Here is a 57089-nt window from a genome sequence, read left to right as displayed (position 1 = left end):
TTGTACGCAGATGCTTGTATACAAGTCCCGGTCGGCCAGTTAGTCAAGAGTTAGGGGTCGCCTATGCTGGGAACCGTGTCGAACCGGAAGACGGTGTACGCCACCCTGCGCCGCAAAGTCCTCACCATGGAACTGCCGCCCGGAGCGTCCCTCAGCGAGAACGAACTGGCCGCGGCCCTCGGCGTCAGCCGCACCCCGGTCCGCGAAAGCCTGATCCTGCTCGCCGAAGAAGGCCTGGTCCAGGTCTTCCCCAAGGTCGGCTCATTCGTCTCCCGCGTCGACCCGGTCCGGGTGGCCGACGCCCAGTTCCTGCGCGAGGCCGTCGAACTGACCGCCCTCGACGACCTGCCCACCCCCCTGGACCCGGCCCTGCTCGCCGCCCTGGAGGACAACCTGCGCCGTCAGGACACCCCCGGCATCACCAACGAGGAGTTCTTCGCCCTGGACGAGGACTTCCACCACGGCCTGCTGCGGCTGAGCGGCCACGGCGCGGCATGGGCCACGGTGAGCGCCGCGAAGGGCCACCTGGACCGGGCCCGCCGCCTGGGCCTCCAGGAGGCCAGCCCACCCACGGCGAACGCCTCCCAGCACCGCGACATCCTCACCGCCGTCCGCTCCGGTGACCTGCCGGCCGCCCGCTCAGCGATGCGCCGGCACCTGCGCGCGGTCTTCGCCGACGTGGAACGCATCCAGCGACGCTCCCCCGAACTCTTCGCCTCCAACGAGGGCCCCACCCCGGTCCGCCGCAGCGTCGTCGTCTGGGACTGACCGCCGGGTCGGCGACGCCGGCGACCGGATCGGCCCTCCCGGTGGGGCGCCGGTTTCCAGGGTCGAGGGCATGCGGGAAAGGCCGGGCCCACGGGGGCCCGGCCTCTCTCGCCTACCTGATGTCAGACCTTGTACGTCGAGATGGTCTGGTTCAGCTCCTCGGCCATCCGGGCCAGTTCCTGCGCGGTCGCCTGGGTCTCGGTGGCGCCGGTGGCGGTGGCGTTGGCGGCCTCGGCCACACCGGAGATGTTGCCGGCGATGTCACCGGCGCTGGCGGACGCCTCGCTGACGTTGCGGGCCATCTCGTTGGTGGTGGCGGTCTGCTCCTCGACGGCCGCGGCGATGGTGGCCGCGTAGTCGTTGATCCGGGCGATGACCTCGGTGATGTCGCCGATGGCGAGCACCGCCTGCTCGGTCTCCTCCTGGATGGCGCCGATCCGCTTGGTGATGTCGTCGGTGGCCCGCGACGTCTCCTGGGCGAGGTCCTTGACCTCGGAGGCGACCACGGCGAAGCCCTTGCCCATCTCACCGGCGCGGGCCGCCTCGATGGTGGCGTTCAGGGCGAGCAGGTTGGTCTGCTCGGCGATGCTGGTGATGGTCTGCACCACGCTGCTGATCTCGGCGGACGACTTGCCCAGCTTGGCGACGATGTCGTTGGTGCGCTCGGCGGTCTGCGCGGCCTGGGTGGAGACGGCCGCGGCCTGGGTGGCGCTGGTGGCGATCTCGCGGATGGCGACGCCCATCTCGTCGGCGCCGGCCGAGACGGTCTGCACGTTCTGCGAGACGATGCCGGCGGCGTCGGAGACGGTGCCCGCCTGGGCGGAGGTCTCCTCGGCGGCCGACGACATCTGCACCGACACGGCGGACAGTTCCTCGGAGGCGGCGGCCACGTGGTGGGCGTTGTCGGCGACCTGGCGGACCATGTTCGCCATCGACGCGGTGGACTCGTCGAGGGCCTTGGCGAGCACGCCGACCTCGTCCTTGCCGGTCAGGCCGGTGCGCTGGGTGAGGTCACCGTCGTGGACGGCGGTGAGCACCTCTACACAGCGGGCCAGCGGGCGGGTGATCAGGCGGGCGATGCCCATCGCGGCGAGCACGCCGATCACCAGGCCGGCGATGATCAGGGAGATGACCAGCGTACGGGCGGTCTCGTAGGCGGCGGTGGCGGCGTCGTTCTCGTCCTTGGCGTTCTCGATGGTCTGCGTGGAGAGGATGTCCATCGCCTCGCGGGCCTGGTTGACCAGTGGATCGACCTGGTCGGCCCGGACCTTGGCGACCTGGGCGTCCTTGCCGGCCCGGCTGAGCGGGAGCAGCGTGTCGTTGGTCAGTGTCACGTACTGCGACCAGGCGGCGTCGAAGTCGGCGAGCGCGGCGACCCGGGTGGGCCCGAGGTCGTACGACTTGTACTTGGTCTCGACGTCGGCGAGCGTCTTCAGGTCCTTCTCGATCGCCGCCTCGGCGTCGTCCATGATCGAGGCGCTGTCGGTGCTGAAGTGGTTGAGCGAGTCGATGCGGACCCGGTTGAAGGCGTTGCGCATCTCGGCGATCGTCTCCAGCTGGAGCGTGCCGGTGTAAACCTCGTCGGTGCCGTTGTTGATGTCCGACATCTTCACCGTGGCGTATGACGAGACACCTGTGCCGATGGTCGCAACCACGAGGACTGCCGACAGGATCTTCGTGCCGACCTTCCGGTCCCCGAACCAGCCCATCATTCGAATTTCACCCAACTCTCCAAGTGGCGGCCCCGAATGTCACGGCCACGTCTGAGAGCTACTTCGGACGAAACGGCGGCGACTACAGCTCCGCCGGAAAAGCGCACCGAATTACAACTTTCCGAGCCGCTCCGCCTCGGCCCGCGCCTCCGCGACGATGGCGTCCGCCTGCTCCTGGGCGAGACCGAGGATCCGCTCCACCTGCGAGCCGAGGCCGGCCACCGAGGGCTTGCCCGGCGCGGAGGAGAGCGGCGGCGGCGCGGGGGCGACCAGGTCACGACCGCCGGACCGGCTCGGGAAGGCCAGGAGCACCAGCCCCACCGCGGCGACGGCCAGCCCCGGCACGATGGCCACCTCACCGGCCAGCGCCCCGCCGGCCACCCCGGCCCCGGCACCGAACAGCGGCAACGCCCAGCGATTCATGCCGGGCATGCTAACGCGCCCGCGCTCCCGCTGGTCCGGAGGCGCCCGCGCTCCCGCTGGTCAGGGGGCGTACGCGCGAACCTCCGCGCCCCGGGTGGTGAGCAGACGGCCGCCGGCGGGCACCACGTGCGTACGCAATCCGGTGTAGGTGTTCCGGAGTCTGACGACCTTGCCGCCGGCCGGGGTGAGGACGGTGAGGGCGCCCTTGCCGGTGAGGACGTAGAGCAGGCCGCCGGCCCGGACCGGATCGCGCGGGGTGGTGAGGGCCCGGGTCCAGGCCAGGCGGCCGGTCCCGGCGTCGTAGGTGTTGACCCGGCCGGCCGACGCCACGTAGACGCGCCGGCCGTCGGCGGCCAGGTCGCCGGCCTCTTTGGGGATCCGCCAGAGCCGGCTGCCGTCGGTGGCCGAGCGGGCGCTCAGCCCGCCGTCGCCGGTCAGGTAGAGGTGGGTGCCGTCCGGGTTGGCAGCGACCGCGGTGACCCGGGTGCCGGTGCCCCAGACGGGGGTGCCGGTGGTGATCCGCCCGGCCCAGGTCTCGGCCTTGCCGGTGGTGCGCCGCAGCAGGACGGTGCCGGCGGCGGAGACCGGGCCGGCCAGCACCTCGTTGTGATGGGTCCAGAGCGGGGTGCCGTCGTCGAGCTGGTGGGCGGTGACGGCGTGCCGGGCGTCGTCGCAGGTGCCGCACTCGCCGGAGGTGACGATGACGCCGGCGTCGGCGATGGCGGTGTCGGCGGTCCAGGCGGCGGTGCGGCGCCAGCGCTGGGCGCCGGTGGCGGCGTCGAGGGCGATCAGGGCGCTGTCGTAGGAGCTGGCCGATTCGCAGGCGGTACTGGCGACGAGCACGAGCCCGCCGGCCACGATCGGCCCGGCGGTGATCAGGCCGGTGCCGGCGTGGTGCCACAGCCGTCTGCCGGTGCCGGCGGCGTAGGCGGCCACTCCCCCGCCGTCGAGCAGGTAGACCCGGTCGCCGACGGCGCGGGGGCCGGCCGGGGCGGGTTCGCAGCCGGGCCGGGCGGCGGCGGGGCGGACGGTCCAGCGGGGCTGGAGCCGGTCGACGGTGGACGCGTTGACGCCGGTCTCGGCGGGGTTGTAGCGGGTGTTGCCGGGGCCGTAGCCGTCATGCCCCCACGACGCGGCGCCCAGGACGGCGATCGTGGCGATAACCCCTGCTTTCAGCATGTCTTGATGATGACATTAAAGTCTGTTTTAGGTGTTTTCATGCACTAATGGAGGGGCAACTGTGCTGATCGGCGCGTCCATCGCGGCCGAGGACCTCGAGTTCTACGAGCCGCTCTTTCCCGGCAACGACATCATGCGGATCTTCCCGGTCCGGGTCACCATCGACGGCGAGCCGCTGCGGGTGCTCCCGCCCTGGTCGGACACCCGTCTGGAGTACTGCCGGCGCAACGGCACGATCCCGTTCCTGAGTTGCAAGGTCGACGGCCGGCCGGGCGGGCTGGAGCGGGTCCGCCGGCAACTGGAGGACATGCCCGGCTGGATCGACCGGATCTACCTCACCGACCGGCACGAACCGGAGGGTGACCTGCCCGGCGGGCCGGCCGGGTTCCACCGCGACTTCGGCCGCTTCCTGGACATGGTCGACACCCTGCCGGCGGCGATCCGGAAGCGGATCAGCTGCGGGCCGGTGCTCACCCAGACCTGGACCGAGAACCCGAACAGGGGCGACTTCAACTACCGGACGTACGATCCGGGTACGGGTGACTTCCTCGGTGTCGACTGCTACGTCCCGGCGGGCACCCGTGAGTGGGTGATGAGCCCGGAGCGGCTGCCGAAGCCCGCCGCGTTCCTCAAGCACGTCAAGGCGTACGAACACGGTCCTCGTGACGCCCGTCCCCGGATCATCCCCGAGCTGGGCCTGATCGGCATGCCCGCGGACACCGACGGCTCGGTCCGCGCCCAGTGGATCAAGGGGGTGCACGAGGAGCTGTCGACCTGGCATCCCGGTGCGCCCGGCTGGGCCCGGAAGTGGGGCATGCTCGGCTGGATCTGGTGGAATCAGCGGGGCAAGAACACCGGCGCCGTCCGCGGCATCGGCGGCCGTCGCGACTTCCCGCTGGACGACCGGACCGTGGACGGCGACACCGTGATCAAGCTGAACCCGCCGAAGCCGCTGCGGATGTTCAACGCGCTCTGGACGGCCCAGCACTCGCCACGGCCACCGGCCCACCCGCACCACGCGACCGGGCTGTCACCGGCCGATCTCTGACGGGCGGGCCGCCCGTCCGCGGCCTGCCCGTCCCTCAACGGCCCAGCGCGGTGTTCAGCGCCGCGCCGATGCGCTGTTCGGCCGCCTCCCGGTCGCCGATCCCCTCGTTCTGGGCCAACTCCTCGGTGAGGAACGACATCGCCTTCTGCAGCAGCCGCTTCTCCCCGGGCGAGATGCCGGTGGTCTCCTGCCGGGTCCAGAGGTTGTGCACCACGTGCGCGGTGTGCCGCAGGTCGCTGCTGGCCAGCAGTTCCTCGTACCGCTTGAATCGCCGTGACCAGTTGCCGCTGAAGTCCTCGTCACTGTGGACCAGCACGGCCAGCACCTCGTCGACCTGTTCGGCGCCGAGCAGTTCGCGGATCCCGATCATCTCCACGTTGTCCACCGGCACCGAGATCGTCATCGGATTGGTCAGTGTCGTGAGGGTCACGAATTCGGTGGGCACCCCCTTCACCTCCCGGAAGAACCGTTCGGTGACGCTCACCGCCCCGTGTCGGGGGTGAACGAGGGTACGGCCGACTTCGAGATTCACCGGGTGTATCCATTCCTGTTCGCACGGTCCGCCGCGCCAGCGGTTCCGGGAGACTACCGGATCTGTCAACTCACGCCTCTTTACAATGAAAACCGTTTCCAACAAGATCAGCGCATGCGAAAACGAACAGCCACGCTGGCCGTGCTCGGCGTCGTGCTGGCCACCGTCCTGGCGCCGGCCACCGGAGCCACCGCCGCCGAGGGCCCCGCCCCCGAACCCCGCGAACACCGGATCATCGCCGGCGTGCACACCGACGCCGTCTCCACCTTCCTCGACGACGGCAGACTCGCCCTCGCGACCAAGGCCGACGTGGCCGAGGGCAACGGCACCCGGTTCGACCCGGCCGGCATCTGGTTCCACCTGACCGACGACGCGAAGACCACGGTTCCGGCCGGATACGAGTTCATCGCCCCACCCGGCAGCCCGGCCTGGATCGCCCCCGAGTCCAACCCCGGCGCCGGCCTGCTCTGGCCCGGCTTCTCCACCGAGTCCACCCCGGACATCACCGGCACCACCTTCACCCTCACCGAACTGGACGGGCCGGGCAGCCTGGAACTGTTCACCGCCGCCGGGTTCGGTGGCGTCAAACGGCTGTGGTCGTCGGACGAGGACGCCTTCCGCGCGTTCTCGGTCGGGCGCACCCACATGCACGCCAACTGGGCGTTCACCGCGGCCGGCACGTACCGGATCGGGGTCGAGGCCGCCGCCGGCGGGCAGACCGCGCACGCCACCTACACCTTCGTGGTCGGCGGCCTGCCCACCGCCACCGCCACCAGCACCGCGCTGACCACCTCCACCGCCGCGATCGTGGCCGGCGAACGGGTGCGGCTGGACGCGACGGTCACCCCGGCCGACGCCCCCGGCTGGGTGGAGTTCGCCGACGGCGACACCGTCCTCGGGCACATCGCGGTGTCCGGCGGGCGGGCCGCGCTCGACGTGACCACCCTGCCGCTGGGCAACCGGGCGCTGACCGCCCGGTTCGTGCCGCACGTGCTGAACCACTTCACCCGCTCGGCATCCCCGCCGGTGCCGGTGACGGTGACCGAGAGCGCCGGCGGCGAGGTCTTCGGGATCACCGGGCTGGCTGATCGTTATCAGACAGGCGACCAGATCGACCTGGGCGTCACCGGAGCCACCCTGCGCGACGGCGACACCTGGCGGTGGCTGATCCGGCCGGCCGGCATGACCACCTCGTTCGCCGCCGGGAGCGAGGCCCGCTACCGGCGCGACGCCACCTCGGGCCTGAACGGGTCGTCGATCCGGGTGCAGATCCGCGACGCCGCCCGGGTGGTGGTCCAGCAGAGTGACTGGCTGACCATCAACGTGGACGGCGTCAACGTCGGCACCGGCGAGAGCGTCACGGTCACCGGCTGGCGGGACGCCTACAACGGCGATCCGGTACGGGTCACCGTCGCGCACCGGGCCCTCACCGCCGGGGAGACCGGCCGGTGGATGACCCGCTACGTGCCCAGCGGCACCACGTGGGCGCCGGTGTCCGAATACGGTCACCCGCAGCAGGTGCCGGGCACCACCGACCAATGGTTGATGGACACCGCGTGGCTCAACTCGATCGAATGGGCGTACGAGATCGCCGGCGCTGACGGCACGATGCTGGGCCGTTCCCCGGCTTACCTGTCGCAGATCGGTAACCGCGAGTTGCAGCTCTCCGGGATCCGCACCGTCTACCGCGCCGGCGACACCCTCCGCGCGGAGTCGTCGCTCTATCCGCCCCGCGACGACGTCACCTACCGGTGGCAGATCGCCGGCGGCGCCGACCTCGGCACCGGCCCCACCCTGGAGCTCCCGGTCACCGCCGACCTCGACGGCCAGTCTCTCTACCTGGCCGCCGTCGACGCCACCACCGGCATGCACATCGCCGGAGCCCAGCAGCTGCTGCGCGTCACCGACAGCGCGCCCGGCGAGCAGCTGCTCTTCCTGGACTCCCTGGCCGGGCACTACCACCAGGGCGACACCATCCGGCTGAACGCCTCCGCCGACCCGGCCGCCAGTGACACCGACGTCCTGAAGTGGCGCTGGCAGCGTCCCGACCAGCAGAGATTCACCACGATCGACAAACCCACCGATGGCGTACGCGCGGAGCAGGCCCTGGACGGCACCCAGGTGGTGGCCGAACTGTACTCGGCCGCCGGCACCCTGCTGGCCACCAGCGAACCGGCCACCATCCACGTCGACGACCACGGCGCGGCCCCGCAGCAGAAGGTGACGGTCGACGGCCTGACCGCCACGGTGAACCCGCCGTCGGTGCTGACCCGCTGGGAGTGGTGGCAGCAGCGGCCCGGCTCGGACACCCTGGAACTCATTCCGGGCCAGAACGGCCCGGAATTGTCGGAGCACCCCGGCCCCGGCACCACCGTGGTGGCCCGGCTCACCTTCGACGACGGCCGCGAATACGTCGAGTCGGCGCCGACGGTCCTGCCGGACAGCTCGCTGACGGTGTCCGGGATGGCCGCCGAATACCGGCCCGGCGACACCGTCACCCTCCAGGCGGTACAGACGCCGCGCGGGCCGGAGACCGCGCATGAATGGCTGGTCAAGGCGCCCGGGGCGGATGCCTTCACCCCGGTTCCGGGTGAGACCGGCGACTCCTACACCTTCACCGCCGCGCGTACGCTGCACGGCGCCCAGTACCGGGTGAAGCTCGCCGGCACCACCAGCCCCGCGGTGACCCTGACGGTGACCGAACCCGAGCCGTCCGGGGAGGCGGCCAAGACGATCACCGCGACCATCGACGAGACCGAGGGCGCCCTGGTGATCAGCGTGGACGCCGCCGACCGGGCGGTGGTCCTGCCGGACGCGGCCCTGAACAGCTCCGGCGACCGGTGGGAGAGCACCGGCGCGCTGAAGCCGGTGACGGTCACCGACACCCGCGCGGCCGGCCCCGGCTGGACCGCCTCGGGACACGTGGCCGACGGATTCCGGGCCCCCGACGGCAGCTCGTTCCCGGGCGGTCACCTCGGCTGGACCCCGCAGGTGCTCTCGCAGAGCACCGCCCAGGGTGTCCAGCCCGGCCCGGCCTCCCCCGGTCTGGCCGAGCCGGCCCAGCTGGCGAAGGCCCCCGCCGGAGCCGGCCGGGGCACCGCCCGCCTGGACGCCGAACTCCAGCTGAGCGTCCCGACGGACACCGCGCCGGGCACGTACACCGCGACGTTGACCTTGACCGCGATCTAGGGGCCTGGGTGCCGTGTGGCGGATCGTGCGGGAGCGAGACGAGGTCCACCACACAGAACCTAGCCCTGCCCGGCGGTGGCCGGGGACCGCATCGCCGGCCCGGCCACCGTGTAGGCGACCAGTCCGCCGGCCGCCAGCACGCCGGCGGTCACCATGGCGGCGACGTCCGCCGGATCCTGCGCCTGCCAGGTCAGGATCCGGCCGGCCACCGACTCCCCGACCGGGAAGATCACCGCGATCAGCGTCCAGCCCAGCGGCAGGAACCAGGACCGGGACACCCCGACGGTGACGGCGCCCAGAGCGGTCAGGCCCAGCAGCCCGGCCGCGTCCCGCACCACCATGCCGGCCGGGCCGAACCGGGCCCCGGTCGCCAGGGTCGCCAGCAGCGGCAGCACCACCACGGCGAAGGCGATCAGCAGGTGCGCCGACCGGCGTGGCGCCCAGGCGAACGACGCGGTCCGCTCCAGCGCCTCGTCCGGCCCGCCCAGGGTCGCGGTCAGCGCCGCCACCAGGAACAGCACGGTCAGCACCACCATCTGGAAACCGACGTCGCGTTCGGTCGAGCCCGCCGCCCACAGCGACCACATCAGGGCCGTCACCCCGAGCGCCGCGGCCACCGCCAGCGGAACGTGCCGGGAGCGCAGGTAGAGCCGGAGCCAGCTCACCGGGAGACCTCGCCGAGGAGCCCGCCGGACGCCGTGCAGGCGAGCGCGGCCCGGCGCAGATCGGCGACCTTCGCCAGTGCCTCCTCGGCCGGCAGCCGGGTCAGCGCGAACCAGATCTCGGCGGACTCGGCCCGCTCCCCGGACGGCTCCCGGTCGAGCAGCCAGTAGGCGGCCGCGTACCGGTCGGCCATCGGGGCGTAGTCCTCCGCACAGGTGGGCGGGCTGGCGAACGCCCCGGCCACCACCTCCGGCACCAGGTCGCCCGGCGCGGTCGGCGCAGTGCCGGGGAGGGTCTCCAACCGCAGCGGTACGGCGTCGTCCGACCATTGCGGGTAGTTCTCCGGGTAGTAGATGGTGGTGTCCTCGTGCACCCGGGTCGGCGCGCCCGGCACCCGGGCCAGCAGCGACAGTCCTTCCCGGGCCGGGCCGGTGACCTCGGACAGCATCCCGGCGTGCACCCGGCTCACACAGACCCGCGGCGCGTCCGTGGTGCAGACCAGCTCCCGGGCGACCGGGTCGATCGCGTCGAGGACCTGCCGGTTCTGGTGCGGCATGACGGTGATCGCCAGCGCCGCGCCGAGCACCGCCGGCAGCACCGCGGCGATCCGGGCCGGCCTGCCGCTGGCGGCGAACCAGAGCAGCCCGCTGAGGGCGAGCGCGCCCAGCCAGATCGCCTGGGCCGTGCTGACCCGGCCCGGCACGGTGGCCCAGGCGCCCGGCAGGTTCATCTCGTAGATCGGCGAGAACACCAGCGCCAGCCAGCCGTGCGGCCGGGTCATCATCGGGATGGTCAGCAGCAGCGCGAGCCCGGCGATGGCCAGCGCCGGAGCGGTGAGGGGCCAGGGCAGCGCGCGGCCGACGGCCAGGCCCAGCCACACCGCGGCGATCAGGGACAGCACGCCGACCGCGGTGACCGCGAGGGACGCCGCCGGCAGATACCCGGCGGTGGTGGCGAACGGGATCGCGCCGGCCCCCGCCATCACGAGGTATCCGCAGGTCACCGCGACCGCCATGGCGGCCAGCACCGGGACGGCCCGCTGCACCGGCGGGCGCGGCGTGGTGGTGAACAGCTCGCTCACCTTCGCCCGGCGTTCCCGGGACGCCTGCCAGGCCCCGGCGGCCAGGGCCAGCGGCCAGAGCACCGCCAGGAACAGCCGCTGCCCCATCGCCAGGTGCATCCACCCGCCGATGGCCGACTCGGCGGCGAGGTAGAGGAGCAGCGCGCCGAGACCCGCGATCATCAGGGCCGCGCCGGGCGCCGCCGACCGGCGCAGTTCGATGCCGAACACCCGGGTCATCGGCCGGCCTCCGCCCGGTGCCGGCGCAGCAGCGCGGAATAGCCGCGTTCGGCCGGGCTGTCGCCGGGCGCGTTCCGGTCGCCCTGCGCGGTCAGCTGATCGGGGGTGCCCTGGAAGACGAGCCGGCCCGCGTTCATCAGCACCACGTCGTGGCACGCGGCCACCACGTCCTCGACCAGGTGGGTGGAGACCAGCACGCAGCTGTCCACACCCACGTCGCGCAGCAGCTCCCGGAAGTCCAGGCGCTGCTCCGGGTCCAGGCCGACGGTGGGTTCGTCGAGCAGCAGCACGGCCGGTTCGTTGACGATCGCCTGGGCGATGCCGGCCCGGCGCAGCATGCCGCCGGACAGTGTCTTCATCCGGGCTCCGGCCTTGTCGGTCAGCCCGACCCGTTCGATGGCCCGCTGGGCCGCGCCCGGGACCGCGGTCTTCGGCATCTCCTTGAGCCAGGCCATGTACTCGACGAACTCGCGGACCGTGAACCGCGGGTAGAAGCCGAACTGCTGCGGCAGGTAGCCCAGCCCGCGGCGCACCCGGCGCAGGTCACCGCCGCCGTCGACGGACTCGCCGAGCAGGGTGAGGGTGCCGCCGGCCGGGGACAGCACGGTGCCGAGGGCACGCATCAGGGTGGTCTTGCCGGCGCCGTTCGGGCCGAGCAGGCCGTGCACACCGGTGCCGAGTGCCAGATCGAGGCCGTCGACGGCCAGGTGCCGCCCGGCCTTGACCCGTAGCCCTTCGGCGTGGATCGACCAGTGATAGGCGGTGGGGGCCGTCTCGGCCGCGCTCACCATGCGCATGGGTTACTCCTGTCAGAGGTGGCTGGACAGCCGGCGGTAGGCGCCGGACCGGGCTGCGGCGAAGGCCGCGAGGACGAGGGTGGTCAGCACCCAGAACGGGGCGCTGGCCGGTTGCAGGACCGGCGGTACATCGAGGGTGAGGAGCGCGGGCAGCACCACCGCCGCGGTCCAGACGACTCCGAGGCTCACGGCGGCCCGGCGGACGCCGACGACCGCGCCGAGCGCGACGGTGGCCGCGGTGAACGTCAGGCAGGGCAGCAGGGTCAGCGCCAGCGAGACCCCGGCGTTGCCGCTGGCCAGCACGAGCGCCGGCACGACCACGGCCAGGACCCCGGCGGTACGCCGGAGCAGCATGGTCAGCCCGGCCGCCGGGGTGCCGGCGATCAGCTCCCAGGCCGGATCGTGCCGGCGGCTCCAGGCGACCGCGACCCCGGGCAGCGGCGCCACCGGGGCCAGCAGCGCCACCAGCGACGGCAGGCTCGGCCAGAAGGTCTGCAACACCACCGCGCAGGCCAGCGCCGTCACCGTCATCACCAGCCACGGCGCCAGGCTCCAGACCAGCCAGCGGTGGTGGGCGACCGCCCAGGTCATGGCCGGGGCCGGGGCCGGGCCGGCGGTGATGCCGTCGTCGATGCCGGCGGTGATCCGGGCGAGCAGCGCCGACGAGCTGTCCGGCAGGCCGGACGCGACGAGGGCGCGGCAGTCCGGGCAGTCCTCCAGGTGGGTCTCCACCGACCAGGCGGTCACCTCGTCCAGGTCGGCGCCGGGGTCGGCGTAGCGGGCGATCACGGCGGGGCTCGGATGGGTGGTCATGACAGCGCCTCCCGCAGCGCGATGCGGGCCCGCCGGGCCCGGGTCTTCACGGTGTTCTCCGGTACGCCCAGCAGCAGTGACGTCTCCCGGGCGGAGAACCCGTCCAGCACCATGGCCCGCAGCACCTGCCGGGCCTCCGGCGGGAGTTCGAGCAGCGCCCGTTCCAGCTCCTGGCCGACCCGGCCGGCCATCACCACGTCCTCGGTGGCCGGGGCGACGGTCTCGGTGACCGGTACGGCCGGCACCTGGTTCTGCCGGGCCCGGCGGCGGAACGCGTCGACCAGGCGGTGCGCGGCGATGGTCCACAGCCAGCCGACCGCGCTGCCCGAGGTGGTGGCCCCGGCGAAGCTGCCGGCGGCCCGCCAGACGGCCAGGTAGGTCTCCTGCATCACGTCGGCGACCACGTCGTCGTCGGCACACCGGCGGCGCAGCCGGGCGAGCAGCCACGGCGAGGTGCGCCGGTACAGCTCGTCGAAGGCGCGCCGGTCCCCGGCGGCGGTGCGGCGGACGAGTTCTGCCTCGTCGGCCGCGTTCAGGCTTCGTCTCACGTCCAGCAAGACGATCGGGTGATCACGTCGGGTTCACCAAGCGATGTGACGTACGCCACTCGCCGGCCCGGCGGACTACCTCACCGGGCGACCCGGGACGCCACCAGTTCCGCTGTGGAATTCACCGTCATCGACCGGGTGATCTCACTTTCCCGGAACATGACGCCGAACCGTTTGCGGATCGCGATCGCCAATTCCACAAGTCCCAGGGAATCGAAACCCAGATCGACGAAACGGGTGTCCACGGTGATCCGGTCCGGGGGGATCCAGAATTCCTCGACCAGCGCGTGGACGATCTGTTCGCGGATCGAACCCATGGACGGCCGGGTCGCCGGAGTGGTCATGGCCGGACCACCACGCCGGTCATCGTCAGGTCGGCCGAGGCGATCACCGCGGAGCCCTGCTCGACGGTGACCCGCACCCGGCCGGGGCGGTCACCGGCACCGGCGGTCAGGACCACCGGCACCGCCGGATCGGCCTGGTCGGCGAAGGTCACGGCGAGCGCGGCCGGCACCGTCCGGTCCGGGCCGGGGCCACCCCACTCGGCGACCGCCAGCGCGGCGATCTGCCGGGCCGCCTCGGTCAGCACCATCCCCGGCACCTGCTCGCGGGCCGGGCCGAGAAGGCCCGGATTCTCCACCGGCACCCGCAATCCGGCGACGATCCGGCCGCCGGCCGTCTCCAGATCCCGCAGCACGGTGTCGGTGGCACGCCGCCGGCCGACCCGGCGCGGATCGACCGGGCGGCCCGGAGACGGCAGGCCGGCACCGAAGCCGGCCCGGCTCCGGGCCGGCGGCGGGCCGGAGGCAGCGGTGGCTCGCGGATACCCCATCTCCATCCGGACCGTGCCGAGCCGGTGGTCCCCGGCGCGGAGGGTGAGGTCGTACACCATGCCGCGCAACCGCCCGCCGATCGTCCGGGGGCGCACCGCGCCGTGCAGATCCACCCACTCCGGGACACCGGCCGCCGCGAAAGCCGCCGACCACCGGCGCAGCACGGTCCGGGCGCCGGCGTCGACACCGTAGAAGGCTCGCGCCGCGTACGCCTCCGCCTGCCGGGCGAACTCCAGCAGCAGCATCGGATCGCCGTCCCGGCCGGGACCGGTGTCCGCCCGCAGATACGGGTGCCGTCCGGGTCGGCGGGCACGCGCCCGGAAGTCGTACGGCCCGATCGGCTCGGCACCGGTCAGAACGGGCGCCGGGGCCGTCATCAGGGGGTGTTCCCGCTCGGCGATGGACATCTCCGCCCTCCCTGGAAAGGCCGGCCGATCAGCGGAACCGGTATCGGCGAATGAAATGCTCGTACTCCCGAAATTGAAACACGCCGCCCATCGCACAGCTTCTTTCAAATTGCGCAGTACGACCGGGAATGGAGACAAAAGCGACGGCTCACTCGTAATGTGCGGGAGGCGAATTCCGAGCCGACGAACGGGGATCCGGCAGTGCTGACATCGACACGTCATCGGCTGGTGATGGCCGGATTCTTCGGCCTGACCGGGCTGCTCAACGGACTGTGGGGGGCATGCCTGCCGGCCACCGACGCCCGGCTGGACCTCGGCCCGGCGCGCCTGGCGGTGGTCCTGCTGGTCCTCGCCCTCGGGACGCTGGTCACGATGCCCGTCGCCGGGGTGCTCGCCGAGCGGGCCGGCAGCCGCCGCCTGTTGTGGATCTCGGCGGTGCTGTTCGCCGCCGCACTGGGCGGGCCGGCCGCCGCGCCCGGTTATCCCGCCCTGATCGGCGCGGTGCTGGTGATGAGCCTGATGCTGGGGCTGCTCAACGTGGCGCTCACCGTTCAGGCGGTCGACCTGGAGCGGGAGTCGGCCCGGCCGGTGATGTCGATGCTGCACGGGGTGTGGGCGCTCGGCGCGCTGACCGGTGGAACCGCGACGGCGGCCGGGCTGCGGGCCGGCGTCGATTCCCGGCTGGTCCTGGCGGTGGGCGCGGTCCTGGCCATGGCGGCGCTGCTGGCGCTGGGCCCGCTGTTGCCCGCGCCCGCGCCCCGGCCGGCCGAGCCGGCCACCCCGGAGGCGGCCGGGGACGGCCCGCGCCTGCGTCTGGTGGTGATGCTGGGCCTGATCGGCGCGGCGGCGTTCCTGTCCGAGAACGCGGCCACCGACTGGGCCGGGGTGCACGCGCGGCGGGTGCTCGGCGCCGACCTCGCGACGGCGTCGCTGGCGTACACGTTCTTCTTCGCGGCGATGACCGGGACCCGGCTGGTCGGCGACCCGATCCGGGCCCGGCTCGGCGCGGCCCGGGTGGTGTTCCTGGCCGGCCTGGTCGCCAGCGCCGGCTACGGCCTGGTGCTCGCCACCACCTTCCTGACCAGCGGCGCGATCGTCGTCGCGCTGGCCGGGTGGCTGCTGGCCGGGGCGGGCATGGCGCTGGTCTGGCCGGTGGTGTCGAGCACGGTGGGCAGCGTGTTCCCGCACCGGGCCAGGGGCCTGTCGCTGGTGACGACGCTGGCCTACGGTGGCGGGCTGCTCGGCCCGACGGTGATGGGACTGGTGGCCTCGGCCACCTCGCTGCCGGTCGCGATGATCGTTCCCGCCGTGCTGGTGCTGCTGGTGACCGTGAGCGCGCCACCGGTTCTGCGCTCGCTCACGGCCGTCCCCGTCACCGTCGCCGGCGGGGCAGCAGCACCAGCACCAGCACCGCGATCAGAGCAAAGTCCACCAGCAGGAACACGACGGTGGTGACGTCGCGCCGCATCTCGTGACCGTGGCCGGTGGCGGCCGGCGGCGGTGGCACGGCCACCGCGGCGGAGCCGTCACCGATCGTGAACACGCTGCTCCCGCTGAGATTCGCCCCGGAGGTCAGTTCGAGGTGGTACGCCATCCGGTAGGTCCCCCGCGCGGCCGCCACCACCTCCTGCACCACCGTCGCACCCTCGACCCGCGGCAGCCCCCGGGTGACCGGGGCACCGTCCGGCCCCACCACGGCCACGTGCGCCGAGCGGACTTCGGGATCACCGGTGAGGGCGAGTGTCACCCGCCCCGGATCGGCGCCGAGGACCGCCCCGTCGGCCGGCGCCGGCCCGGTCATCGTCACCGGCCCGGACTTCCCGGTGTACATCATGGCCAGGATCGCGGCGACGACGATCGCCCCCATCACGGCGATCGCCCGGGCGGCCGGCGCGGTGCGGGCCGCGCCGGCCTCGGTGAGCGTCACGCGAACTGCCGGATCGGCGCGCAGCCGCACGTCATCATCGCGGCCTCGGCCCGCGACGGCCGCAGATGCAGCACCATCGCCACGACCATCGGGATGAAGACGATCGTGTTGTAGAACAGGTGCAGTTCCACCCGGGGCACCACCAGCTGCAGCAGGCTGGTGTTCACCGCCTGCCCGAAGAACGGGGTGCCGAGCTGGGCCTGCAACAGCAGCAGGAAGTGCTCGATGTGGTGCCAGAACTGGATGCCCAGCGCGATGCTCCACCAGGTCCGGCTGCGGCCGGTGAACCCGGGCCGGAGCAGGAACAGCCCGATCAGCATGATGATGGCGTACCCGTAGTGCAGGTACTCCGATTTGATCAGCCAGGGGAACGGGATCCCCAGCACGCCGCGGGACTCCGCCGCCGTCCAGCCCAGCGCCCACAGCTGAACGGCCTGGGCGATGTGCTCGGCCCAGTGGGCGATCACGATCACCATGAACGACGTCAGCGCGACCCGGTGGTAGCGCCCGTTCAGGGTGGCGAGCCATCCGGTCCGGGTGGCGGGCTTCTCGATTCCAGGTGCGGACAACACAACCTCCAGCCGTAGTGGTCTGTACCGACAGCGTCTCGCCACCACGTCCGCCACCACGTCTTCCGTCGTGCCCAGTTGCCGTGGCGGCCGGGCCGCGGGACGACAACCGCACAGCGTGAGAAGACACCGCGCCGGCCCGGAACCGAAGCTGAGGGCTCCGAGCCCGCGCACCGAAAGGGAAACCCCGATGACCCAACTCGAAACCGGCGTCGTCTCCGCCCTCGCAGCGGACGGCGCGGATCTGGACGCCATGATCACCGGCCTGGACGACGACGGATGGCGCACGCCCACCCCGGCGCCGGGCTGGACGGTGGCCCACCAGGTGGCGCACCTGGCCGCCACGTTCAAGCTGGCCGGTCTGGCCGCCGCCGAGCCGGACACCTTCACCGCGATCGCCGGCCGGCTGAGCCCCGATTTCGACGCCAACGTCCGGGGCGCGATGGCGCCCTACCTCGACGGCCCGCCGGCCGTGCTGCTGAGCCGCTGGCAGGAGGAGAAGGCGTTCGCCGAGAAGGCCCTGAGCGCGCTGCCCGGTGACCGGATCGTGCCGTGGCTGGTCCGCCCGCTGCCGGCGGCCGTGCTCGCCACCGCCGGGATGATGGAGCTGTTCGGGCACGGTCAGGACATCGCCGACGGTCTCGGGATCCGGCGGGTGCACACCGACCGGATCCGCTACCTGGTGGAGTTCGGGGTGCGCACCTGGGACTTCGGCTACCAGGCCCGCGGGCTGGCCACCCCGGACGTGGAGCTGCGTTTCGAGCTGACCGCCCCGTCCGGCGCGGCCTGGGCCTTCGGGCCGCCGGAGTGCACCGAGGTGGTGTCCGGCCCGGCCGTCGACCTCTGCCTGCTCTTCACCCGGCGGCGGCACCCGGACGACCTGCGCCTGACGGCCACCGGGACCGAGGCCCCGCACTGGCTCACCATCGCCCAGGCGTACCGGGGCCCGGCGGGCGAGGGGCGGCAACCGGGCCAGTTCCCGCCGGCCGTCTGAGCGGACACCACACGAGAGCGCCCCCGGCCGGTCGGCCGGGGGCGCTCTCGTGTCAGCGTCAGGCGGGGACGGCGACCGCCGCCGGTGCGGGCCGGCGCTTCTCCTGATACCAGCGTGCCCACCAGTAGCCACCACGGATCAGGCAGACGATACAGACGGCGAAGAACAGGGTGTACACCACGTTGAAGGCGATCAGCACGCCGTAGACGGTGGCGACACCGGCGCCGAACATGAACTGCCAGCGGCCCAGGGTGGGTGTGGTCCCGGGGTCGGTGATCATGTAGTTGGTGAACAGGATGAAGGCCACCCCGGTCATGATCCCGAGCGCGGAGAGCAGGGCGACGTCCCAGATCCAGTACCGGACCAGGGCCTGGATCACGAAACCGCCGAGCCACCCGAGGATCAACGGCACCTTCTTGGTCAGCATCGCGTTGAGCACGGTGCCGGCGGTCAGGATGATCATCGGGACGAGCATCCGGAAGGTGTCCGGGACGTTCTCGGTGAAGTGGTACGGCGGCGCCACGTTCACCCACGGGAAGACCAGCAGGGCGGCGGTGATCCCGAGGTTCGACGGGTTCATGAAGTGCCGCATCCGGCCCTTGATCGGCGCCTGCAGGATCGCCTTCTGACCGACCGCGACGATCACCGCGAAGGCGATCGGCCAGTACATGTCGTTCGCGTACAGCAGCATGTTGGCGGCCAGCGCGGTGATGTGCGCGGGCAGCAGGAAGGTGTACAGGCCCCACATCCCGTGGCCGGAGTATCCCGGCGCCCGGCCGTTCACCCGGGCGCTGATCCACTCCACGGCCAGTTCGACGGAGTAGCCGAGGGCGATCGAGAACAGCGGCCACGTCCACGGCTGTTCGAAGCCGAGCACCGTGTAACCCAGGATGTTGAAGATCGACATCGAGATCGCGAAGTTGCGCAGCGCCATGTAGCGCGGGTCACGGCGGTCGACACGCTCCACCGCCGGCGGGCCCTTCGGCGCCGGTACCGGCCCGGCCGTGGTGGCCGGTGTGCCGACCGGGGTGCTGACCGGGGGGATCGCTGTGACGGCGCCCGCTCGGGTCATGTTGAGGGGGTGTGCCTCGGTCATCGCGCCGGAACCTCCTTCGCTTCGGTGGTGAGCATCAGGGTGTGCCAGCCCGGCTGCAGCGACAGGGTCTGCCGGTGTGCCGAGCCGTCCGCGGAGCGCCAGCTGACCTCGGCCGACACCGGCTGCGCGCCGGCCTGCCCGAGCCCGAAGAAGACGTCGAAGCTCCGCTTGCCGGAGTGCCCGCCACCACCGTCGAGCTGGGCGACCCGGGTCCGGCCGTCGGCCATGGTGATCTCGACCTTGGCGCCGTAGGCCGGGGTGCCGGCGCCCGGGTTGCCCTCCGCCGGGCGGCACAGGCGCAGCCCGAGGAAGTCGCCGTCGGCCTTGCGGTCGTTGCGCCAGAACTCCGGTGCGCCCCACTGGCGGGCCACCGCGAAGTCCTGGGACCCGGAGCCGGTGGTGTCGGCCACCGCGATGCCCCGGCTGGGCGTGGTGTCGGTCATGCCGAGCGACGGCGCGATGTCGACGTAGTGGTCGTCCTTCGCCGGGTCCTTGGCCCAGACCGCGAACGGCTGCGAACCGGCGATGTCGTCACCGGGCCGGGCGTGCGGCCACAGGGTCGGGTCCTGCAGCATCAGGTCGTTGGTGGCGGCGAGCTCCTGCAGCCAGGACCACCGGTTGATGTCGCCCTTGACGAACCCGGCCGCCTGCACGACCGCCATGTCGCCGCTGTTGTCCAGGTCGGCCATCTTGATGTCCCAGCCCCAGCCGACCCAGGCCAGGCCGAAGTCGGCGGCGTCGTTCTCGAACGGCGCCCGCCCACCGGCCATCGTGTCCCGGGCCGCCGCCGCCGACGTGGTGCTGGCCTTCCAGAAGAAGTTGCTCTCCTCCAGGCCCCACGAGGTGGTGATGTTGCTGACGAACATGTCGAACGACCCGCTGTTGCGCAGATCGCCGAAGTCGACGCCCATACCCTTGAACGAGTCGTGCCCGACCACCAGGGACTTCGGGTCGAAGGGGCCGCGGTCGCCCTGGACCAGCCGGAAGGCGATCCGGCCCGGGGTCGAGACGTTGCGGAAGAAGTGGTCGGGGCCGAAGTCGTTGGCGACGTACAACTCGGGCAGCAGGTCGTCGTCGACGTCCGCGGAACTCGCCGCCAGGGTCCACCCGGTGGCGTACTCGTACGGGATCGCGTCCTGTTCCTGGAAGGTGACCACCGGTTCGGCGCCGCCGGTGGCGCCGGTCCAGCGCAGGATGTGCGCCCCACCGGCGTTGCGGGCGTTCGACATCGAGTGGTTCATCTGCACGTTGGGCTGCCCGGCCGGATCCAGGACGGCGCTGTCCGGGAAGTAGTTGAAGACGCCGACGTCGGGATGGCCGTCACCGTCGAAGTCGGCCACCGACACCGCGTTGGTGTTCCACAGCGGACCCCGGTAACGGTCGTCGGAGGTCTCGGCCTGCGGCACCAGCTCGGTGGGCCGGTAGGCGGCGTTGCTGAGCCCGGTGGCGTCGGCCTTGCGCAGGTAGAGGACCGGGGTGCGGCCCCAGTAGTAGACGATCAGGTCCATCCGGCCGTCGCTGTTGAAGTCGCCCGGGACACAGCCCATCGGCGCCATCGCCGGGCCGGTCGGCAGCGGCGCCGGGTCCAGGACGAACGGGGTGTACGTCGCGCCGGTCCCCGGCACCGGGGTGACGACGGCACTGTCGCTGCGGGTGTCGACCAGACAGAGATCGTCGGCCGTGCCACCGCCGTCCAGATCGTTGACCGCCACGGCCGCGCCGACCGAGGACACCCAGGAGCGGATGTCCTCGTACTTCGGATTGACCGTCCGGACGGTGTTGCGCGCCAGGCCGGGCGGCAGTTCGACGGGCAGCCTGGTGAACGCGAATCCGGCGGCCGCGGCATCGCGCTCCGCGGCGGACACCGGTGGGATCCGCGCGAAACCGTACGATCCGGCGGCGAGGACGACGACGAACAGGGCGGGTGCGAGTCGGCGCAGCCTGCCGACGGGATTCGCGGGCAAGGGATCCCCCTGGGTGACTCGAGATGGACTTTCTTGCGAACACCGAGATCCGCCGGCACTCAGCGGCGCGCGTCGTGGACGGTCATCACCAGTCCTCCGCGCACCCGCAGCGACAACATCGGCTCGGGCACCACCGGCCGGCCCGGAACCTTACGGATCCGCAACTCACGGGCGAGAATCGCGGTCACGATGACCGCTTCCATCATCCCGAGGCTGTTGCCGACACAGAATCGCTGACCGGCGCCGAACGGTATGTAGGCGTACCGGGGCCGGTCGTGGGGTCGTTCCGGGGCGAAGCGTTCCGGGTCGAACCGCTCCGGCCGCTCCCAGAAATCGGGATGCCGGTGCATCGTGTACGGGCAGACCAGCACGTCCGCCCCGGCCGGAACCGGGTGGCCACCGACCACGTCGGGACCGATGGCCGCCCGGGGCAGCAGCCAGACCGGCGGGTACAACCGCATGGCCTCCTCGACGACCATCGTGGTGTACCGCAGCCCGTGCAGCACGTCGGCGGTCACCGGGCCGGGCCCGCTGAGCACCCGGACCGCCTCGTCGTGCACCCGCTCCCACACCTCCGGGTGGTCGTCGAGCAGGTGCAGCGTCCAGCTGAGGGTGCTGGCGGTGGTCTCGTGGCCGGCCAGCAGCAGGGTGACCAGTTCGTCGCGGATCCGGATCCGCCCGGTCCGCGGGTCGCTCTCCCGCCGGGCGGAGGCGACCAGCCGGCTCAGCACGTCGTTCTCCGGGTCGTCGGAGTCGTGCTCGCGCACCAGCCGGTCCACCACCGCCTGCAGGTCGGCGCGGGCCCGGCGGAACCGCATCTGCTTGGGCAGCGGCACCCAGGTCGGCACCGCGCTCAGCGTGGCCAGCTCGAACATCGCCTGGTCCTGGACCGCGGCGAACGAGTCACCGAGATCCGGGAACCGGGACAGGTCGGCGTTGAGCAGCGCCCGGCCCAGCACCCCGAGCGTCAGCCCGGTCAGCGCGTCGGTCATCACCACCGGCTGCCCGGCCGGGGCCTCCCGCAGCCGGGCCACCAGGCGCTCGGCCTCCTCGGCGATGCCGGCGGCCTGCTCGGCCACCCGCCGGGCCCGGAACGCCGGCTGGATCACCTTGCGCTGTTCGTGCCAGAGCTCGCCCTCGCTGGTCAGCAGGCCGTCGCCGAGCGCCCGGCGGGCGTGCACCAGTCCGATGCCCTTGCGATAGTTGGCGCCGTTGTCGGCCAGCACGTGTTTGACGTACCGCGGGTGGTTGAAGAAGTAGAGGGACTTGTGCCCGACCGGGAGCCGGCTGGCGTCGCCGTAGCGGGCCGCGGCGTCGGTCATCATGCCGAGACGGTCCGCGGACATCACCGCCAGCATCCGCAGCGCGGCCCGGCGGGGCGGCCCGGCGAGGCCCCGGGCGGGGGCGACGGCGGTCATCCGATCACGTCGCTGGTGGTCGGCCGGAGCTGGTGGAACCGCCCGCGCAGGAACAGCAGGGCGTCCTCGTCCGGCCGGCTGCCCGCGGTGAGCAGCCGGCCCAGGAAGATGGTGTGGTCACCGCCGTCGTAGGTGCGCCACGGCACGCACTCCAGATGCGCGGTGGCGCCGGCGATCAACGGTGTCCCGGTGCGGGCGCCGGGCAGCCAGTCGACCGACGCGAACTCCTCCGCGCCGAACGGCCGGTCCCGGTCGGCGAAATACCGCGCGACCGCCTCCTGGTCGGCGGCGAGCACCGAGACCCCGAACGCCGGGGCCTCCAGCAGCGCCGCGTGCATCAGGGCCGTGTGCCCGACACAGAACAGCACCAGCGGCGGATCCAGCGACACGGCGGTGAACGAGTTCGCGGTCATTCCGTGCGGGACGTCACCACCGACCGTCACCACCGTCACCCCGGTGGCGAAGTGGCCCAGGACCCGCCGCAGCGACCGCTGGTCGGCAACCGGTGCCTCCACGATCATCTCCTCCATCGACTAGGCCGAGTACGGCGCCAGCGCCCGGGCCAGCGCGTCGGGGACCCGGGCCGGCACGGTCCGGGTGTTGGGGCCGCGCATGCACGCCACCCGCTGACTGCCGCGGGCCACGAGCGTCTCGCCGCCGCCGGAGTCCAGCCGCAGGTAGTCGAAGCCGAAGTGCACCTGGGTCTGGCCCAGTTCCAGCAGCCGCATCCGGATGGCCAGGTCGTCGAACGCGGTGATCTCGGCGAAGAACTCGCAGTCCACCTTGAGGGTGAACAGCTTCAGGTCGTCGCGCAGATCGGCCAGCACGTCCGGGGCCCGGTCCTTCAGGAACATCTCCCGGCACCGGCCCTGCCAGCGCAGATAGTTCACGTAGTAGACGTTGCCGACCAGGTTGGTCTCCTCGAAACCGACCGTGTGCAGGTACTCGAAGTACTTGGCGCTCACGCGGGGGTACCTCCGTCGCTGAGGATCGCGAACACCACCGGGTCGGTGACATCGCGCAGGTACGTCACGAACGTCGCCACCCGGAGCGGGCCGGCGGCGAACACCACCCAGCCCGGCCGGGCGCCCGGTAGCCGCGTGAGCGGCCCGTCCCCCGGCCCGCCGGCCTTGCGCAGGCACTCCACCGCCGCCCAGACCCGGGTGCCGGCCACGTCGGCGTCCTCCCCGGCGGTGGTGGACACCAGCGTCGCCAGATCGATGTGCCGGCCGAGCAGCGCCGCCCAGTCCTCGGCCGGCCGCGGCACCGCGGTCTCGACGTCACAGGCGACCGGCCCGGCCGCGGTGACCGCCACCGTCACACCGGCGCCGTGCGCCGCCGACAGCGACCGGCCGCCGTCGATCTCCGGCCGGCCGTCCGGGCGGTAGCGCACCACCACCGGCGCTCCGGCCGCACGGCCGGCCGCCACCGCGGTCGCGGCCCGCCGCCGCCCGACCTGGCCCGGCTCACCGGGCCGGGCGTCGCGCAGCCCGGCCCCGTCCGGTTCGACCGCGACCGCGACGCCCGCACCGGCCAGATCGTCCAGGACCCGCTCCAGGAACGGGCCCAGCAGCGCCGGCACCCAGGGACCACGGCCGTCGAGCCGGCGTACGGCGCGCAGCCGCAGCCCCTCCCAGCGTTCCAGCGGCGTGCCGTCGGGATCGCGCAGTTGCACGTCGTACTCGTAATCGTCCCCGGCATGCCACCGCTCGACCGCCGCGTACCGGACCGTCCGGGCCCCGCCCAGGCCGGGACCGGCCGGAACGACCCGGCGGACCCCGGTGGGCAGCAGGGTGGCGTCCGGGACGCAGATCTGGGTGCCGTGCATCAGCGCGTCGCGGGTGCCGGGATCACCGAGCAGCAGCCGGTCCGGCAGGTAGCCGGCGAACCAGCGGACGGTGTCGTCGGTGGCCAGATCGGCGTCCACGTGCTTGGCCGCCGCCGCGTGGTAGCCGCGCAACCGCTGGAACCGGTCGCCCTGGAAGAGCACCGATCCGTAGAGGTCGTCCGCCGGGTTCAGGGCCACCGGCGGCAGCCCGGTGGGGATCTGCTCGACCAGCCCGCCGTCCGGGAGGTCCGGGCCGTACCGCAGGGTCGCGGTGAAATGGTCGGCGGCGAACAGCGTCTCGGCGCTGCGGATCGTGACCGCCACCTCGTCGTCGCCGGTGACGGTGGCCGCGATCCGGATCCGGGTCGACCCGTCCGGCGGCACCACGATCGGCCGCAGGAACTCGGCGCCGTCGATCACCGGTGTCTCCGGCCGGCCGGTCACCGCGGCCGCGGCCTGCGCCATCGCCTCCATCCCGAACACCGCCGGGAACAGCAGGTTGCCGTCCAGGTGGTGGTCGGGCAGGTAGAGGTCGGTGCCGGCGCTCAGCTCCACCTCGGTGACCAGCTCGGCGCCCGGGAAGTGCAGCAGCGGCTCGCCGACGAACCGCAGCAGCGGCAGTTCCGGCAGGTGGTAGCGCACCGTGCCGATGCCGAGCGTGCGGCCGCTGACGACCACGGCGGCCGGGGCGTCCGGATCGGCGAGCACCCGGCGCAGCACCGCGAGCCCCTGGTCCGGGGTGATCGGGGTGACGCCGTCCCGTTCCAGGCTCTCCACCACGGACAGGCGCTCGCCCATGCCGACGCCGGACCAGACCGACCACTCCAGGCAGACCGCCCGGCAGCCCGGATGGCTTTGGCCGACCTCGGCGGTGAGGGCGGCGAGCCACTCGTTGGCCGCCGCGTAGTGCGCCTCGCCCCGCAGCCCGGACCGGCCGATGATGCTGCCGAGGGTGACGAGCAGCTTCAGCCGGTCCCGGCCGACGACGTCCAGGACCGTGCGCAACCCGTCCACCTTGGGGGCGAAGGTCCGGCGCAGCAGATCGGCGGTCACATTGGTCAGGGCGGTGGGCTCGTTGCGCCCGGCGCCGTGCAGGACCGCGGTGACCGGGCCCAGGGCGGTGGTCAGTTCGGTCACCGCCCGCCGCACCTGCTCCGGGTCGGTGACGTCGGCCCGGCGGTAGCGCACCGTCACGCCCCGGGCCTCGATGCGTTTCAGGTTGGCCGCCAGCTCGGCGTCGGCGGTCAGGTCGGAGCGTCCGATCAGGGCCAGCGACGCGCCGCTGTCCTCGGCCAGGGCCAGCGCGCACTCAGCGGTGATCCCCTTGCCGCCGCCGGTCACCAGCAGCACGTCACCGGGACCGAGCGGGTCCACGGACCGGTCCGCGGCGACCGGCATCGCCCGCAGCACCGGCTCGCGCCGCACGCCGCCGGTGTCGTAGCCCACCTCGCGGAAGCCGTGGTGGGAGGCGACCTCGGCGACGGTTCGCGCCACCACGTCCACCGCACCGGACAGGCGTACCACGGTGGCGCTCAGGCCCGGCGCCTCCAGCGCGGCGGTCTTCACGATCCCCGCCGCGCCCGGTCCGTCCGGCTGCACCAGCACCAGCCGCCCGGACCCGGCGGTCACCGCGGCCCGCGCCCCGTCCAGGGCGGACAGCAGATCAGCAGGCACCGGTTCGGCCGGGAGGCAGATCAGCACGCCGTCGCCCAGCCGGGCCTGCCGCAGCGCCTCGGCCAGCTCCGTGGCCACCGGATGACCGGGCGGGGCGAACACCCGCCAGGCGCCGCTCTCGTACGGCTCGGTCCGCTCCGGCGCCGAGGTCTCCTCCTCGTCGACGCGCCAGGCCCGGGCCCACGGCGCGGCGCCGGCCACCGCCGCTCTCGACGCGGCCGGCCCGGCCGCTCCCGCCGCTCCGGCCGCTCCCGCCGCCGAGTCCAGGGCCGCGGCCACCTCGGTGAGGGTCGCCACGGCGAAGTTGACCGGCACCTGTTCGACCAGGACGTTCATCCGCCGGGCCGCCTCGTTGACGATCTGGCCGACGGTGATCGAGCTCAGGTGCAGATCGTCGAGCAGGCGGCTGTCCGGGCCGATCATCTCCGGGGGCAGCTCGGCACGTTCGGCGGCGAGCCGGCGCAGCAGCTGGGCGCTGTCCTCCCCGACGCGGTCCGGTTCCGCGGCCGGGACGTCACCGCGGTCCGCGGCCGGCAGGGTGGAGGCGGGGACCGCGGCCGGCAGGGTGGAGGCGGGGGCCGCCTCGCAGGGGTTGGCCAGGAAACGGTTCTCCCGGCCCAGGTCCAGCGGGCGGACCAGGCGGCCGGAGAAGATCGCCGTGTCGATCGCGGCGGCGCCGGTCACGAAGGCGGCGCCGACCACACCGAGCAGCCCGGCGATCGACTCGCTGTCGGTGTCCAGGGCGACCGCCGGGACGTCGGTGATCGCGGTGGCCATGTCGGCGAGCACCTGTCCCGGCCCCACCTCGACGAGCAGGTCGATGTCCTTGGCGGCGAGCGCGACGGCCTGGCTGAACAGCACCGGGACGGAGATCTGCCGGTGCAGCAGCGCGCGGATGTCGGTGTCCGGGGCCAGCGCCTCGCCGGTTACGGTGGAGACCACCCGGCGGCCGATCGGCGCGAAGTCCTCGTCCGTCAGCTCGGTGGCGAAGGCGGCGGCGGCCTCGGCCACCAGCGGCGAGTGGAAGGCGTGCGAGACCCGCAGCCGGGCGGTGCGCAGCCCGGCCGCCCCGGCGAGCCGGCACGCCTCGTCGACCGCCGCGGGCGAACCGGCGATCACGGTCTGCTCGGGGCCGTTGTACCCGGCGATGACGACGTCGACCTCGGCGATGATGCCGGCGACGATCTCGGCGGAGGCGGCGATGCCCGCCATCGTGCCGGTGCTGCTGTGCGCGGCCATCGTCCGGCCCCGCACGCCCGCCACCCGCAGCAGGGTCTCCTCCGGCATCCCGCCGGCCCAGTGCAGGGCGCTGAGTTCGCCGAGGCTGTGGCCGACCGCCACCCGCGCCTCGATGCCGAGCCCGGAGAGCACCCGCAGGCCGGCCACCGAGCCGGTGACGATGCGCGGCTGGGCGACCTCGGTGGCCACCACGTCGCCACCGGCGTCCAGCTTGACGTCCTCGTAGACCGCGGCGGCGTCCAGGAACCGGCGGCGCAGCGCACCGCCGCTGACCCCCCGGCCCGAGCCCTGGCCGGGGAACAGGAAGCCGATCCGGCCCGGCCCGGTGACGTGCCCGAGCATGCAGCCGGGGGCGAAGAGGCGGGTCTCCCCGGCGTCCAGGGCCTGGATCAGCCGGGTGAGGCGCTGGGTGACCTGGTCCGGGGTGGACCCGACGACGACCGCCCGGTAGGGCCGGTCACGCAGCTCGCCGTGCAGCGCGACGGCGAGGTCGCCGAGCTGCGCGTAGGACAGCCGCGGGACGTCGCCAGCGAGGCCGGCCAGCCGGGCCCGCAGTTCGTCCGGGCCGGCGGCGTCCACCGCCAGCAGTTCGGCGTCCTGGAGCCCGCGGGCGATCGAGCGGTGCCGGTCCGACATCGACCGGCGGCGCGGCGCCGGGTTCTCCAGGACCACGTGGGTGTTGATGCCACCGAACCCCATGGCGGTGACCCCGGCCCGCAGCGGCATGCCCTCCGGCCACGGCTCGGCGGTCCGCAGCACCCGCAACGGCGAGTCGCCGGTCAGCACCTCGTGCGGATCGACACAGCCGATCGCCGGCGGCAGCACACCGTGGTGCACCGCCATCGCCGCCTTCAGCAGTCCGGCCACCCCGGCCGCGGCCTTGGTGTGGCCGATCATGCCCTTGATCGAGCCGACAACCGCCGGCACCGGCCCGCCGGCCCGGGCCGCGGCCAGCGCGGTCAGCTCGGTGGCGTCACCCACCCTGGTCCCGGTGCCGTGCCCTTCGAACAGCGCGACCGTGTCGATGCCGAACCCGCTGCGCTCGTACGCCCGGCGCAGGGCGAGCCGATAGCCGGCCACCTCGGGCCGGGTGATGCCGCCCTTGCCGTCGGAGGACACCCCCCATCCGGCCACGGTGGCGTACACCCGGTGGCCGGCGGCGCGGGCGTCCGGCTCGCGCATCAGCACGACCATGCCGCAGCCCTCGCCCGGCCAGAAGCCGTTGGATCCACGGTCGTAGACGCGCATCTCACCGGTGGCCAGCGCCCCGGTCTTGGCGAATCCGACCATCTCCAGGGGGTCGATGGACAGGTCGACACCGCCGGCGAGGGCCACGTCCACGTCGCCGTCCAGCAGTGAGCGGCAGGCGGTGGCCACCGACAGCAGCGACGACGAGCAGGCGCCGTCGACGGTGTAGCCGCCGCCGTTGAGGTCGAAGTGGTTGCAGATCCGCCCGGCGATCGTGTTGGCCAGGGCGCCGGCCAGGCTGTCCTCCCCGACCGGCGGGAACGGCTTCTTGAAGGTCTCCTCGAAACCCCGCAGGAAGGTGGTGAGGCGGTCGTCGTCCCAGCCCTCGGCCCGCAGGGCGGCGGCCATCGTGCGCCGGACGTACGGCCACCGCAGCCGCAGCTGCCCGGCCCGGGTGAACTCGCCGGTGAGGCTGTTGCCGACGACGACGCCGGTACGTTCCCGGGGCAGCCCCTCGCCGCGTGGATAGCCGGCGTCGGCCAGGGCCAGCGCCGCCATGTCGAGGGCCAGCCAGTGGGTCAGGTCGGTGGACCGGTAGGTGCTCCCGGCGATCTTGTACGCCAGCCGGTCGAACTCGTACCCTTCGAGCACCGCCGCGTTGCGGGTGTAGAACCGGTCCGGGGTCGCCGGGTCGGGGTCGTAGTAGTCGTCGAGGCTCATCCGCTCGTCCGGCAGGCGGCGGAACGCCCGGCGACCGGCCAGCGCGTTCTCCCACAGTTGCGTCGGTGAGTCGGCATCCGGATACCGGCATGCCATCCCGATTATCGCGATTCTGGACATGCCGTCCCGTTCCTTCCCGGCCTGCATCGCTGTCAGCTCCCCACCCGCGACGTGAGACGGCGGGCGACCCGTGTGCGCCAGATCTCGTACGCGGGTGTCTCTCCGGCGTCGTCGGCGGCGGACGGCAGTTCCTCGTCGGTCACCGCGGACGCCTCGGCGGCGGTCATCCCGCACAGCACCCCGGTGGCGAGATCGGTGTGCGGCACGACCAGCCCGGCCCGGACCCGGGCCCCGGCGGCGAAGGCCGAGCCCTGTGCCAGGTCCGGTGCGTAGCGCCCGGCGGATCGCCGCAGCCGCGCCAGGTCCTCCTCGCCGACCGAGCCGGCGTAGGAGGCGGCCAGGCCGGTGCCGCTCCACAGGTCGGCGCGCCGTGGTTCGGCGAATCCGTTGATCCGGCGGGTGACCTCGGTGACGTCCCCGCCGGCGACGAACCACATGGCCCGGCCGATGCCCTGGTCGATGGCCCGGGTCGCGTAGCCGCGCCGGTCGCCGGCCGGCCAGGGGAAGCGGGCGTGGTTCTGCTGTCCGTGCGCGTACCGGCTGGTCCGGAAGTAGGTCTGGTGGAATCCGTAGCCGTCCAGGACCAGCCACTTGAGGACCGGGTCCGGCGCGTGCAGGGTGCTCCATCGGGCGCGGGGCAGCCGGGCCATCGCCCAGCCCACGCCGACGTACGCCATGTAGAGGTGGGGGTCGCCGGGCCCGGCCAGGTAGCGGGCCACCAGCCGGCCACCGAGCGGGTGCAGGGCGTCGCGGATCGCGTACGCCATCGCGGCCCCCTCGAACGCGAAGCCCCGGAACTGGGTGCTGAGGCCGCTGAGTTCCGGCGTGATGTCGGCGTTGCGGGTGGCTCCGGCGGCCGCCGCGTACCCGTCCAGGAAGCTGTCACCGACCTTCTCGAAAAGCTCACGCGCAGATTCTGATTTGACGTGGAAACCGCGCACGTCGACCTTGGTAGCCGACCTGTTCGGAGTGAGAACAGCACGCCGCAGCATTCGCCACGCTTTCATGGAATCCTCCAAACGAATGGCGGTCGAATATTGTCGGAGCCTTACCAGAATGGTCACCTGAAGAGCAGGGTCGGTCATCTTCGGAATTGCTGGGCTGGGGCGTTCGGCGGTCCGGTTCAGGAGGGTGCGGCGGCGGCCGGCTCGAATCGGCCGGCGATGCGGCGGCGCCACAGTTCGTAGGCGGGCATGTCACCGGAGCCCTCGGCGCTGGTGGTGGTGACGTCGTCGGCGAGCGCCGACGCGGACTCCGGCGACATCCCGGTCAGCGCGCCGACCGCGACGGCGGTGTGTGCCGGCTGATGACCGGACAGGTCGCGGGCCTTGGCCGCGAAGACCGCACCCTGGGCCAGCTGGGCCCGGTGCGGGCCGGCCGCCCGGCGCAGCGTCTCGTAGTCGTGGGCGCCGGCGCCGCCGGCGAAGGTCGCGGCCAGGCCGACGCCGGCCCACAGGTCGGCGTGCCGCTCGGTGGCGAAACCGGCGAGCCGGGCGGCCACGTCGGCGGGCCGTCCACCGTGGATGAACCACAGCGCCCGGCCGATGCCGTGGTCGACCGATCGGAGGAAGTAGCCGGGATGCCCGTCGAAGGGGTACGGCTTGGGCCGGCGCTGCCCGCCCACCCACCGCTCGGTGTGGAAGTAGGCCAGGTCGAAGCCGTAGCCGTCGACCGCCAGCCAGCTCATCACCGGGTGGTACGGGACGTCGCGCAGGTCCGGCACCACGTTCTTCCAGAGCGGGCGGGGCAGGCGGGCCATCGCGAAGCCGATGCCGATGTAGGCCAGGAAGATGTGCCGGCGCCCGGGACCGTCGAGCAGGTCACGGGTGCGCCGGCCACGCCCGCCGGCCATCGCGTCCCGGATCGTGCAGGCCATCGTGGCGCCCTCGTAGGCGAAACCACGCATCTCCGGCTCGACCAGAGCCAGGTGCTGTTCCAGCTCGGCGAGCGAGGGCAGTTCGATGCCCCAGGCGAAACCCATCACCACCGATTGCGGGATCTGTTCCAGCCGCCGGGTGGCGGCGGTCGGTGTGAGACCGAAGCCCCGCGCCTGGAACCCGACCTCGCCGAACGACGGCGCCATCAGCATCCGCCTGGCGGTGCCCAGCAGTGCGGTCATGCCCAGCCCCTCCCACAGTTGTCCATGTGTAGTCAAGCCGTCACTGAATGTGCCAGAGGCGGCGGTGATCAGGGTTCTTCAAAGATGCGCAACCCGGCGTGCCGGGCCCCGATCCGGCGGGCCGCCAGGTAGGCGGCCCAGGCGGTGGTCTCGACGAGTTCCCGGTCGCCGGGGTGGTGCTCCCGGTAGCCGGCGATCACTTCGTCGTCGACCTGGTACGAGGCGAGCGCGGTGAGCAGCGCCAGCCGCCCGGCCGCCCGGTCGCCGGCCGGCAGCCCGGCCAGGTCCGGCTCGCACCACCGGCGGCTCAGGCCCATGTCCTCGCCCCGCCATCCGGCCACCCGCCGGGCCACCAGGGCGCGGACCGCGGGCGATACCGAGCGCTCCCCGATCGTGTCGAACAGGGCGTAGGCCCGCCCGGTCGCCGCGGCGACCACCGGGTCCGCCGCGGCCCACCGCGCGTCCGGCGGCAGCGGCGCCACCGGGGCGAACGCCAGCGCCCGGCCCGGCTCGTGCCCGGCCCGCAGGGTGGGCCGGGTCAGCACGCTCACCCCACGCTTGAACCGCCGCCGGGCACCCGGCCCGAGGCGTGGTGGCACCAGCGCCGGGGACAGGAAGACGTTCACCATCCGGCACAGGTAGTGGAAGCCGACCAGCACCCCGATCAGCTCGGCCCGGCACCCGCCACGGGCCGTCCCGGGCCGCCCGGCGCCCGGCCGGTGCGCACCGGCGGCCCAGCCGACCAGAGCCCGCAGGCCCGGGTCGGCGAGTTCGTCCGGCGCCGCGGCCGCGATCGTCTCCGCGGCCTGTTCACCGAGCAGTTCGTAGAGGTTGATGGTGTGCATGTCCACGCAGTACGGGCAGGTGGTGGCGGTGGCGACCGCGGACGCCACCGCCTCCTTCGCCGCCCGGCCGGCCGCCCCGGCGGGCAGCAGCGGCTCACGCAGCAGCAGCCAGTACGCGGTCAGCGCCTCGGGCGACGGTGAGTGCAGCAACGCCGGCGGGATCACCATCCGCATCTCGTCGGCGACCTGCCGGTAGATCCCGTCGACCACCCCGTGCGCGGCGGCCGGATCCACCGGGACGACGTGCCGTACCTGCCGTTGCGCCACTGATGAGATCACCCGGTCCGTGATCACGGCACCTCCCCGAGCCAGCCGATGAGGGCGAGCGTAAAGGCGCCACAAAGTGACGGGCAACACACCGGAAAAGGGAGCGCACGTTTCCGTAGATCACGTCGTTCAAGCATTCGGGAAGATGCGCGCCGAAGGCCCCGGGTAAGAGTATGGACCGGCTCCGGAACCGTCGTTCCGAAGCTTCGTCGATGATCCACGAGTCCGGTAAGAGGTGCCCATGACTGCCCCATCGGAAACGTTCGGAAACGTCGGGACGATGACGCTGGAAGCATTTGCCGACACCATTGTCCCCGGCGAGAAACGGCACGCCGGTGACCGTGCGGTGGCCGGCGCCGACTCCGGAGGCGGCGCGGTGGCCGCGGGGGCGCTGGACCTGCTGCGTGATCCGGCCACCGGTCTGGCACCCACCCTGGATTCCCTGGTGATCACGCTCAACGAGCACGCCGGGCGGTACGCCACGGAGCACGGGCTGGAACCGCCGGACGACGTGCCGCCGTTCGTCGGCCTGTCGTTCCCGGACCGCACCGCCCTGGTGGCGGAACTGACCGCGCCCGAGCACCCGGAGAAGGCGATGTGGGTCGGGCTCGCGCTGTTCAGCAACATGGCGTTCGACACCGGCGCGCACCTGGCCACCGCCGAGGCGTTCCAGCAGGGCCATCCCGGCCTGCTCGCGATCGGCTACGCCCGCCCCGGACCGGACGGGCTGTGGCGCTTCCCGTCCTTCTCCTACGGCCGGCGGCTGGCCGATCCGCATCCGCGCACCACGGCGACGGGGAGCCCGGCATGACCGTGGAGAGCACCGACGTCGTGGTGATCGGCACCGGCTTCGGCGGGTCGATCGCCGCCTACCACCTGGCCACCGGCGGCGCCCGGGTCGTCATGCTGGAGCGAGGCCCCTGGCTGACCGCGGACGAGTTCGACCACGACTTCCAGCTCGGCAAGTCGTACACCCGGGTCTTCGACTTCGTCATCGGGGACGGCATGAGCGTCCTCGGCGGCAACTGTGTCGGCGGCGGCAGCGTCGTCTACTTCGCGACCATGCCCCGGGCGCCCGAGTTCGTCTTCCGCCGCCGGGGATCACTGGACCAGCCGATGTGGCCGGCCGCGATCACCCGGGAGACCCTCGATCCGTGGTACGACCGGGTCAGCCGGGCCCTGCCGATCCGTCAGCAGGAGTGGGACCGGGTGCCGTACGCCGGTGGCCTGTTCGGCGCCGCCTGCCATCATTCCGGCCGCACCGCCAACCCCTCGCCGGCCGCCGTCGACGTCGACCGGTGCACCAACTGCAACTGGATGATGGCCGGCTGCCGGTTCGACGCCAAACGCTCCATGCTGCTCAACTACCTGCCCGGGGCGCTGGAGCACCGGACCGAGATCAGGCCCCTGCACGAGGTGCAGCGGCTGACCCGCAACGCGGACGGCGGCTACCGGGTCCACTACCGCGTCGTCGACGAGACCGACTACCGCGTCCTGCACGACTCCGGCGAGATCGACGCGAAGATCGTGATCCTGGCCGCCGGCACGGCCGCGACCCCGGTGATCCTGCAGCGTTCGGAACCCGACCTGGGGCCGATGCCGCACGCGGTCGGGCGCTACTTCTCCGGCAACGGGGAACGGCTCAACACCGCGGTCTTCGACGAGGACCGGGTCCGCGAGGTGCTGGGGCTGAGCCGGGAGGACGGGCCGGCGTACGCGGCGAACCAGATCGGCCGCGGGCCGACCGTGGCGTGCTGGGACAAGCTCGACGGCGATCTGCCCGAGTTCGAGCGCTACTCCCTGGAGCAGCTGTACTTCCCGCCCGGTCTCGGAACCATCCTCGCCCAGGTTCCGGACGCCACCGGGCCCTCCTGGTTCGGCCGGGAGAAGAAGGAGATGCTCCGGCGCTGGCAGTCGTGGCTGACCGTCTTCACCATGTCCGAGGACGACAACGAGGGTGTGTTCGGCCCGCCGCCGGAGACTGGGAACGCGGTCCGGCTGTCGCAGCAGATGCTCGGCACCGGCCCGCTGAGCTACTCCCCCACCAAGAACACCTGGCGCGGCTGGGAACTGTCCGACGCCGACGTCCGCGACATCCTGGAGAAGGACGGCCTGGCCCGGGTACGGCCGTGGACCAACGACCTGGTCGGCGCCTACACCGTGCACCCGCTGTCGTCCTGCCGGATCGGCGACGACCCGCGGACCAGCGCCCTCGACGACACCCACGAGCTGCGGGGGCACCCGGGCATCTTCGTCACCGACGGCTCCGCGGTGCCCGGCGCGCTGACCGTCAACCCGGCGCTGACCATCGCGGCGCTGGCCGAGCGGGCGATGCCGGGGATCGTCCGGGCGGCCGCGGCCCGGGGCGTCGACGTGACCTACCACGGCACCCTGCCGGAGGGTGTCCGCAGCTCCGCGCGGCCGGTGGTGGCCGGTCCGGCCCCGCGCGAGGGATGACCGCGATGGCGGGTCTGTTCGCCCGGGCCACCCGGGGCATCACCCTGGCTCAGATCCGGCATGTGGCACCGGTCCGGCCGAACGCCGCGACCGGTGCCGTGGCCACCGTCTACGCCCGGATGGAACGGGAGTTCGGCATGCTCGCGCCGCCGGTGGCGCTGCATGCCGCCGACCCGGGCCTGCTGGCCGCGGCCTGGCTGCTGGTCCGTGAGACTCTGCTGACCGACGGGGAGCCGCCGCGGGCCGACCGGGAGGTGGTCGCCGCGGCGGTGTCGCTGGCGAACCGGTGCCCGTACTGCGTGGAGATCCACGGCGCCGCGCTCAGCGGCCTGATCCGGCACCCGGACGCGGCGGCGGTGGCCGCCGGGGACTGGGCCGCCGTCCACGACCCGGGACGGGCCGCGACGGCGCGCTGGGCCACCGGGACCGGGCCGGCGCCCCCGGGCCCCGGGCACGACCGGCGGACCGGCGTGGCGTTCACCTTCCACTACCTGAACCGGATGGTGAACGTCTTCCTGCCGCCGACACCGTTGCCGGCGGTGCCACCGGCCGCCCTCGGCGGCGCCCGGCGGGCGGCCGCCTCGGTGCTCGGCCGGTTCGCGCGGTACCGGCCCGCTCCCGGCACCGATCTGGACCTGCTGCCGGCCGCCACGCTGCCCGCGGACCTGGGCTGGGCCGGCGCCGGGGCGCTCGGCCAGGCGCTGGCCCGGGCCGGCGCGGCGATCGAGCGGGCCGGCGCGCGGGCGCTGCCGGCCGAGGTCCGGGAGCTGGTGCGCGGGCAGGCGCGGGCCCCCGGCCCGGGGCTGACGGCACTCGGCGCCGGCCCGGTGGTCGCGTCGCTGCTGCGCCCGGTCCCGGCCGGGGAGCGGGCGGCGGCCCGGCTGGCGCTGCTGACAGCGGTGGCGTCGTGGCGGGTCGACGACACCGTGGTCGGCGCGGTCCGCGACGAGGGCGTGACCGATCCGGATCTGCTCGCGATCGTGGCGTGGGCGGCGTACACGGCGGCCCGGGTGGCCGTCCGCGAACCGCTGCCGGGCCGACAGCAACCAGAGAGATGACCCGGCCGGGCGGACGGCGGGATGGTGTGAATCAGGCAGAAGACGACGGGAGTACGGCATGCAGCACCCCTCCATTCAGGCTCTCTTCGCCGCCCAGGTGGCCCGGGATCCCGACGCGATCGCGCTCACCGGCCCGGACGGCGTGCTGCGGTACGCCGACCTGGACGGTCGCTCCGACACGCTGGCCCGCAGTCTCGCCGCGCGAGGCGCGGGACCGGGGACACCGGTCGCCATCCTCATGGAGCGTTCCGCCGAACTGGTGGTGGCGGCCCTCGCGGTGCTGAAGACCGGCGCCTACTACGTGCCGCTGCACACCGCCCATCCCCCGGCCCGCCTGCAGCGCGCCGTCGACGGCCTGGACGGCCCGCTGCTGCTGGCCGACGCCACCACCAGCGCGCGCGGGCTGCCCGAACGGTGCCGGGCGGTGCTGGTCGCCGAGGCGATGGCGGAGCCGGCACCGGACGTGACGCTTCCGGAGGCCGGCGGCGGCGATCTCGCGTACGTCATGTTCACCTCGGGCTCCACCGGCGAGCCCAAGGGTGTCGCGGTCAGCCACCGGGACGCCCTCGATCTGATCCTCCAGCCCGCCTGGGACTCCGGCGTCTACGACCGTTCGCTGCTGATCGCCCCGTTCGCCTTCGGCATGTCCACCTTCGAGATCTGGGTGCCGTTGCTGCACGGCCGCCGGATCGTGCTGTTCCCGCCGGGGGAGATCGAGCCGGGGGTGCTGGGTGACGTGATCGCCCGGGAGGAGGTCACCGTGGCGCACCTGACCGCCGGCCTGTTCCGGGTGGTCGCGCAGGAGGCGCCGGCGATCCTGGCGCCGCTGCGGCAGGTGATGACCGGCGGTGACGTGATCTCCGGGGCCGCGGTGGCCCGGGTGCTGGAGACGAACCCGGAGCTGGTGGTCCGGGCGATGTACGGGGCGACCGAGACGGTGCTGTTCACCACCCACGCGGTGCTCACCGCCCCGTGGACGGCGGCCGGTGTGGTCGGGGTGGGCCGGCCGCTGGCCGGCAAGCGGGTGTACCTGCTCGACGACCGGCTGCGGCCGGTCGGCGCCGGGGACCGCGGCCAGGTGTACGTCGCCGGTCAGGGCCTGGCCCGCGGGTATCTGGGCCGCCCGGACCTGACCGCGGAACGGTTCGTGGCCGACCCGTTCGGGCCGCCCGGATCCCGGATGTACCGCACCGGGGACCTGGGCCGGCTGACCGCGGACGGCGACCTGGAGCTGGTCGGCCGGGCCGACGACCAGGTGAAGATCCGTGGGTTCCGGGTGGAGCCGGCCGAGGTGGAGGCGGTGCTGGCCGAGCATCCGGCGGTCGCCGACGTGGCGGTGGTGGCGCGCGGACCGCAGCACGACGACCGGCGGCTGGTGGCCTACCTGGTGCTGAAGCCGGGCGAGGACCCGGCCGGGCCGCGGGAGCACGCGGCCCGGCTGCTCGCCGGCTACATGGTCCCGGAGGCCTTCGTCGAACTGGAACGGTTGCCGCTGACCCCGAACGGCAAGGTCGACCGGGCCGCGCTGCCCGGCCCCGGGTCCGGGCCGGCCCCCGGGACGGCGCCGGCGGTGGTGGACGATCCCACCACCGCGATGGTGTGCGCGGCGTTCGCCGAGGCGCTGGCCAAACCGGCCGTCGGCCCGGACGAGGACTTCTTCGCGCTGGCCGGGCAGTCCCTCCAGGCGATCCGCATCATCATCCGGATCGAGCAGGCGACCGGCATCCGGTTGCCGATCGAGACCCTCTACGACAACTCCACCCCGGCGCTGCTGGCCGGCCGGATCGAGGAACACCGTGCTCAGGAGGCGACGGCCGGTGCCGTCGCCGCGCTCTAGGACGACAACGCCGGGAGGAACCATGCAGAAGGCCAAATGCCCCTTCACCCTCGACACGATGGGCCGTGACCTGCACGGCGAGACCGACATGCTGCGTGCCGAAGGGCCGGCCGTCCAGGTACGCCTGCCGGGCGGCGTGACGGCCTGGTCGCTCAACAGCCACCAGGCGATCCGGCAGGTCCTGAGCGATCCGCGGGTCACCAAGAACGCCCGCAACCACTGGCCGGCCTTCATCGACGGCGAGATCCCGCCGGACTGGGAGATGATCAGCTGGGTGGCGATGGACAACATGGTCACCGCGTACGGCCGGGACCACGTCCGCCTGCGGCGCCTGGTCGGGAAGGCGTTCAGCCCCCGCCGGACCGAGTCGCTGCGCCCGCGGGTGATCGAGCTGACCGACCAGCTGCTCGACGGCATGGCCGCGGCCGGCCCGGGTGCGACGGTCGATCTGCGCGAGCGGTTCGCCTACCCGCTGCCGGCCCGTCTGGTCGCCGACCTGATCGGGATGTCGGAGAAGGCGCGGGCCCGGACCGCCTCGGTGATCGACATGATGGTCGACACCACCGTCACCCCGGAGCAGGCGCAGGGGGTGCTGGCCGGGTGGCGTACGGCGATGGACGAACTGATCGAGGAGAAGCGCCGGAACCCGGCCGAGGACATCACCAGCGACCTGATCGCGGCCCGCGACGAGGACGGCTCGGCGCTCAGCGAGCAGGAGCTGGCCGACACCATCTTCGCGATCCTCGGCGCCGGCTCGGAGACCACCATCAACTTCCTGGACAACGCGGTCACCGCCCTGCTCACCCACCCGGAGCAGCTGGCGGCGGTGCTGTCCGGGGAGCGGTCCTGGGAGGACGTCACCGACGAGGTGCTGCGGACCGAGTCGCCGCTGGCCCACCTGCCGCTGCGGTACGCGGTCGAGGACATCGAGGTGGGCGGCGTCCTGATCCCGAAGGGCGACGCGATCCTGGTCAACTACAGCGCGATCGGCCGTGACCCGGCGCTGCACGGCGCGGACGCGCACGTCTTCGACATCGCCCGGCCGGACAAGGAGCACCTGTCCTTCGGGTACGGGCCGCACTACTGCCTGGGCGCCGGGATCGCCCGGATGATCGCGTCGGTCGGCCTGTCCCGGCTGTTCGCCCGGTTCCCGGATCTGTCGCTGGCGGTGCAGCCGGACGAGCTCCAGCCGCTGCCGACGTTCATCATGAACGGCCACCGCAGCCTGCCGGTCCGGCTCACCCAGGCGGCGATGGCCTGACCGGCCCGCACCACGAACGATCGGCGGTGACCCCGGGTCGGGTCACCGCCGATCGGTGTCGCGGGGTCAGGCCGCGGCCGGGCTGGTCCCGTGCTTGAGCACCCGGTAGATCATGTCGGGCGTCTGCAGCTCGGCCGGGGAGTCGACGAGACCCGCCACCCGCATGAACGTCCGGGTCACCGCGCCGTCGCGGGTCGCCGCGGACTGCATCAGCGCCATGTACGAGTTCATCATCTGCAACTCCGGCGGGCGGGGCCCCTCCACCTCGGGGTAGGCCAGGTCGCCACCGGCGGACACCTGCCAGGGGACGTCGATCAGCGCCGCCAGGTCCTTGAAGTAGACCAGCGGCTCCGGCACCCCCCGGGCCAGGTGGGTGCGCAACGCCAGTGCCTCCAGCGCGGCCACCGTCATGCCCTGGCCGTACACCGGGTTGAAGCTGCACATCGCGTCGCCGTGCACCAGCAGCCGCTCGGGGAACCGCTCCAGCAGCTCGTACCGCCGCCGTACGCTGGCCGGGTATTTGAACGCGACCGGTTCGTCCAGCGGCTCCGCGTCGTGGATCACGTCGTGGACGTCCGGGACCGGCAGCGACCGCGCCCACGCCATGAAGGACTCCCCGTCGGGAGCGGCCGCGTCGCCCAGCACACCGGTCATCGACACGATGCACCGGCCGTCACCGACCCGGGAGAAGAACGCCCCGCGCGGGTGGGAGGGTGACGAGACCGGGTTGATCGACAGGTCGCCGTCGAGCCGGCTCTCGTCGCGCAGCCGGAAGTGCCGGGTGGTGTAGGTCAGGTCGATCCGGACCTTCTCCTCGGCCGGGCGCTCGTAGCCGAGTTCCGCCAGCCACACCGGGGTCCGCGAGCCCCGGCCGGTGGCGTCGACGACCAGGTCGGCCTCGATGACCCGCTCGGTGCCGTCCCCACCGTGCTCGCTGACCCGGACGCCGGTGATCCGCGCCCGGTCCGGGGTCGCGACCAGGCCGGCCACGTCGGTCTCCTCCTCGAACCGGACGTTGGGCAGCGCGGCGACCCGGGCCCGCACCATCCCCTCCAGCACGGGCCGGTCGGCGGAGACGCAGAGCAGCCCGGTGGTGCCCTTGCGCAGCCGCTGCCCGTTGAAGAACCAGCGCAGCTCGCCGAGGTCGCCGGTGGGTACGCCGGCCGCCACCGCGTCCTCGGTGAAGCCGGGGAACAGTTCGTCGAGCACCTGCTGCCCGCGGGCCAGCAGACCGTGCACGTGCCGTCCCTGGGGGACGCCGCGCCGTGCGGTGGTGACACCGACGATCCGGTCCCGGTCGACGACGACCACTTCGGTGTACGCGTCGGACAGCACCCGTGCGGTCAGCAGACCGGCCATGCTGCCACCCAGGACGACGGCACGGCCGCCCGGTTTCTCCTGCATCGCGGTTCCTCCCTCTTCTGGCCCGGCTCAGCGGAGCCCGACCTCGACCGTCTCATCGCGGGGGTCCGCCGGTCGTCTCCCCGATTGCGCTTGTCGCACCGGCCGGCGCCGGGTTCGGCATTTCCGGAGATGAAGACCGATCCGGCAGCGTGCGAGCCTGATTCGCGGTGGCGGTCACGGACCGCCGGACAGCCACGAGAGGCGAAGGAGAATCCCGATGGATGTCATTCAGCTCCCGTCGCGGACCGAACTGGTGGAGGGCGCGGCCCGGATCGTGCCGGCCCTGCGGGAGAACGTGGCCTGGGGCGAGACGAACCGCCGCCTGCACGACGACACGGTCGAGGCGCTGACCGAAGCGGGGATCTTCCGCCTGATGCAGCCCACCCGCTACGGCGGCTTCGCGGCCGGCGCCCGGACCACCGTGGACGTGCTGAGCGAGATCGCGCTCGGCGACCCGGCGGCCGCGTGGGTGGGCGGGGTCGGTGCGATCACCTCCTTCATGACGTCGCTGCTTCCGGACGAGGTGCAGGACGAGGTCTTCGGCGACGGGACGGCGCGGCTGTGCGGCACGCTCAGCCCGACCGGCATGGCCGTGCCGGTCGACGGCGGCCTGATGCTCAACGGCAAGTGGGCGTTCATCAGCGGGGCCCGGCACGCCACCTGGCAGGTGATCGTGGCGGTCGCGCCGGCGCCGGGACCGTCCGGCGAGTTCTGGCCGATTCTGACCGTGGTGCCGATGAGCGAGCTGGGACTCGTCGACGACTGGGACACCTCGGGCCTGCGGGCGACCGGCAGTGTCAGCACGGTGGCGGAGAACGTCTTCGTGCCGGGCAACCGGGTGCTGCCGCTGCCGCTGGTGCTCGCCGAGCAGTACGCCTCGGCGGCGAACGCGACGTCCCCGGTCTTCCGGACGCCGCTGTTGCCCACCGCCTCGGCGCTGTCGATCGGCCCGGTGTGGGGCATCGCCCGCGCGGCTCAGCGGGAGTTCCTCGACCGGCTGCCCGGCCGCAAGATCACCTACACCGGGTACGAGAACCAGCACGAGGCGCCGCTCACCCACCTCCAGGTGGCCGAGGGGTCGCTGCTCGTCGACGAGGTCGGGTTCCACAGCCGCGCGGTCGCCGATCTGGTGGACGGCAAGGGGGCCGGCGGATCCGCCTGGTCCGCGCTGGAGCGGGCCCGGGCCCGGGCTTCGATGGGGCGGGCGGTCCGGCTGGCGAAGGCCGCGGTGGATACCTTCGGTGAGGCCAGCGGCGGGTCGTCGATCTACAGTTCGGTGCCCATTCAGCGGCTGGTCCGGGACATCGCCGCGGTGAACCTGCACGGCCTCATGCATCCGAACACCAACGATGAACTGTACGGCCGCGTCCTCTGCGGGCTGGCGCCGAACACCCTCTATTTCTAATCGTCGGTCATCCGATGTCCGGCGCCGTTCACCGTCCGGTGGGCGGCGCCGTTTCCCGGCGATCCCCGCTATGAGACAAGGGTGTGACCCACGCCTTCCGGCAGCGGATCACACCCTTGAGCCGATGGTGTCAGCGCGGATCGCGCGGACCGTTCTGATAAACCGCCAGCCGCCACGTGCCACCGTCGCGCACCAGGATCCAGGAGGCCCGGATGGCGTCCTCGTCGGACAATTCCCCGGCGTCCGCCCGAATGACACCGCCCTCGGTTATCAGCGCCACCGCGTCGGCCGAGAGCGGTTTGACCTCCAGCGGTCTGCCGGTCACCCGGGTGCCCTTGTAGTGGCTCGCGAAGGCGGCCTCCATGAATGACCGGATCTCATCCCGGCCTTTGCGATAGAGACCGGGAAGGATCATTGTGCCGCCGTCCAGGAAGAGATCGGCGAAGGCGTCGGCGTCATGCTCGGCCCAGGCTTTGATCATGCGGGCCGGCACGGCGGCGACCGCCGCCTGGTCCGCGGCGGAGAACGCGTTGCCGGTGGTCGTGGTCATGGTGGCACCTTCCGGTCGGGGTAGCCGGGACGCGGGTCACGGCTTGGGCGGGTCGAAGAGGTTCGGGAATCTGGCGATCAGGCCGAGGTCTCCCCGGGTCCGGAGCCTGCCCCGGATCACCAGCGCCACGGCGTGCGCGTTGCCCGTGACGAGCTGCAGGTAGGACACCGCGCCCAGGGTGAGGGTGAGGTCGGGGACGCCGCCCGGGACCGGGGACACCACGCAGCGCCCGTCGGCGATCGTCATCTCGTAGTGGTCCTGCCCGCCGTCGCCGCGGTCGCCGACGAACCAGTGCACGGTGGCCACCAGTCCCTCGGCCCGGTCCGGCCGGAACACGTCCGGCATGCTGTGGAACAGCCGGTCGAGCAGCGCCCGGCGGTCCGGCCCGTGCACCAGCCCGGTCAGTTCGTCGGCTCCGGCGCCGGCCACGTAGCGGCCGAACGCCACCAGGTCCATCGTGGCGGGGTCGCTGGTATCCATCGGCGGCTCCTTCGGCAGCGGGACCGGCCGGCCCGGACGGCCACCGGTCCTGCCATCGATCCTGCCCAGGACGCCACCGGCCGTTCCACTTCCAGAGTGCGCCGGATCCTCAGGCCGCCAGCGCGTCGCCGGCCCGCTGCGCGGCCACCCGCTTGAGCGCCTGCTTGCGGGCGTCCATCAGGGCGAGCAGCACCGGCGGGTCCATGGCCTGGGCCGGGGCCAGCGTCAACTCGATCTGCAGGACGTCGTCGTGGTTCACCGTGAGCGGGCCGAAGCTGGCGACGTCGGGCTGCCCGGGACCGCTCTCGCCGTCGCGCACCGCGCCGATACTGGACTCCGCCGACTGGGCCAGCAGGTACCAGGTGCCCGGCGGCACCCCGGTGAAGTCATAGTTCCCGGGCAGTCCCAGCGCGGCACAGCGCACCGGCTGCCCCTCGGGGATGCGGTCCGGGAACAGTCCCACGAAGACACCCGGTGACCGGGCCGGATCACCGGTGATCCGGCCGAAGACCCGAGCGCCCCGGCCGGATTCGCGCCGGGCCGCCGTCGATGTGCTCACCTGGTCGATGAACCCCCGCCCGCGCCGGTAGGCGGTCGGCGACATGCCGACACTACGGCTGAAACGCGAGCTGAACGTGCCGACGCTGCTGTAACCGACCTTCAGGCTGATGTCCGCGACGTTGAGCGTGGTCGAGACGAGCAGACTCTTGGCCTTCTGCAACCGCAGCGCGGAGAGAAACCGGCCGGGAGAGACGCCGGTGGCCCGATGGAAGACCCGGGAGAAGTGGAATTTACTGAACAGCGCGGCTCGCGCCAGATCATCAACGGTGAGCGGTTCCGAGAAATTCTCCTCCATTGCTGAGATGGCACGCCGGATGGCGCGGTCCAGTGCGACGTCCATGACGGTCTCCCGATTTCCAGTGCAATAGGAAATAGGCGCTCAACGCTTCGACTTTGTTAATCCTGCGTTACCTACGCCATGACAGCCCGACGACACGCGCCGAGCCATGAACCCCCGATTCGCAACGCCGACGCTACCTGAGCCCTGGCGGCGACCGCAATAAAACAGCGACGCAAGTGAATGCTGTCCGCATCCGGCGTGCCAACACAGAGTTATGCCAACGATCAACATTAGATCGCCATTACGGTCATATCCCGTTTTAAGGCCTGGGGTTCACCGACGGGCACCGATGCCCGAATGGCCGCCTTTCGCGCAAGTCCCACCAGTTTCGGTGGACACCATCGACAAATAGGTGGACACCCATTTTAGGGGGGTCCCGGAACTCGTGGTCGTACACCGGCTTCCGGTTGTCGGTCTGAGCCGTCCCCACTCGTCGGTTGACGACAGGCACGGCGCCACCGGGCGCCACCGGCGAGGAATCGGAGTCGACGTGGATCGCGTACGTGGGTGGGGACGGCTGGTCTCCGGACGGGCCACCAAGTGGGTCGTCCTGGGGGCATGGCTGTTGCTGGTGATGCTGGCCGGGCCCCTGGCGGGCAAGGTCGGCGAGGTCCAGGAGAACGACTCGGCACAGTGGCTGCCCAGCGACTCGGAGGCCGCCCGGGTTCTCGACGAGATGCCGGCGTTCCTGGGCGAACAGGCCGCGCCGGCCATCGTCGTCTACGCCCGCCCCGGCGGTGTGACAAGCGACGACACGGCCCGCGCGACAGCCGACGGGCAGCGCCTGGCGGGTGTGGACGGCCTGGTCGGCTCGGTCTCGCCACCGCTGCCGTCCGAGGACGGCGCCGCGCTGAGCGTGGTGGTCCCGCTGAGCATGGCCGGCGACGGCTGGAACCAGAGCGCCGCCCGGGTCGAGGCCATCCGGGAGATCGTCGGCGACAGCGCCGGCGGGCTGACCGTGGCGGTCGCCGGGCCGGCCGCGATCTTCGCCGACCAGGCCACCGCCTTCGAGGGGATGGACGCCACCCTGACGATGGTCACGGTGGTGGTCGTGGTGGTGATCCTGCTGTTCACCTACCGGAGCCCGGTCCTCTGGATCCTCCCGCTGATCTCCGCCGGTCTCGCCCTGATGAGTTCCCAGGCGGTCATCTACCTGCTCGCCGAGCACGCCGGGCTGACCGTGTCCGGCCAGGGCTCGGGCATCCTCACCGTGCTGGTCTTCGGCGCCAGCACCGACTACGCGCTGCTGCTGATCGCCCGCTACCGCGAGGAGCTGACCCGGCGCGAGGACCGGCACGTCGCCATGGCGGTCGCGCTGCGGCAGGCCGGGCCGGCCATCGTGGCCAGCGCCGGCACGGTGGCGGCCGGCCTGCTGTGCCTGAGCGTCGCGCAGATGAGCTCGACCCGGGGCCTGGGCCCGGTGGTCGCCGTCGGCATCGTCGTCGGCCTGATCGCGATGATGACCCTGCTCCCGGCCCTGCTGGTGATCTTCGGCCGGTGGGTCTTCTGGCCCCGTAAGCCGCACGCCGGCGCCGTCGCGGACCAGTCGAACAGCATGTGGGCACGACTCGGCGCGGCGGTCGCCCGCCGCCCGCGCCAGGCCTGGATCGCCACCGCCCTGGCGCTGGCCGCGATGGCCCTCGGCACGCTGCAGCTGGAGGCACACGGCTTCTCCGCCGAGAACGCCTTCGTCGAGAAGCCGCAGGGCGTCCAGGCCCAGGAACTGCTGGCCCGGCACTTCGACGCCGGCGCTGGCCAGCCCGTCCTGGTCATCGGCGACGCGTCGGCGGCGCCCCGGATGCGCCAGGCGATCGCCGCCGTCGACGGCATCGTCGAAGTGAGCGAGCCGCAGGTCGACGGTGGGCGGGCGCTGCTCCAGGCCACGCTGGCCAGCCAACCGGACAGCGACGCGGCGACCGCCACGGTGGAGCGGGTCCGCGACGCGGTCGCCGCGGTGCCCGGCGCCGACGCCGTCACCGGCGGCAACACCGCCGCCACCCTCGACGTCAGCGTCGCGAGCGGCCAGGACAACCGGGCGATCATCCCGCTGGTGCTGCTGGCCATCCTGATCATCCTGGGCGTGCTGCTGCGCGCCGTGGTGGCGCCGATCATGCTGGTCGCCACCGTGGTGCTGTCCTTCGGCGCGGCACTCGGCCTGAGCGCGCTGACGTTCGAGCACGTCTTCGGCTTCACCGCGGCCGACACCTCGTTCCCGCTGTTCGTGTTCGTCTTCCTGGTGGCGCTGGGCGTCGACTACAACATCTTCCTGATGACCAGGGTGCGCGAGGAGGCCCGGGAACACGGTCCGGTCGACAGCGTGGTCCGGGCGCTGACCAGCACCGGCGGCGTCATCACCTCGGCCGGGATCGTGCTGGCCGGCACGTTCGCCGCCCTGGCGACGCTGCCACTGGTGTTCTTCGCCGAACTCGGCTTCGCCGTCGCGCTCGGCGTCCTGCTGGACACCATGATCGTCCGATCGGTGCTGGTGCCGGCGCTCAGCATCGACCTGGGCCGCACACTCTGGTGGCCGTCCCGCGCGACCGCGCCGGTCCCGCCCCCGCCGCCGCGCACACACGAAGAAGACACACCGGTCCCGGCCGGACGAGGCTGACGTCCATGACGTTCCACTCCGTCCCGACCCGTACCAGGAGGTCATGGTGAGCCTGCCCGAAGTGGTCTCCCGCGAAGTTTGGCTGGTGGCGCGGAAACGGTTCCTCGCCACCGAGAAGCAGCTGACCAGGGCCCGCGACGAGGTCAACGCCGAGCGGCGGCGGCTGCCGATGACACGCGTCGACGACGGTTACGTCTTCGACACCGCGGCCGGCCCGAGGAGTCTCCTCGACCTGTTCGAGGGGCGCCGTCAGCTCATCGTCTACCACGCCATGCCGTTCCGCGACGCCGACTCGTTCTGCAAGAGCTGCTCGTTCTGGATCGACAACATCGGGCACCCGGCCCACCTCAACGCCCGCGACACCTCCCTGGTGATCGACTGCCCGGAGCCGCTCGACAAGATCCAGAAGGTGGTCGACCGGATGGGCTGGGGCCGGCTCACCTGGACCTCGTCGGCGGGCACCGACTTCTACCGGCACCTGTGGGTGACCCCGGACGGCGCCCGCGAGGCACTACCGCCCGGGGTCAGCGCGTTCCTGCGCGACGGCGACGCGGTGTTCCACACCTACTCGACCCACCAGCGGGGCAGCGAGCTGCTGAACGGGACGTACATGTACCTCGACCTGACCGCTCTCGGACGCCAGGAGGACGGCCTGTCCTGGACCCAGTCCTGGCTGCGCTACCACGACGAGTACGACGGCTGAGCCGCCACACGGCAGGGCCCGGGACATCGCGTCCCGGGCCCCTCGTGGTTCACCGATGACGCAGGTCGTCCCGGACCCGGCGCAGATCCGGGAAGTCGGCCATGTCCGGCACGGTCCAGCCGTCCAGGTCGTACTCGGCCAGGCAGTCGTCGACGAACGACCGGTGCCGGTCCGCGTCCCCGGAGACCATCTGCGACATCAGCAACTCGATCCGGATGTTCTCGTGGTTGCCCGAGTAGTTGCGCTCGTAGAGCTCGTGCCGGCCGCCGAACTCGGTGCCCACCGCGTCCCAGAGCAGTTTCATCACCTTCACCCGCTCCACCGCGTCGGCGCCGCCGGAACCCCGCAGATACTTGTCGAGGTACGGGCGGATCTCCGGGTTGCCGAAGTCGGCGGCGCTGGAGTTGACGTAGATGAGGCCGCTGGCCACGTCCTGCAGGGCGATCTCCCGGATCCTCGGATACCCCAACTGCATGAACCAGCGGTACGCCATCCCGTACTGCGGATTGGGCAGCACCCCGCCGTTCTTCCACGGCACCGGATTGCGCGCCGACGCGTCCGACAGCGCCCAGAACAGATTGCGCCAGGCCAGCACCTCCCCCAGCCGGGCCTGCACACCCCGGAACTCGTGGGTACCGGTCAGCTCCAGCGCCTTGAGCAGGGCACCGGCCAGGAAGTCCAGCTTGACCGCCAGACGGGTGCAGCCGTGGAACATCGCCCGCTCGTTGAACCCGGAGTACCCGGTGAACCGGGACACCTTGCCGAGGTCGCCGTAGATGAAGACGTTCTCCCACGGGATCAGGGTCTGATCGAGGACCAGGATGCTGTCGTTCTCGTCCATCCGCGACGACAGCGGATAGTCGAACGGGCTGCCCATCACCGCGGCCGTCGCGCTGTACGACGGCCGGCAGATCAGCTTCAGCCCCGGCGCGTCCACCGGCACCGTGGCGACCAGCGCGAACTTCCGGTCCTTGATCGGCAGCCCGGAATGCGCGAGGAAGGTGTAGTGGGTCAGCACCGAACTGGTGGCGACCACCTTCGCGCCGCTGACCACCAGACCGGCGTCGGTCTCCCGCTCGACGTGCACGAAGACGTCACCGACCTGGTCCGGCGGCAGGCTCCGGTCGACCGGCGGATGGACCAGCGCGTGGTTCCAGAACAGCACCTTCTGCTGCGACTCCCGGTACCAGCGGCGGGCGTTGTCCTCGAACGGCCGGTAGAAGTCCGCGTTGGCGCCCAGCGTCCCCAGGAACGAGGCCTTGTAGTCCGGGCTGCGGCCCATGAAGCCGTAGCTGATCCGGGCCCACTCGGCGATGGCCCGCTGGTCGGCGACCAGATCGTCGGCGCTGCGCGGGGTGACGAAGAACCGGTGGGTGAACCCCGGCTCGCCGCAGTCGGTGGGCGCGGTCAGCACCTCCCGGCGGGCCGGATCGTGCAGCGCGTCGTACTGGCGTGCGGTCATCCGGGCCGGGTTGTGGAACGCCGGATGGGTGGTCACGTCCTTGACCCGGTCGCCGTACAGGTAGACCTCCCGGCCGTCGCGCAGGCTCTCCAGATACTCCTCGCCGTTCAGCGGACGGGTCGGGGTCGGCTCGTCAGGCACCAAGGTGTCCCTTCTCTCGGTTGCGGGACGGTCTGTCGGTTACGGGACGGTCTGTCGTTTGCGGGGCGGGCGACGTCACCGCGGGCTGTGCGCGCCGGTCATCAGGGCGGCCAGGTCGTCGGGGCGGATGAAGGAGGGCGGTGGCGGCGGTCCCCAGCTGTACATGCCGAGGACCCCCTCGAAGGTCTCCGGTGTCCAGAGCTGGTCCTCGACGATGCAGTCGGTGTCGGTGTAGTACTCGGAGAAGTTGCCGGCCGGATCCCGCAGGTACCAGAAGAAGTTCGAGCCGACGTGGTGCCGTCCGAGGCCCCAGACATGCCGCTCGGGGTTGTCCCGCAACATCTGCATCGCGCCCCGGCCCACCTCGTCGACGTCGGTGACCTGCCAGGACGTGTGGTGCAGGAAGTTCACCGGGGTCCGCAGCAGCAGCAGGTTGTGGTGCTCCTGGGTGACCCGCAGGAACGCGCCGGCCTCCTTCACCAGGTCGCTCACCTTGAACCCGACGCCCTCGGTGAAATACCGCATCGACGTCGTCCAGTCGACGGTGCCCAGCACCACGTGGCCGAGCGCACGCGGGCGGACCGGGCCGGACCGCATGATCCCCGGCGCACGGGCGCCGATCCGGTCCGGCCGGCCCGGGCCGTTGAACAGTGGCGGCGGCGCGTAGGCCATCGGGCGCCGCCGCTCGATGCGGAGAGTGACCTCGGTCCCGGAGGCCGGATCCATGGTCACCAGAGCGTCACCCCGGCGCTGGGCCGGGACACCGATCCGTTGGAACCGCGCGGCGGCCCGGCCCAGATCGTCCTCGTCGTCGACGCCGATGACGAAGCCGACCAGGCAGCGCATCGGCGCCGGGACCAGACGCAGTTGTGCCCCGCCCTCCGTGGTGGCGAACCAGCCGTCACCGACCGGTTCCAGACCGAACTCTGTGTAATAGGCACTGGTCTCGGCGACATTCGGAACACCGATCGTGACCGATGACATTCTGTGGGTCGGCAAGGTCGCACCCCGATCTCCAGCAGGAATCGAACGGGACGGGAATTGTCTCCGGAATTCCGACCTTACCGCCGGAACGGGCCCGCCGAACTTCTCCGGAGCCCACTGCCGAGAAGTGCGCAATCTCAAACAAAAGAATGCGGGCGCATCCACAAAATAGGGATGCGCCCGCATCTTCTCAGGTGGTGCTCAGCTCATCAGTACGGGGGAGCTGACTTGCTGATCTCGTGCTTCTGCACGTCACCACCGAGAATCTCGGAGATCGGAGCCGGCGGGTTCGCCACCGCACGCCACTCGTTCAGCGCCTCCTCCGATTCCCACAACTCGAACATGTTCACCCGGGCCGGATCCACCGGGTCGGCGGAGATGGCCAGATCGACGTTGCCCTTGGCCTTGCGGGCGCGCTCGACCAGGTCGGTGTGGCTCTCCACGACCTTGTCCCGGTCCTCAGCCGCGACCGTGTACCAACCAGCGATGATGAGCATCTCTGTTCCCTTCTCGTACGATTTCCGACCGATGGTGGTCTTGGTTCTGTCAGGAGCGGGCGCCGGAGTCGACGGCGCTCGCCGAGGGCGGTGCCGTCTCGGGGGCCGCTCCGCCGGGCGGGGCGAATCCGTCCCGCATCGGCTCGACGTGCCGCAGGCTCAGCCAGGTGAAGACACTGAGCAGGACGAACAACCCGCCGGCGAGGGTCACCGCCAGGTGCAGCCCGTCGGTGAAGGCCAGCCGCGCCGACGCGGCCAGTGCCTCACCGATCGCCCCGGGCGCCTGCGCGGCCACCGCGAGGGCACCGGCCAGGCTGTCCCGGGCGGCGTCCAGCGCGTCGCCGGCCAGCCCCGGCGGCACGGTCAGCTGATCCCGGTACACCGCGGCGGCGATGCTGCCGCTGACCGCCACGCCCAGCGCGACACCGAGCTGGCCGTTGGTCTCCACCGCCGCCGACGCCGAGCCGGCCTTCTGCACCGGAGCCGAACTCACCACGATGTTGGAGCCCAGCGACACCACCGGGCCGACGCCGGCCATCGCCAGCGCGGTGCCGGCCATCACGCCGGCCAGGCTCCCGTCGCCGTCCACACCGGCCAGGATGAAATAGCCGGTGGCGGAGATCAGCAGGCCGCCGGCCATCAGCCAGGCCGGGCGGACGAACCGCGCCAGCCCGACGCTGATCATGATGCTGAGCAGCATGCCGACCGCCGGCGGGCCGAGCAGCAGCCCGGTCTTCAGCTGCGAGAACCCGTGCACCAGCTGGAGGAACAGATTGATCAGCAGCAGGCTGCCGCCCTGCACGGTGCCGACCACGAGGCTCAGGCCCAGAGCCGTGCGCAGTGGCCCGATCGAGAACAGGCTCAGATCGAAGAGCGGATCGGCCAGCCGCCGCTGCCGCATCACGAAGAGCACGCCCATCACCACACCGGCCAGCAGGGCGACGGCGGCGGGCCACTCCCAGCCCTCGGTGGCCAGCTGCTTCACCCCGTAGATCACCGGGATGATCGCCAGCAGGGTCAGCAGAACGCTGGGCAGGTCGATCCGGCCCGCGTCCGGGTTGCGGAACTCGGGCAGCAGGAACGGGCCGGCCACCAGCATCAGCACCATGACCGGCAGGGCCAGCAGGAAGACCGAACCCCACCAGAACTGGGAGAGCAGCGCGCCGCCGATCGGCGGGCCGAGAACCGCGCCGCCCATGAAGCAGGCCGACCAGACGCCGATCGCGGTGGCCCGCTGTTTGGCGTCCATGAACATGTTGGTGAGCAGGGCGAGCGTCGACGGGGCCAGGGTCGCGCCGGCGATGCCGAGGGCCGCACGTGCGGCGATGAGCATCGGCGCGGTGGTGGCGAACGCGGCGACGACGGAAGCGACGGCGAACATCGCGCCGCCGATCAGCAGCAGGCGGCGCCGGCCGATCCGGTCACCGACCGTACCCATGGTGACGAGGAAGCCGGCCACCAGGAAGCCGTAGGTATCGATGATCCACAACTGCTGGGTGCCGGAGGCGCCCAGGTCTTCGGCGAGATCGGGCAGGGCCAGGTAGAGCACACTGAGGTCGAGTGACAGCAGAAGCGTGGGCAGGGCCAGGATCACCAGGCCCAGCCACTCGCGCCGGCCGGCGACCTGCTGCGCCCCCTCGTGCGGGCTCGCGTTCATGTCGGAGTCCTCTCCTTCCTTCGCTGCACCGACGAACGAGGAGGACCGAGACCGACAGCCCGGCTCAGATATTTTTCGGCGGGCCTCCGCCCGGTGTCACCTCGCCCAGCCGGCGCACCAGATAGCGGTGCTCCGCGCCGGTCGCGGCGAGTTCGATCGCCCGCTGGTACGCCTCGGCCGCCTCCCGCGGCCGTTCCAGCCGGCGCAACAGCTCGGCCCGCGTCGCCGGCAGCAGGTGGTAGCCGTCCAGCGACCCGGACGCCTGCAACGCGTCCACCAGGACCAGGCCGGCCGCCGGCCCGTCGGCCATGCTGACCGCGACCGCCCGGTTCAGCTCCACCACCGGGGACGGGACCCAGCGGGCGAGCTGTGCGTACAGCGCCGCGATCTGGGCCCAGTCGGTGTCCGCGGCGATCGGGGCGCGGACGTGGCAGGCGGCGATGGCGGCCTGGATCTGGTAGGGCCCCGGCCGGCCCCGGCGCAACGTCGCCTCCAGCAGCCCGATCCCCTCCGTGATCCGCTCGGTGTTCCAGCGGGTCCGGTCCTGGGCGTCCAGGGTCACCAGTTCGCCGGTGTCGTCGGTGCGGGTGGCGCTGCGCGCGTCATGCATCAGCATCAGGGCCAGCAGTCCGGCGGCCTCGGTCTCCTCCGGCATCAGGTCGGCCAGCACCCGGGTGAGCCGGATCGCCTCACCGCACAGGCCGTGCCGCACCAGCTCGGTGCCGGCGGTCGCCGAGTAGCCCTCGTTGAAGAGCAGGTAGAGGACGCCGAGCACAGCCGTGGTGCGCTCGGGCAGCGCCTCGGCCGGCGGCACCTGGTAGCGGATCCCGGCGTGCCGGATCTTGTTCTTGGCCCGGACCAGGCGCCGGGACATGGTCTGCTCGGAGACCAGGAACGCGCGGGCGATCTCCACGGTGCTGAGGCCGGCCAGGGTGCGCAGCGCGAGCGCCACCTGGGCCTCGAAGGCGAGCGCCGGGTGACAGCAGGTGAAGATCAGGCGCAGCTGGTCGTCGCGGAGGACACCGATGTCCTCCAGCTCGTCCTCCGCCTCGCCGGTCGCCAACGCCGCGACCTCCTTGAGTTTGGCCGTGCCGAGGGCCTGACGGCGCAGGACGTCGACGGCGCGGTTGCGGGCGGTGCGCATCAGCCACGCGCCGGGCCGCTCCGGGACACCGTTGTCCGGCCAGTTCTGCAGCGCCACGGCGAACGAGTCCTGGACGCACTCCTCGGCCAGGTCCCAGTCGCCGGTGATCCGGATCAGGGTGGCGACCAGCTGGCGCCACTCGTCCCGGAAGGCGACGGCGATCGCCGCCTGGACGTCCGTCACGCGTTCCAGAGCGGCCGGACCTCGATCGCGCCGAACCGGGCCGCCGGGTGCTTCGCGGCGATCTCCAGAGCCTCGTCCAGATCGGCGCACTCGATCACGTTGTATCCACCGATCTGGTCCTTGGTCTCGGCGAACGGGCCGTCGGTCAGCAGCACGTCACCGCCCCGGACCCGCACGGTCGTCGCGTCGACGGTGGGCCGCAGGCCGGCGCCGCCGCGCAGCACCCCGCGCCGCTGCATCTCGTCGGCCCAGCCGGCACAGGCCTGCGCCGAGTTGATCGGGCCGGGGACCGGCATCTGCTCCTCGTCGCCACAGATCATCAGCATGTACTGCAATGGATTCCCCCAGATGACGGGTCGGGCACGCCGACCCGCGGTTGCGCACACCACGAGATGCCGCAAAAAACGGCGGGTCGGGACACTCGACGAAGACTACCGGGATTTCCCCGGAACGACCGTCCTGACCGACCACACCCGCCGACCCGGACGGGTGGACACAAGGGAGTCACGATGACGACGACACGATCAACCGACGGGACCGCCATCGACTTCACCCGGTCCGGAACCGGGCCGGCCGTCGTGATAACCGGCGGCGCGCTCAACGACCAGGCGGCGATGGCACCACTGGCGGATCTGCTCGCCACCCGGTTCACCGTCTACAACTACGACCGGCGGGGCCGCGGCGCCAGCGGCAACACCGAGCCCTACCAGGTCGAGCGCGAACTGGAGGACCTGCGGCACATGATCGAGCTGGCCGGCGGTTCGGCGTACGTCTTCGCGAACTGCTCCGGCGGTGCGATCGCCATCGAGGGGGCGGCCCGCGGCTTCCCGGTCACCAAGCTGGCGATGTACGAGCCGCCGTTCATCATCGAGGGCCAGCGCCGCAAGGTGGAGGACCGGTACCGCGAGCGGCTGGGCCGGATGCTGGACGAGGGCCGGCGGGGCGAGGCGATCCGCTACTTCATGAGCGAGGCGGTGGAGATGCCGCCGGAGACGATCGCCCGGGTCGGCAGCAGCCCGGCCTGGGAGTGGCTGGAGGGCATGGCGCCGTCGCTGCGCTACGACGCCGAGGTGATGGGCGACTACCGGCTCCCGCTCGGCCGGATGGCCCGGATCACCTGCCCGGTCCTGGTGATGGACGGCGCGGCCAGCCCGGACTGGGCCCGCAACACGGTGCAGTCGCTGGTGGACGCCGCGCCGAGGGCGCAGCGTGAGTCGCTGGACGGCCAGGATCACAACCTCAACGCCGACGTCGTGTTCCCGGTGCTGGAGAAGTTCCTGGTGTCCTGAGGCGGGACCGGCAGAGGGGACCGGGCGCACGGCCCGGTCCCCACTGCGGGGTACTCAGCCGACCGGTGCGTCCGGGGTGGTGACCAGGGTGCGGAGGGTCTCCTGGAATTCGGCGACCAGGTCCGCGATGGTGGCGGCGCGGAACTCGGTGCTGCTGAACTTCACCGCACCGACCATGCCCGCCGCCGGGTCGACCTCGAGCGTCCACAGGATCCCGTTCGGGATGTGCGAACTGACCGGCTGGAACATCCGGCGGTCGCGGATCTGGGCGAACCGGGCCGGGCCGAGACCGCCGGTGGCGCCGAACGGGTTCTGGAAGACCTGCATGGCGCCGACCGCGATGTCGTCGGCCGCGAAGGCCTCCATCAGCGTGGGCGCCAGCGGAATGATCTCGGCGAACGGGATCTCGTGGCTCTGCGCCTCGATGCAGGTGGCCCTGGTCCGGGCGAGGACGTCCCGCCAGGTGGCGCAGTCGGTGAGGTCGGTCCGCAGCGGGACGAAGTTGAAGAACGCGCCCACGGTGTCGGCGAATTCGGCCTCGGCCCGGCCGGCCGTGATCGTCGGGGTGACCACGTCGGTGTTGCCGGACCGGCGGGCCAGCAGCCCGTTGTACGCGGCCATCAGCACCATGAACATCGAGCAGCGTGACGACGCCGCGAACCGGGCGGCGGCCGTGGACAAGCCGGGCGCGACGACGAAGCGGTACGTGGCGGTGACCTTGTCGCCGCCGGCCGGCCCCGGGTGGTCCAGCGGCAGGCCGAGCGTCCGTGCCCCGGCGAGCTTGCGTGACCAGTACTCCCGGTGGCCGGCGATCGCGGCGGCGGCGGCCGGACCGTGCTGACGGGCCGTCCAGTCACGGTAGCCCGGCGCCTCCGCAAGCCCGTCCGGCCCGCCGAGCCGGGCGGCGTACAGCGCACCGAGATCACGGACCAGCAACCGCATCGACCAGCCGTCGGTGGCGATGTGATGGGCGATCAGGACCAGGACGGCGTCGGTGTCGTCGAAGCGCCCGAGATGCGCGCGCAGGAGCGGGGTCCGCCCGGCCTGGATGGTGCCGGCCTCCACCTCGTTGACGAACTCCTCGGCCCGGCGGTCCCGCTCGGGTCCCGGCCCGGCCGGCAGTCGCGAGGTCACCAGCGGTACCGGGGTCGCCGCGCGCACCTCCTGGTACGGCTCGCCGTCGTCGCGGACCAGGATCGTGCGCAGAGCCTCGTGGCGCCGGGCCAGATCGTCCAGGGCGCCCTGGAGCGCCCCGGTGTCCAGTTCCCCGCTGACCCGCAGCGCCTGGGTGTTGAAGTACCTGTCGCCGAACGGTCCGCCCTGGTCGCCGGTGTCGAAGGCGACCAGGAACGCCTGCGGCGCGGACAGCGGGGCCCGGGCCGACGGTCCGGCCGCCGCCCGCGGCGCGGCGGTCATCGGGCACCGGCCCGGTCGTGTGACGTTGCGGCCAGGCCACCGGGCACCCGGCGCAGGCAGTCCTCGCGGGAGGCCGGGCCGTGCAGCACCGCCCATCCGGCCGGCACGGCGGCGAACACCGGCCACAGCGAATGCTGATCCCATTCGTTCACCAACATCAGGAATTCGGCGTCCGGGTCGTCGAAAGCGTCGGGCATGGCGGTCCTCTCCTCGAGAAATGGCGGCCGCGGGCACGGGACTGCGACGACCATCGCAACGGTTCCGGCCCCCGCGCATCTCCCGCCGTGCCGTTCGGCCGGGGCGGGCGGCCATCGCGCATTCGAGAAGACGTTGACAAGTCCGCAACATTCCTACGCTGTGGCTCGCACATCGATCCGTGCCGGAAGTGCCAGAAGGGTGAACCGCAGTGAACATCCTCGCCGTCGTGCACAGTCCGCCCGGCAGTGGCGGGCACACCACCATGAGCCGTGTCACCGGTCATCTCCGCGCGGCCGGGCATCACGTCACGCTCGTGCCCGACCCCGATCCCGCGACGCTGCGTGATCTCGCCGGGCGTCACGATGCGCACCTGGTGATCGGGGCGCACGCATACCTGGCCGGGATGGCGTTCGCCGGCCTGCCGGTGCCGTCGGTGATCGCCTTCGGGGGCACCGATCTGAACGAGTTCGCCCACGATCCGGAGGCGATGGCCGTGATGACCGGTGCGGTGCACCGGGCCGCCGGCCTGGTCGCGTTCAGCCGGGACTTCCTGGACCAGGGGCGGCGGCTGTGGCCGGCGGCGGCCGGCCGGATGCGCCTCATCCCGCAGGCGGTCGCCGGGGAGCCCGATCTGTCGTACTCGCTGCGGGCCGGGCTGGGCATCGGCGACGACGGCGTGCTGTTGCTGCTGCCGGCCGGCCTGCGGCCGGTCAAGGACCCGTTGCTGCTGATCGACACGGTGCAGCGGTGGCACCGGGAGGACCCGCGGGTGCACCTGGTCATCGCCGGGATGGAGTACGACGACACCTTCGCCGGCATCGTGCGGCGCCGGTGCGCCCGCGCGCCCGGGGTGACGTTCGCCGGCCTGCTGTCCCGGCCGCGGCTGCACGCCGCGATGCTGGAGGCGACCGCGGTGCTCAACACCTCGCGGAGCGAGTGCATGCCGAACGCCGTGCTGGAGGCCATGTGGCTGGGCGCCGCGGTGATCGTGCGCGACGTGCCCGGCAACACCTGCGTGATCCGGCACGACGACACCGGACTGCTTTTCGGTACGCCGGACGAGTTCCGCGCCCAGGCGACCCGCCTGCTCACCGAGCCGGGGCTGCGGACCCGGCTCGGGGTGCGGGCCCGCGGCCACGCCTGGGAGTTCCACGACCCGCGCGACGAACGTGACGCCTACGACCGGCTGGTCCGGACCCTGACCGGGCCCCCGCCGGTGGAGGCCGCCCGTCATGGCCGTTGAACTGCTCGCCGTCAACGGTGTGACGCTG

At 72.4% G+C, this 57089-nt stretch carries 50 protein-coding genes (1 of these 50 cut by a window edge); 16 read left to right on the top strand and 34 right to left on the bottom strand.

What is annotated here, in order from left to right; genetic code table 11:
- Positions 1 to 75 precede the first annotated feature (75 nt).
- Entirely contained in the window at positions 76 to 768 is a 693-nt protein-coding gene (locus ACQ0O7_RS33205) for a GntR family transcriptional regulator (RefSeq protein ID WP_430788055.1), read from the top strand.
- 122 nt (positions 769 to 890) lie between these two features.
- On the opposite strand, the gene ACQ0O7_RS33200 is transcribed toward ACQ0O7_RS33205, so the two are convergent.
- The 3 genes from ACQ0O7_RS33200 to ACQ0O7_RS33190 form a co-directional block, all read right to left on the bottom strand.
- Positions 891 to 2477: a methyl-accepting chemotaxis protein gene (locus tag ACQ0O7_RS33200; protein WP_430788053.1), complete on the bottom strand. Its 1587-nt coding sequence runs from the start codon at positions 2475 to 2477 to the stop codon at positions 891 to 893.
- Positions 2478 to 2591: 114 nt separating this feature from the next.
- A complete protein-coding gene (locus ACQ0O7_RS33195; RefSeq protein ID WP_430788051.1) occupies positions 2592 to 2903 on the bottom strand; it encodes a hypothetical protein in 312 nt (103 codons plus the stop codon).
- Between the two features lie 60 nt (positions 2904 to 2963).
- Entirely contained in the window at positions 2964 to 4082 is a 1119-nt protein-coding gene (locus tag ACQ0O7_RS33190; protein ID WP_430788049.1) for a PQQ-binding-like beta-propeller repeat protein, read from the bottom strand.
- 61 nt (positions 4083 to 4143) lie between these two features.
- On the opposite strand from ACQ0O7_RS33190, the gene ACQ0O7_RS33185 reads away from it, so the two are divergent.
- Complete coding sequence (locus tag ACQ0O7_RS33185) at positions 4144 to 5130, top strand: hypothetical protein (protein ID WP_430788047.1); 987 nt, start codon at positions 4144 to 4146, stop codon at positions 5128 to 5130.
- Positions 5131 to 5164: 34 nt separating this feature from the next.
- Here the strand turns inward: ACQ0O7_RS33185 and ACQ0O7_RS33180 are convergent, their stop codons facing one another.
- A complete protein-coding gene (locus ACQ0O7_RS33180; protein ID WP_430788045.1) occupies positions 5165 to 5662 on the bottom strand; it encodes a CarD family transcriptional regulator in 498 nt (165 codons plus the stop codon).
- 114 nt (positions 5663 to 5776) lie between these two features.
- Between ACQ0O7_RS33180 and ACQ0O7_RS33175 the strand changes: the two genes are divergently transcribed.
- Complete coding sequence (locus ACQ0O7_RS33175; RefSeq protein WP_430788043.1) at positions 5777 to 8851, top strand: choice-of-anchor M domain-containing protein; 3075 nt, start codon at positions 5777 to 5779, stop codon at positions 8849 to 8851.
- 59 nt (positions 8852 to 8910) lie between these two features.
- On the opposite strand, the gene ACQ0O7_RS33170 is transcribed toward ACQ0O7_RS33175, so the two are convergent.
- From ACQ0O7_RS33170 to ACQ0O7_RS33140, 7 genes are all read right to left on the bottom strand, one after another.
- Complete coding sequence (locus ACQ0O7_RS33170) at positions 8911 to 9516, bottom strand: hypothetical protein (protein ID WP_430788042.1); 606 nt, start codon at positions 9514 to 9516, stop codon at positions 8911 to 8913.
- On the bottom strand, positions 9513 to 10814 hold the full coding sequence (locus tag ACQ0O7_RS33165) for a hypothetical protein (protein ID WP_430788040.1): 1302 nt from the start codon (positions 10812 to 10814) through the stop codon (positions 9513 to 9515). The genes ACQ0O7_RS33170 and ACQ0O7_RS33165 overlap by 4 nt, the downstream gene beginning before the upstream one ends.
- Positions 10811 to 11611, bottom strand: a complete 801-nt coding sequence (locus tag ACQ0O7_RS33160) for an ABC transporter ATP-binding protein (RefSeq protein WP_430788038.1) — start codon at positions 11609 to 11611, stop codon at positions 10811 to 10813. Before ACQ0O7_RS33160 ends, ACQ0O7_RS33165 begins: the two co-directional genes overlap by 4 nt.
- 12 nt (positions 11612 to 11623) lie before the next feature.
- Positions 11624 to 12424 (bottom strand): hypothetical protein, encoded by an 801-nt coding sequence (locus ACQ0O7_RS33155; protein ID WP_430788036.1) that lies wholly within the window; start codon positions 12422 to 12424, stop codon positions 11624 to 11626.
- A complete protein-coding gene (locus ACQ0O7_RS33150; protein ID WP_430788034.1) occupies positions 12421 to 12972 on the bottom strand; it encodes an RNA polymerase sigma factor in 552 nt (183 codons plus the stop codon). The genes ACQ0O7_RS33155 and ACQ0O7_RS33150 overlap by 4 nt, the downstream gene beginning before the upstream one ends.
- Before the next feature lie 80 nt (positions 12973 to 13052).
- Entirely contained in the window at positions 13053 to 13316 is a 264-nt protein-coding gene (locus ACQ0O7_RS33145; RefSeq protein ID WP_430788032.1) for an acyl carrier protein, read from the bottom strand.
- Positions 13313 to 14212, bottom strand: coding sequence for an AfsA-related hotdog domain-containing protein (locus ACQ0O7_RS33140; RefSeq protein ID WP_430788030.1), 900 nt, complete (start codon positions 14210 to 14212; stop codon positions 13313 to 13315). The genes ACQ0O7_RS33145 and ACQ0O7_RS33140 overlap by 4 nt, the downstream gene beginning before the upstream one ends.
- 201 nt (positions 14213 to 14413) lie before the next feature.
- Between ACQ0O7_RS33140 and ACQ0O7_RS33135 the strand changes: the two genes are divergently transcribed.
- The gene (locus ACQ0O7_RS33135) at positions 14414 to 15667 is read left to right on the top strand and encodes an MFS transporter (RefSeq protein ID WP_430788028.1); all 1254 of its coding nucleotides are present in this window, start codon (positions 14414 to 14416) and stop codon (positions 15665 to 15667) included.
- Here ACQ0O7_RS33135 and ACQ0O7_RS33130 read toward each other — a convergent pair.
- Together ACQ0O7_RS33130 and ACQ0O7_RS33125 are read right to left on the bottom strand one after the other, a co-directional pair.
- A complete protein-coding gene (locus tag ACQ0O7_RS33130) occupies positions 15585 to 16139 on the bottom strand; it encodes a copper resistance protein CopC (protein ID WP_430788026.1) in 555 nt (184 codons plus the stop codon). The genes ACQ0O7_RS33135 and ACQ0O7_RS33130 overlap by 83 nt on opposite strands.
- Positions 16136 to 16708, bottom strand: coding sequence for a hypothetical protein (locus tag ACQ0O7_RS33125; protein ID WP_430788024.1), 573 nt, complete (start codon positions 16706 to 16708; stop codon positions 16136 to 16138). Before ACQ0O7_RS33125 ends, ACQ0O7_RS33130 begins: the two co-directional genes overlap by 4 nt.
- 190 nt (positions 16709 to 16898) lie before the next feature.
- Between ACQ0O7_RS33125 and ACQ0O7_RS33120 the strand changes: the two genes are divergently transcribed.
- A complete protein-coding gene (locus ACQ0O7_RS33120) occupies positions 16899 to 17702 on the top strand; it encodes a TIGR03084 family metal-binding protein (protein ID WP_430788022.1) in 804 nt (267 codons plus the stop codon).
- A 58-nt stretch (positions 17703 to 17760) separates the two neighbouring features.
- Here the strand turns inward: ACQ0O7_RS33120 and ACQ0O7_RS33115 are convergent, their stop codons facing one another.
- The 9 genes from ACQ0O7_RS33115 to ACQ0O7_RS33075 all read right to left on the bottom strand — a co-directional run bounded on the left by ACQ0O7_RS33115 (position 17761) and on the right by ACQ0O7_RS33075 (position 32207).
- Positions 17761 to 18774 (bottom strand): enediyne biosynthesis protein, encoded by a 1014-nt coding sequence (locus ACQ0O7_RS33115; protein ID WP_430788084.1) that lies wholly within the window; start codon positions 18772 to 18774, stop codon positions 17761 to 17763.
- Between the two features lie 20 nt (positions 18775 to 18794).
- Positions 18795 to 20762 (bottom strand): CRTAC1 family protein, encoded by a 1968-nt coding sequence (locus ACQ0O7_RS33110; protein ID WP_430788020.1) that lies wholly within the window; start codon positions 20760 to 20762, stop codon positions 18795 to 18797.
- A 59-nt stretch (positions 20763 to 20821) separates the two neighbouring features.
- On the bottom strand, positions 20822 to 22180 hold the full coding sequence (locus ACQ0O7_RS33105; RefSeq protein WP_430788018.1) for a cytochrome P450: 1359 nt from the start codon (positions 22178 to 22180) through the stop codon (positions 20822 to 20824).
- The gene (locus ACQ0O7_RS33100; RefSeq protein WP_430788016.1) at positions 22177 to 22710 is read right to left on the bottom strand and encodes a flavin reductase family protein; all 534 of its coding nucleotides are present in this window, start codon (positions 22708 to 22710) and stop codon (positions 22177 to 22179) included. Before ACQ0O7_RS33100 ends, ACQ0O7_RS33105 begins: the two co-directional genes overlap by 4 nt.
- A gap of 3 nt (positions 22711 to 22713) precedes the next feature.
- Complete coding sequence (locus ACQ0O7_RS33095; RefSeq protein ID WP_430788014.1) at positions 22714 to 23145, bottom strand: acyl-CoA thioesterase; 432 nt, start codon at positions 23143 to 23145, stop codon at positions 22714 to 22716.
- Positions 23142 to 28949 carry an SDR family NAD(P)-dependent oxidoreductase gene (locus ACQ0O7_RS33090; RefSeq protein WP_430788012.1) on the bottom strand — a complete coding sequence of 1936 codons (5808 nt, stop codon included), beginning with the start codon at positions 28947 to 28949 and terminating at the stop codon, positions 23142 to 23144. Before ACQ0O7_RS33090 ends, ACQ0O7_RS33095 begins: the two co-directional genes overlap by 4 nt.
- Positions 28950 to 28981: 32 nt before the next feature.
- The gene (locus ACQ0O7_RS33085) at positions 28982 to 29956 is read right to left on the bottom strand and encodes a DUF1702 family protein (protein WP_430788010.1); all 975 of its coding nucleotides are present in this window, start codon (positions 29954 to 29956) and stop codon (positions 28982 to 28984) included.
- 116 nt (positions 29957 to 30072) lie between these two features.
- A complete protein-coding gene (locus ACQ0O7_RS33080; protein WP_430788082.1) occupies positions 30073 to 31068 on the bottom strand; it encodes a DUF1702 family protein in 996 nt (331 codons plus the stop codon).
- Between the two features lie 68 nt (positions 31069 to 31136).
- A complete protein-coding gene (locus ACQ0O7_RS33075; RefSeq protein ID WP_430788008.1) occupies positions 31137 to 32207 on the bottom strand; it encodes a carboxymuconolactone decarboxylase family protein in 1071 nt (356 codons plus the stop codon).
- Positions 32208 to 32460: 253 nt separating this feature from the next.
- Here ACQ0O7_RS33075 and ACQ0O7_RS33070 point away from each other — a divergent pair, with 253 nt between their 5' ends.
- From ACQ0O7_RS33070 to ACQ0O7_RS33050, 5 genes are read left to right on the top strand one after another with little or no spacing between them, the layout of a single operon-like run.
- Positions 32461 to 32991: a DUF5987 family protein gene (locus tag ACQ0O7_RS33070; protein ID WP_430788006.1), complete on the top strand. Its 531-nt coding sequence runs from the start codon at positions 32461 to 32463 to the stop codon at positions 32989 to 32991.
- A complete protein-coding gene (locus ACQ0O7_RS33065; RefSeq protein ID WP_430788004.1) occupies positions 32988 to 34637 on the top strand; it encodes a GMC family oxidoreductase N-terminal domain-containing protein in 1650 nt (549 codons plus the stop codon). Before ACQ0O7_RS33070 ends, ACQ0O7_RS33065 begins: the two co-directional genes overlap by 4 nt.
- 5 nt (positions 34638 to 34642) lie before the next feature.
- Complete coding sequence (locus ACQ0O7_RS33060; protein WP_430788002.1) at positions 34643 to 35695, top strand: carboxymuconolactone decarboxylase family protein; 1053 nt, start codon at positions 34643 to 34645, stop codon at positions 35693 to 35695.
- A 58-nt stretch (positions 35696 to 35753) separates the two neighbouring features.
- A complete protein-coding gene (locus tag ACQ0O7_RS33055) occupies positions 35754 to 37532 on the top strand; it encodes an amino acid adenylation domain-containing protein (protein ID WP_430788000.1) in 1779 nt (592 codons plus the stop codon).
- Between the two features lie 22 nt (positions 37533 to 37554).
- Positions 37555 to 38793 (top strand): cytochrome P450 family protein, encoded by a 1239-nt coding sequence (locus tag ACQ0O7_RS33050; protein WP_430787998.1) that lies wholly within the window; start codon positions 37555 to 37557, stop codon positions 38791 to 38793.
- Between the two features lie 66 nt (positions 38794 to 38859).
- Here the strand turns inward: ACQ0O7_RS33050 and ACQ0O7_RS33045 are convergent, their stop codons facing one another.
- Positions 38860 to 40197, bottom strand: coding sequence for an FAD-dependent oxidoreductase (locus ACQ0O7_RS33045; protein ID WP_430787996.1), 1338 nt, complete (start codon positions 40195 to 40197; stop codon positions 38860 to 38862).
- A 217-nt stretch (positions 40198 to 40414) separates the two neighbouring features.
- Here ACQ0O7_RS33045 and ACQ0O7_RS33040 point away from each other — a divergent pair, with 217 nt between their 5' ends.
- Positions 40415 to 41602, top strand: a complete 1188-nt coding sequence (locus tag ACQ0O7_RS33040) for an acyl-CoA dehydrogenase (RefSeq protein WP_430787994.1) — start codon at positions 40415 to 40417, stop codon at positions 41600 to 41602.
- Between the two features lie 130 nt (positions 41603 to 41732).
- On the opposite strand, the gene ACQ0O7_RS33035 is transcribed toward ACQ0O7_RS33040, so the two are convergent.
- The 3 genes from ACQ0O7_RS33035 to ACQ0O7_RS33025 form a co-directional block, all read right to left on the bottom strand.
- Complete coding sequence (locus ACQ0O7_RS33035; protein WP_430787992.1) at positions 41733 to 42152, bottom strand: SgcJ/EcaC family oxidoreductase; 420 nt, start codon at positions 42150 to 42152, stop codon at positions 41733 to 41735.
- 36 nt (positions 42153 to 42188) lie between these two features.
- Complete coding sequence (locus ACQ0O7_RS33030; RefSeq protein ID WP_430787990.1) at positions 42189 to 42632, bottom strand: SCP2 sterol-binding domain-containing protein; 444 nt, start codon at positions 42630 to 42632, stop codon at positions 42189 to 42191.
- A 109-nt stretch (positions 42633 to 42741) separates the two neighbouring features.
- Positions 42742 to 43533 (bottom strand): helix-turn-helix domain-containing protein, encoded by a 792-nt coding sequence (locus tag ACQ0O7_RS33025; RefSeq protein ID WP_430787988.1) that lies wholly within the window; start codon positions 43531 to 43533, stop codon positions 42742 to 42744.
- A 574-nt stretch (positions 43534 to 44107) separates the two neighbouring features.
- On the opposite strand from ACQ0O7_RS33025, the gene ACQ0O7_RS33020 reads away from it, so the two are divergent.
- Positions 44108 to 46144 carry an MMPL family transporter gene (locus ACQ0O7_RS33020; protein ID WP_430788080.1) on the top strand — a complete coding sequence of 679 codons (2037 nt, stop codon included), beginning with the start codon at positions 44108 to 44110 and terminating at the stop codon, positions 46142 to 46144.
- Between the two features lie 46 nt (positions 46145 to 46190).
- Entirely contained in the window at positions 46191 to 46847 is a 657-nt protein-coding gene (locus tag ACQ0O7_RS33015; protein ID WP_430787986.1) for a DUF899 domain-containing protein, read from the top strand.
- Positions 46848 to 46896: 49 nt separating this feature from the next.
- On the opposite strand, the gene ACQ0O7_RS33010 is transcribed toward ACQ0O7_RS33015, so the two are convergent.
- The 6 genes from ACQ0O7_RS33010 to ACQ0O7_RS32985 form a co-directional block, all read right to left on the bottom strand.
- Positions 46897 to 48450 (bottom strand): 4-hydroxyphenylacetate 3-hydroxylase family protein, encoded by a 1554-nt coding sequence (locus ACQ0O7_RS33010; protein WP_430787984.1) that lies wholly within the window; start codon positions 48448 to 48450, stop codon positions 46897 to 46899.
- Positions 48451 to 48525: 75 nt separating this feature from the next.
- Entirely contained in the window at positions 48526 to 49434 is a 909-nt protein-coding gene (locus ACQ0O7_RS33005) for a VOC family protein (RefSeq protein WP_430787982.1), read from the bottom strand.
- Positions 49435 to 49643: 209 nt separating this feature from the next.
- Positions 49644 to 49931 carry a putative quinol monooxygenase gene (locus tag ACQ0O7_RS33000; protein ID WP_430787980.1) on the bottom strand — a complete coding sequence of 96 codons (288 nt, stop codon included), beginning with the start codon at positions 49929 to 49931 and terminating at the stop codon, positions 49644 to 49646.
- A 49-nt stretch (positions 49932 to 49980) separates the two neighbouring features.
- The gene (locus ACQ0O7_RS32995) at positions 49981 to 51588 is read right to left on the bottom strand and encodes an MFS transporter (protein ID WP_430787978.1); all 1608 of its coding nucleotides are present in this window, start codon (positions 51586 to 51588) and stop codon (positions 49981 to 49983) included.
- 64 nt (positions 51589 to 51652) lie between these two features.
- Entirely contained in the window at positions 51653 to 52915 is a 1263-nt protein-coding gene (locus tag ACQ0O7_RS32990; protein ID WP_430787976.1) for an RNA polymerase sigma factor, read from the bottom strand.
- Positions 52912 to 53211 (bottom strand): YciI family protein, encoded by a 300-nt coding sequence (locus ACQ0O7_RS32985; protein WP_430788079.1) that lies wholly within the window; start codon positions 53209 to 53211, stop codon positions 52912 to 52914. The genes ACQ0O7_RS32990 and ACQ0O7_RS32985 overlap by 4 nt, the downstream gene beginning before the upstream one ends.
- 213 nt (positions 53212 to 53424) lie before the next feature.
- Here ACQ0O7_RS32985 and ACQ0O7_RS32980 point away from each other — a divergent pair, with 213 nt between their 5' ends.
- Positions 53425 to 54204, top strand: a complete 780-nt coding sequence (locus ACQ0O7_RS32980) for an alpha/beta fold hydrolase (protein WP_430787974.1) — start codon at positions 53425 to 53427, stop codon at positions 54202 to 54204.
- 54 nt (positions 54205 to 54258) lie between these two features.
- Here ACQ0O7_RS32980 and ACQ0O7_RS32975 read toward each other — a convergent pair whose 3' ends face one another.
- A complete protein-coding gene (locus ACQ0O7_RS32975) occupies positions 54259 to 55620 on the bottom strand; it encodes a condensation domain-containing protein (RefSeq protein ID WP_430787972.1) in 1362 nt (453 codons plus the stop codon).
- A complete protein-coding gene (locus ACQ0O7_RS32970; RefSeq protein ID WP_430787970.1) occupies positions 55617 to 55817 on the bottom strand; it encodes an MbtH family protein in 201 nt (66 codons plus the stop codon). The genes ACQ0O7_RS32975 and ACQ0O7_RS32970 overlap by 4 nt, the downstream gene beginning before the upstream one ends.
- A 209-nt stretch (positions 55818 to 56026) precedes the next feature.
- Between ACQ0O7_RS32970 and ACQ0O7_RS32965 the strand changes: the two genes are divergently transcribed.
- Together ACQ0O7_RS32965 and ACQ0O7_RS32960 are read left to right on the top strand one after the other, a co-directional pair.
- On the top strand, positions 56027 to 57061 hold the full coding sequence (locus ACQ0O7_RS32965) for a glycosyltransferase (RefSeq protein WP_430787968.1): 1035 nt from the start codon (positions 56027 to 56029) through the stop codon (positions 57059 to 57061).
- A protein-coding gene (locus ACQ0O7_RS32960) for an alpha/beta fold hydrolase (RefSeq protein WP_430787966.1) crosses the window boundary here: on the top strand, positions 57051 to 57089 show its start. 816 nt of this gene lie beyond the right edge of the window; the window shows 39 of its 855 coding nt (coding positions 1-39); the start codon lies at positions 57051 to 57053; its stop codon lies off the right edge, out of view. Before ACQ0O7_RS32965 ends, ACQ0O7_RS32960 begins: the two co-directional genes overlap by 11 nt.

The sequence above is a fragment of the Actinoplanes sp. G11-F43 genome (assembly GCF_050589265.1).
Classification (GTDB): domain Bacteria; phylum Actinomycetota; class Actinomycetes; order Mycobacteriales; family Micromonosporaceae; genus Actinoplanes.
The sequence above is the reverse complement of the archived record's forward strand: the minus strand, read 5'-3'. Positions and strand labels throughout refer to the sequence as shown.

Excerpts from the sequence above, each read along its gene's own strand:
- ACQ0O7_RS33200 (WP_430788053.1), bottom strand. The coding sequence starts at position 2,477 with ATGGGCTGGTTCGGGGACCGGAAGGTCGGCACGAAGATCCTGTCGGCA.
- ACQ0O7_RS33195 (WP_430788051.1), bottom strand. The coding sequence starts at position 2,903 with ATGAATCGCTGGGCGTTGCCGCTGTTCGGTGCCGGGGCCGGGGTGGCC.
- ACQ0O7_RS33190 (WP_430788049.1), bottom strand. The coding sequence starts at position 4,082 with ATGCTGAAAGCAGGGGTTATCGCCACGATCGCCGTCCTGGGCGCCGCG.
- ACQ0O7_RS33175 (WP_430788043.1), top strand. The coding sequence starts at position 5,777 with ATGCGAAAACGAACAGCCACGCTGGCCGTGCTCGGCGTCGTGCTGGCC.
- ACQ0O7_RS33165 (WP_430788040.1), bottom strand. The coding sequence starts at position 10,814 with ATGACCCGGGTGTTCGGCATCGAACTGCGCCGGTCGGCGGCGCCCGGC.
- ACQ0O7_RS33160 (WP_430788038.1), bottom strand. The coding sequence starts at position 11,611 with ATGCGCATGGTGAGCGCGGCCGAGACGGCCCCCACCGCCTATCACTGG.
- ACQ0O7_RS33155 (WP_430788036.1), bottom strand. The coding sequence starts at position 12,424 with ATGACCACCCATCCGAGCCCCGCCGTGATCGCCCGCTACGCCGACCCC.
- ACQ0O7_RS33145 (WP_430788032.1), bottom strand. The coding sequence starts at position 13,316 with ATGACCACTCCGGCGACCCGGCCGTCCATGGGTTCGATCCGCGAACAG.
- ACQ0O7_RS33140 (WP_430788030.1), bottom strand. The coding sequence starts at position 14,212 with ATGTCCATCGCCGAGCGGGAACACCCCCTGATGACGGCCCCGGCGCCC.
- ACQ0O7_RS33120 (WP_430788022.1), top strand. The coding sequence starts at position 16,899 with ATGACCCAACTCGAAACCGGCGTCGTCTCCGCCCTCGCAGCGGACGGC.
- ACQ0O7_RS33115 (WP_430788084.1), bottom strand. The coding sequence starts at position 18,774 with ATGACCCGAGCGGGCGCCGTCACAGCGATCCCCCCGGTCAGCACCCCG.
- ACQ0O7_RS33105 (WP_430788018.1), bottom strand. The coding sequence starts at position 22,180 with ATGACCGCCGTCGCCCCCGCCCGGGGCCTCGCCGGGCCGCCCCGCCGG.
- ACQ0O7_RS33100 (WP_430788016.1), bottom strand. The coding sequence starts at position 22,710 with ATGGAGGAGATGATCGTGGAGGCACCGGTTGCCGACCAGCGGTCGCTG.
- ACQ0O7_RS33090 (WP_430788012.1), bottom strand. The coding sequence starts at position 28,949 with ATGTCCAGAATCGCGATAATCGGGATGGCATGCCGGTATCCGGATGCC.
- ACQ0O7_RS33085 (WP_430788010.1), bottom strand. The coding sequence starts at position 29,956 with ATGAAAGCGTGGCGAATGCTGCGGCGTGCTGTTCTCACTCCGAACAGG.
- ACQ0O7_RS33080 (WP_430788082.1), bottom strand. The coding sequence starts at position 31,068 with ATGACCGCACTGCTGGGCACCGCCAGGCGGATGCTGATGGCGCCGTCG.
- ACQ0O7_RS33070 (WP_430788006.1), top strand. The coding sequence starts at position 32,461 with ATGACGCTGGAAGCATTTGCCGACACCATTGTCCCCGGCGAGAAACGG.
- ACQ0O7_RS33065 (WP_430788004.1), top strand. The coding sequence starts at position 32,988 with ATGACCGTGGAGAGCACCGACGTCGTGGTGATCGGCACCGGCTTCGGC.
- ACQ0O7_RS33060 (WP_430788002.1), top strand. The coding sequence starts at position 34,643 with ATGGCGGGTCTGTTCGCCCGGGCCACCCGGGGCATCACCCTGGCTCAG.
- ACQ0O7_RS33055 (WP_430788000.1), top strand. The coding sequence starts at position 35,754 with ATGCAGCACCCCTCCATTCAGGCTCTCTTCGCCGCCCAGGTGGCCCGG.
- ACQ0O7_RS33050 (WP_430787998.1), top strand. The coding sequence starts at position 37,555 with ATGCAGAAGGCCAAATGCCCCTTCACCCTCGACACGATGGGCCGTGAC.
- ACQ0O7_RS33045 (WP_430787996.1), bottom strand. The coding sequence starts at position 40,197 with ATGCAGGAGAAACCGGGCGGCCGTGCCGTCGTCCTGGGTGGCAGCATG.
- ACQ0O7_RS33040 (WP_430787994.1), top strand. The coding sequence starts at position 40,415 with ATGGATGTCATTCAGCTCCCGTCGCGGACCGAACTGGTGGAGGGCGCG.
- ACQ0O7_RS33035 (WP_430787992.1), bottom strand. The coding sequence starts at position 42,152 with ATGACCACGACCACCGGCAACGCGTTCTCCGCCGCGGACCAGGCGGCG.
- ACQ0O7_RS33030 (WP_430787990.1), bottom strand. The coding sequence starts at position 42,632 with ATGGATACCAGCGACCCCGCCACGATGGACCTGGTGGCGTTCGGCCGC.
- ACQ0O7_RS33025 (WP_430787988.1), bottom strand. The coding sequence starts at position 43,533 with ATGGACGTCGCACTGGACCGCGCCATCCGGCGTGCCATCTCAGCAATG.
- ACQ0O7_RS33020 (WP_430788080.1), top strand. The coding sequence starts at position 44,108 with ATGCTGGCCGGGCCCCTGGCGGGCAAGGTCGGCGAGGTCCAGGAGAAC.
- ACQ0O7_RS33005 (WP_430787982.1), bottom strand. The coding sequence starts at position 49,434 with ATGTCATCGGTCACGATCGGTGTTCCGAATGTCGCCGAGACCAGTGCC.
- ACQ0O7_RS33000 (WP_430787980.1), bottom strand. The coding sequence starts at position 49,931 with ATGCTCATCATCGCTGGTTGGTACACGGTCGCGGCTGAGGACCGGGAC.
- ACQ0O7_RS32995 (WP_430787978.1), bottom strand. The coding sequence starts at position 51,588 with ATGAACGCGAGCCCGCACGAGGGGGCGCAGCAGGTCGCCGGCCGGCGC.
- ACQ0O7_RS32985 (WP_430788079.1), bottom strand. The coding sequence starts at position 53,211 with ATGCCGGTCCCCGGCCCGATCAACTCGGCGCAGGCCTGTGCCGGCTGG.
- ACQ0O7_RS32980 (WP_430787974.1), top strand. The coding sequence starts at position 53,425 with ATGACGACGACACGATCAACCGACGGGACCGCCATCGACTTCACCCGG.
- ACQ0O7_RS32975 (WP_430787972.1), bottom strand. The coding sequence starts at position 55,620 with ATGACCGCCGCGCCGCGGGCGGCGGCCGGACCGTCGGCCCGGGCCCCG.
- ACQ0O7_RS32970 (WP_430787970.1), bottom strand. The coding sequence starts at position 55,817 with ATGCCCGACGCTTTCGACGACCCGGACGCCGAATTCCTGATGTTGGTG.